The 57,105-nt window shown below is 70.2% G+C and carries 54 protein-coding genes (2 of these 54 running past the window's edge); 27 read left to right on the top strand and 27 right to left on the bottom strand.

From position 1 onward, the window contains the following. On the bottom strand, positions 1-300 hold the beginning of the coding sequence (locus KLK06_RS13835; protein ID WP_214635828.1) for an enoyl-CoA hydratase/isomerase family protein. Its footprint begins 453 nt before the window's first position; 300 of the gene's 753 nt are visible here — the first part of the coding sequence; the start codon lies at positions 298-300; its stop codon lies beyond the left edge, outside the window. A 94-nt stretch (positions 301-394) separates the two neighbouring features. Here KLK06_RS13835 and KLK06_RS13830 point away from each other — a divergent pair, with 94 nt between their 5' ends. Then, a complete protein-coding gene (locus tag KLK06_RS13830; RefSeq protein ID WP_308168229.1) occupies positions 395-964 on the top strand; it encodes a helix-turn-helix domain-containing protein in 570 nt (189 codons plus the stop codon). A 44-nt stretch (positions 965-1,008) separates the two neighbouring features. Here KLK06_RS13830 and KLK06_RS61420 read toward each other — a convergent pair whose 3' ends face one another. After that, positions 1,009-1,134 carry a hypothetical protein gene (locus tag KLK06_RS61420; RefSeq protein WP_284734980.1) on the bottom strand — a complete coding sequence of 42 codons (126 nt, stop codon included), beginning with the start codon at positions 1,132-1,134 and terminating at the stop codon, positions 1,009-1,011. Positions 1,135-1,255: 121 nt separating this feature from the next. On the opposite strand from KLK06_RS61420, the gene KLK06_RS13825 reads away from it, so the two are divergent. Next, entirely contained in the window at positions 1,256-3,367 is a 2,112-nt protein-coding gene (locus tag KLK06_RS13825) for an ATPase (RefSeq protein ID WP_214635826.1), read from the top strand. Here KLK06_RS13825 and KLK06_RS13820 read toward each other — a convergent pair. Further along, the gene (locus tag KLK06_RS13820; RefSeq protein WP_214635825.1) at positions 3,364-4,284 is read right to left on the bottom strand and encodes a hypothetical protein; all 921 of its coding nucleotides are present in this window, start codon (positions 4,282-4,284) and stop codon (positions 3,364-3,366) included. The genes KLK06_RS13825 and KLK06_RS13820 overlap by 4 nt on opposite strands. A 154-nt stretch (positions 4,285-4,438) precedes the next feature. Beyond that, positions 4,439-4,831 carry an ankyrin repeat domain-containing protein gene (locus KLK06_RS13815; RefSeq protein WP_214635824.1) on the bottom strand — a complete coding sequence of 131 codons (393 nt, stop codon included), beginning with the start codon at positions 4,829-4,831 and terminating at the stop codon, positions 4,439-4,441. Between the two features lie 93 nt (positions 4,832-4,924). Here KLK06_RS13815 and KLK06_RS13810 point away from each other — a divergent pair, with 93 nt between their 5' ends. Further along, the gene (locus KLK06_RS13810; protein ID WP_214635823.1) at positions 4,925-5,824 is read left to right on the top strand and encodes a proteasome assembly chaperone family protein; all 900 of its coding nucleotides are present in this window, start codon (positions 4,925-4,927) and stop codon (positions 5,822-5,824) included. Between the two features lie 21 nt (positions 5,825-5,845). Next, positions 5,846-6,895, top strand: a complete 1,050-nt coding sequence (locus KLK06_RS13805; protein ID WP_214635822.1) for a Gfo/Idh/MocA family oxidoreductase — start codon at positions 5,846-5,848, stop codon at positions 6,893-6,895. A 6-nt stretch (positions 6,896-6,901) separates the two neighbouring features. Here the strand turns inward: KLK06_RS13805 and KLK06_RS13800 are convergent, their stop codons facing one another. Continuing rightward, complete coding sequence (locus KLK06_RS13800; RefSeq protein ID WP_214635821.1) at positions 6,902-7,693, bottom strand: tyrosine-protein phosphatase; 792 nt, start codon at positions 7,691-7,693, stop codon at positions 6,902-6,904. A 65-nt stretch (positions 7,694-7,758) separates the two neighbouring features. Here KLK06_RS13800 and KLK06_RS13795 point away from each other — a divergent pair, with 65 nt between their 5' ends. After that, positions 7,759-8,631: a hypothetical protein gene (locus KLK06_RS13795; protein ID WP_214635820.1), complete on the top strand. Its 873-nt coding sequence runs from the start codon at positions 7,759-7,761 to the stop codon at positions 8,629-8,631. Here KLK06_RS13795 and KLK06_RS13790 read toward each other — a convergent pair. Both KLK06_RS13790 and KLK06_RS13785 read right to left on the bottom strand, forming a co-directional pair. After that, a complete protein-coding gene (locus tag KLK06_RS13790; protein ID WP_214635819.1) occupies positions 8,612-11,089 on the bottom strand; it encodes a tetratricopeptide repeat protein in 2,478 nt (825 codons plus the stop codon). The two genes, KLK06_RS13795 and KLK06_RS13790, sit on opposite strands and share 20 nt — an antisense overlap. A gap of 114 nt (positions 11,090-11,203) precedes the next feature. Beyond that, positions 11,204-13,312: a M6 family metalloprotease domain-containing protein gene (locus KLK06_RS13785; protein ID WP_308168228.1), complete on the bottom strand. Its 2,109-nt coding sequence runs from the start codon at positions 13,310-13,312 to the stop codon at positions 11,204-11,206. Between the two features lie 100 nt (positions 13,313-13,412). Between KLK06_RS13785 and KLK06_RS13780 the strand changes: the two genes are divergently transcribed. Together KLK06_RS13780 and KLK06_RS59810 are read left to right on the top strand one after the other, a co-directional pair. After that, a complete protein-coding gene (locus KLK06_RS13780; protein ID WP_214635818.1) occupies positions 13,413-14,570 on the top strand; it encodes a CdaR family transcriptional regulator in 1,158 nt (385 codons plus the stop codon). A gap of 63 nt (positions 14,571-14,633) precedes the next feature. Next, complete coding sequence (locus tag KLK06_RS59810) at positions 14,634-15,752, top strand: amidohydrolase family protein (protein WP_250905362.1); 1,119 nt, start codon at positions 14,634-14,636, stop codon at positions 15,750-15,752. Here KLK06_RS59810 and KLK06_RS13770 read toward each other — a convergent pair. Continuing rightward, complete coding sequence (locus tag KLK06_RS13770) at positions 15,740-16,159, bottom strand: MarR family winged helix-turn-helix transcriptional regulator (protein WP_214635817.1); 420 nt, start codon at positions 16,157-16,159, stop codon at positions 15,740-15,742. The two genes, KLK06_RS59810 and KLK06_RS13770, sit on opposite strands and share 13 nt — an antisense overlap. 69 nt (positions 16,160-16,228) lie before the next feature. On the opposite strand from KLK06_RS13770, the gene KLK06_RS13765 reads away from it, so the two are divergent. Both KLK06_RS13765 and KLK06_RS13760 read left to right on the top strand, forming a co-directional pair. Further along, entirely contained in the window at positions 16,229-17,962 is a 1,734-nt protein-coding gene (locus KLK06_RS13765) for an ABC transporter ATP-binding protein (RefSeq protein ID WP_284734979.1), read from the top strand. 43 nt (positions 17,963-18,005) lie between these two features. Further along, positions 18,006-18,329, top strand: a complete 324-nt coding sequence (locus KLK06_RS13760) for a DUF5709 domain-containing protein (RefSeq protein WP_214635816.1) — start codon at positions 18,006-18,008, stop codon at positions 18,327-18,329. Between the two features lie 19 nt (positions 18,330-18,348). Here the strand turns inward: KLK06_RS13760 and KLK06_RS13755 are convergent, their stop codons facing one another. Beyond that, positions 18,349-19,002, bottom strand: coding sequence for an HAD family hydrolase (locus KLK06_RS13755; RefSeq protein ID WP_214635815.1), 654 nt, complete (start codon positions 19,000-19,002; stop codon positions 18,349-18,351). Positions 19,003-19,135: 133 nt separating this feature from the next. On the opposite strand from KLK06_RS13755, the gene KLK06_RS13750 reads away from it, so the two are divergent. Both KLK06_RS13750 and KLK06_RS13745 read left to right on the top strand, forming a co-directional pair. After that, a complete protein-coding gene (locus KLK06_RS13750) occupies positions 19,136-19,747 on the top strand; it encodes a Uma2 family endonuclease (protein WP_250905361.1) in 612 nt (203 codons plus the stop codon). A gap of 26 nt (positions 19,748-19,773) precedes the next feature. Continuing rightward, on the top strand, positions 19,774-20,301 hold the full coding sequence (locus KLK06_RS13745) for a Uma2 family endonuclease (RefSeq protein ID WP_250905360.1): 528 nt from the start codon (positions 19,774-19,776) through the stop codon (positions 20,299-20,301). Here KLK06_RS13745 and hrpA read toward each other — a convergent pair. Continuing rightward, the gene (hrpA, locus tag KLK06_RS13740; protein ID WP_214635813.1) at positions 20,291-24,160 is read right to left on the bottom strand and encodes an ATP-dependent RNA helicase HrpA; all 3,870 of its coding nucleotides are present in this window, start codon (positions 24,158-24,160) and stop codon (positions 20,291-20,293) included. The genes KLK06_RS13745 and hrpA overlap by 11 nt on opposite strands. Positions 24,161-24,408: 248 nt before the next feature. Next, complete coding sequence (gene ppgK, locus KLK06_RS13735; protein ID WP_214635812.1) at positions 24,409-25,122, bottom strand: polyphosphate--glucose phosphotransferase; 714 nt, start codon at positions 25,120-25,122, stop codon at positions 24,409-24,411. Between ppgK and KLK06_RS13730 the strand changes: the two genes are divergently transcribed. Together KLK06_RS13730 and KLK06_RS13725 are read left to right on the top strand one after the other, a co-directional pair. Further along, the gene (locus KLK06_RS13730; RefSeq protein WP_308168227.1) at positions 25,028-26,374 is read left to right on the top strand and encodes a TIGR03118 family protein; all 1,347 of its coding nucleotides are present in this window, start codon (positions 25,028-25,030) and stop codon (positions 26,372-26,374) included. The two genes, ppgK and KLK06_RS13730, sit on opposite strands and share 95 nt — an antisense overlap. A gap of 153 nt (positions 26,375-26,527) precedes the next feature. After that, positions 26,528-26,704, top strand: coding sequence for a hypothetical protein (locus KLK06_RS13725; protein ID WP_214635810.1), 177 nt, complete (start codon positions 26,528-26,530; stop codon positions 26,702-26,704). On the opposite strand, the gene KLK06_RS13720 is transcribed toward KLK06_RS13725, so the two are convergent. The 3 genes from KLK06_RS13720 to KLK06_RS13710 are packed head-to-tail and all read right to left on the bottom strand — an operon-like array spanning position 26,701 to position 29,457. Further along, entirely contained in the window at positions 26,701-27,291 is a 591-nt protein-coding gene (locus KLK06_RS13720) for an HAD family hydrolase (protein WP_214635809.1), read from the bottom strand. The genes KLK06_RS13725 and KLK06_RS13720 overlap by 4 nt on opposite strands. After that, entirely contained in the window at positions 27,288-27,893 is a 606-nt protein-coding gene (locus KLK06_RS13715; protein WP_214635808.1) for a response regulator transcription factor, read from the bottom strand. The genes KLK06_RS13720 and KLK06_RS13715 overlap by 4 nt, the downstream gene beginning before the upstream one ends. A 40-nt stretch (positions 27,894-27,933) precedes the next feature. Next, positions 27,934-29,457 (bottom strand): carboxylesterase/lipase family protein, encoded by a 1,524-nt coding sequence (locus tag KLK06_RS13710; protein WP_214635807.1) that lies wholly within the window; start codon positions 29,455-29,457, stop codon positions 27,934-27,936. Between the two features lie 130 nt (positions 29,458-29,587). On the opposite strand from KLK06_RS13710, the gene KLK06_RS13705 reads away from it, so the two are divergent. After that, on the top strand, positions 29,588-30,406 hold the full coding sequence (locus KLK06_RS13705) for a DUF4253 domain-containing protein (RefSeq protein WP_214635806.1): 819 nt from the start codon (positions 29,588-29,590) through the stop codon (positions 30,404-30,406). A gap of 97 nt (positions 30,407-30,503) precedes the next feature. Here KLK06_RS13705 and KLK06_RS13700 read toward each other — a convergent pair whose 3' ends face one another. Both KLK06_RS13700 and KLK06_RS13695 read right to left on the bottom strand, forming a co-directional pair. After that, a complete protein-coding gene (locus tag KLK06_RS13700) occupies positions 30,504-31,373 on the bottom strand; it encodes an SAM-dependent methyltransferase (RefSeq protein WP_308168226.1) in 870 nt (289 codons plus the stop codon). Positions 31,374-31,510: 137 nt separating this feature from the next. Beyond that, positions 31,511-32,761 (bottom strand): helix-turn-helix transcriptional regulator, encoded by a 1,251-nt coding sequence (locus KLK06_RS13695; RefSeq protein ID WP_214635805.1) that lies wholly within the window; start codon positions 32,759-32,761, stop codon positions 31,511-31,513. A gap of 218 nt (positions 32,762-32,979) precedes the next feature. Between KLK06_RS13695 and KLK06_RS13690 the strand changes: the two genes are divergently transcribed. The 11 genes from KLK06_RS13690 to KLK06_RS13640 all read left to right on the top strand — a co-directional run bounded on the left by KLK06_RS13690 (position 32,980) and on the right by KLK06_RS13640 (position 43,760). Beyond that, the gene (locus KLK06_RS13690) at positions 32,980-33,756 is read left to right on the top strand and encodes a hypothetical protein (protein ID WP_214635804.1); all 777 of its coding nucleotides are present in this window, start codon (positions 32,980-32,982) and stop codon (positions 33,754-33,756) included. Beyond that, positions 33,753-35,345, top strand: a complete 1,593-nt coding sequence (locus KLK06_RS13685) for an MFS transporter (RefSeq protein WP_214635803.1) — start codon at positions 33,753-33,755, stop codon at positions 35,343-35,345. Before KLK06_RS13690 ends, KLK06_RS13685 begins: the two co-directional genes overlap by 4 nt. A gap of 11 nt (positions 35,346-35,356) precedes the next feature. Further along, complete coding sequence (locus tag KLK06_RS13680) at positions 35,357-35,668, top strand: hypothetical protein (RefSeq protein ID WP_214635802.1); 312 nt, start codon at positions 35,357-35,359, stop codon at positions 35,666-35,668. A gap of 51 nt (positions 35,669-35,719) precedes the next feature. Continuing rightward, positions 35,720-35,917, top strand: coding sequence for a hypothetical protein (locus KLK06_RS13675; RefSeq protein WP_214635801.1), 198 nt, complete (start codon positions 35,720-35,722; stop codon positions 35,915-35,917). Positions 35,918-36,015: 98 nt separating this feature from the next. Continuing rightward, entirely contained in the window at positions 36,016-36,312 is a 297-nt protein-coding gene (locus KLK06_RS13670; RefSeq protein ID WP_214635800.1) for a hypothetical protein, read from the top strand. Further along, the gene (locus KLK06_RS13665) at positions 36,312-37,040 is read left to right on the top strand and encodes a hypothetical protein (RefSeq protein WP_214635799.1); all 729 of its coding nucleotides are present in this window, start codon (positions 36,312-36,314) and stop codon (positions 37,038-37,040) included. The genes KLK06_RS13670 and KLK06_RS13665 overlap by 1 nt, the downstream gene beginning before the upstream one ends. Further along, positions 37,037-38,245, top strand: a complete 1,209-nt coding sequence (locus KLK06_RS13660; protein WP_214635798.1) for an NAD(P)/FAD-dependent oxidoreductase — start codon at positions 37,037-37,039, stop codon at positions 38,243-38,245. The genes KLK06_RS13665 and KLK06_RS13660 overlap by 4 nt, the downstream gene beginning before the upstream one ends. Beyond that, the gene (locus KLK06_RS13655; protein WP_214635797.1) at positions 38,238-39,047 is read left to right on the top strand and encodes an aspartate/glutamate racemase family protein; all 810 of its coding nucleotides are present in this window, start codon (positions 38,238-38,240) and stop codon (positions 39,045-39,047) included. Before KLK06_RS13660 ends, KLK06_RS13655 begins: the two co-directional genes overlap by 8 nt. 5 nt (positions 39,048-39,052) lie before the next feature. Then, positions 39,053-40,030, top strand: coding sequence for a porphobilinogen synthase (gene hemB, locus KLK06_RS13650; protein ID WP_214635796.1), 978 nt, complete (start codon positions 39,053-39,055; stop codon positions 40,028-40,030). A 60-nt stretch (positions 40,031-40,090) separates the two neighbouring features. Further along, a complete protein-coding gene (locus KLK06_RS13645) occupies positions 40,091-43,261 on the top strand; it encodes a hypothetical protein (RefSeq protein ID WP_214635795.1) in 3,171 nt (1,056 codons plus the stop codon). A 94-nt stretch (positions 43,262-43,355) separates the two neighbouring features. Then, positions 43,356-43,760 carry a hypothetical protein gene (locus tag KLK06_RS13640; RefSeq protein ID WP_214635794.1) on the top strand — a complete coding sequence of 135 codons (405 nt, stop codon included), beginning with the start codon at positions 43,356-43,358 and terminating at the stop codon, positions 43,758-43,760. A 60-nt stretch (positions 43,761-43,820) separates the two neighbouring features. Here KLK06_RS13640 and KLK06_RS13635 read toward each other — a convergent pair whose 3' ends face one another. After that, entirely contained in the window at positions 43,821-45,737 is a 1,917-nt protein-coding gene (locus KLK06_RS13635; RefSeq protein ID WP_214635793.1) for a Xaa-Pro dipeptidyl-peptidase, read from the bottom strand. Positions 45,738-46,129: 392 nt separating this feature from the next. On the opposite strand from KLK06_RS13635, the gene KLK06_RS13630 reads away from it, so the two are divergent. Further along, entirely contained in the window at positions 46,130-46,789 is a 660-nt protein-coding gene (locus KLK06_RS13630; RefSeq protein WP_214635792.1) for a FadR/GntR family transcriptional regulator, read from the top strand. Between the two features lie 20 nt (positions 46,790-46,809). On the opposite strand, the gene KLK06_RS13625 is transcribed toward KLK06_RS13630, so the two are convergent. The 10 genes from KLK06_RS13625 to KLK06_RS13580 form a co-directional block, all read right to left on the bottom strand. Beyond that, on the bottom strand, positions 46,810-48,141 hold the full coding sequence (locus tag KLK06_RS13625) for an NADH-quinone oxidoreductase subunit N (RefSeq protein WP_214635791.1): 1,332 nt from the start codon (positions 48,139-48,141) through the stop codon (positions 46,810-46,812). After that, complete coding sequence (locus tag KLK06_RS13620; RefSeq protein ID WP_308168225.1) at positions 48,138-49,586, bottom strand: NADH-quinone oxidoreductase subunit M; 1,449 nt, start codon at positions 49,584-49,586, stop codon at positions 48,138-48,140. Before KLK06_RS13620 ends, KLK06_RS13625 begins: the two co-directional genes overlap by 4 nt. Beyond that, positions 49,583-51,430: an NADH-quinone oxidoreductase subunit L gene (locus tag KLK06_RS13615; protein WP_214635790.1), complete on the bottom strand. Its 1,848-nt coding sequence runs from the start codon at positions 51,428-51,430 to the stop codon at positions 49,583-49,585. The genes KLK06_RS13620 and KLK06_RS13615 overlap by 4 nt, the downstream gene beginning before the upstream one ends. Next, positions 51,427-51,732, bottom strand: coding sequence for an NADH-quinone oxidoreductase subunit NuoK (nuoK, locus tag KLK06_RS13610; RefSeq protein WP_214635789.1), 306 nt, complete (start codon positions 51,730-51,732; stop codon positions 51,427-51,429). Before nuoK ends, KLK06_RS13615 begins: the two co-directional genes overlap by 4 nt. After that, a complete protein-coding gene (locus KLK06_RS13605; protein WP_214635788.1) occupies positions 51,729-52,226 on the bottom strand; it encodes an NADH-quinone oxidoreductase subunit J in 498 nt (165 codons plus the stop codon). Before KLK06_RS13605 ends, nuoK begins: the two co-directional genes overlap by 4 nt. Next, on the bottom strand, positions 52,223-53,131 hold the full coding sequence (locus KLK06_RS13600; protein WP_214635787.1) for a complex I subunit 1 family protein: 909 nt from the start codon (positions 53,129-53,131) through the stop codon (positions 52,223-52,225). The genes KLK06_RS13605 and KLK06_RS13600 overlap by 4 nt, the downstream gene beginning before the upstream one ends. Then, positions 53,121-54,260 carry a hypothetical protein gene (locus KLK06_RS13595; protein ID WP_214635786.1) on the bottom strand — a complete coding sequence of 380 codons (1,140 nt, stop codon included), beginning with the start codon at positions 54,258-54,260 and terminating at the stop codon, positions 53,121-53,123. Before KLK06_RS13595 ends, KLK06_RS13600 begins: the two co-directional genes overlap by 11 nt. Positions 54,261-54,271: 11 nt before the next feature. After that, positions 54,272-54,619 (bottom strand): NADH-quinone oxidoreductase subunit A, encoded by a 348-nt coding sequence (locus KLK06_RS13590; RefSeq protein WP_214635785.1) that lies wholly within the window; start codon positions 54,617-54,619, stop codon positions 54,272-54,274. Positions 54,620-54,848: 229 nt separating this feature from the next. Further along, complete coding sequence (locus KLK06_RS13585) at positions 54,849-55,487, bottom strand: class I SAM-dependent methyltransferase (RefSeq protein ID WP_214635784.1); 639 nt, start codon at positions 55,485-55,487, stop codon at positions 54,849-54,851. A 180-nt stretch (positions 55,488-55,667) separates the two neighbouring features. After that, positions 55,668-56,378, bottom strand: coding sequence for a TetR/AcrR family transcriptional regulator (locus KLK06_RS13580; protein ID WP_214635783.1), 711 nt, complete (start codon positions 56,376-56,378; stop codon positions 55,668-55,670). Positions 56,379-56,473: 95 nt separating this feature from the next. On the opposite strand from KLK06_RS13580, the gene KLK06_RS13575 reads away from it, so the two are divergent. Then, positions 56,474-57,105, top strand: the 5' portion of a protein-coding gene (locus KLK06_RS13575; protein ID WP_214635782.1) for an NAD(P)-dependent oxidoreductase. The gene runs 70 nt beyond the window's last position; 632 of the gene's 702 nt are visible here — the first part of the coding sequence; its start codon is at positions 56,474-56,476; its stop codon lies beyond the right edge, outside the window.

Here is a 57,105-nt window from a genome sequence, read left to right as displayed (position 1 = left end):
GCCGTCGTAGTAGGTCGCGTAGCGGGCTTCGGACGTCCATTCGCGGTATGGCCGCCGCTCGCGCAGTCCCGGCTCCAGCCCGGCCATCCAGGAGTCGCCGGTGCCGGTGATGATCAGCAGCTCGGTGTCCGGATCGTTCCCCACCTCCTGGAACGCCTGGCCCCACGCGTTGTGCAGGGCCAGTGACATGACGGCCGGGCCGCCGCCCGTGTGCATCCGTAGGAGGAGCACACCGTCTCGCCGCTCCATCACGAAGTGCTGACCGTACCTGCCCACGACCCCGCTGGACTGTCCCGGCATCTTCGACCTCCGCACGGGTAAACGGGGAATGTCCCCGGTTAACTTTGAGGTACGATACGGGGACAGTCCCCACTTTCGCAACAACAGGAGAGAAGTGACGCGACCGACCACCCGGCCGCTGCGGGCGGACGCGCTACGCAACTACGAGCGGCTCATCGCGGCGGCCAGGGCGGCCTTCACCGAGCTGGGAGCGGACGCGCCGCTCGACGACATCGCCCAGCGCGCCGGCGTCGGCAACGCGACGCTCTACCGGCACTTCCCGACCCGTCAAACGCTGCTCGAAGCGGTCTATCGCGACCACATCGCGGCGTTGTGCCACCTGGGAGAGGGGTTGCTGACCGCCCCGTCGCCGGGTGAGGGACTGGTGGAGTGGCTCAGGGCGGTCGTCGCCCAAGGGAGCACCGACCGCGGGGTGGCCGCGTCGCTCATGACGGCGATGGGAGTCACGGAGACCGATGTGTCGTGGTGCCGGAGCGCCGTGTTCGCCACGGCCACGGCGCTGCTGGAGCGGGCGCAGAGCGCCGGTGACATCCGGGCGGATGTGACCGTGCGGCAGTTGCTGAAGTTCGTGAACGCCATCGCTCTGGCCACCGAGGGCGAACCCGGGAAGTGCGAGCAGGCCGACCAGTTGCTCAGCCTGCTGCTCGACGGCCTCCGCGCCTAGAAGCGCCTAGAAGCGCCTAGAAGCGCCTAGAAGAGCGCGGACGATCAGCCCCAATGGGGTGGCTTGTCGTCCAAGTAGAAGGAGTCCGGGTCGGTGTCCTGGGAGTCGCGCCAGTCGCCCCAGCCGAGGTCCGTGTCGTCGCCCGTCTGCTCCGGGAGGAATTCACTCACGGCATACATGCTACCCAGAGGGACAAACCCATCCCCGGCCTACGCGGCGAACCCCGGACCGCCAAGAGCCGCGAGAGTACGATGCGAAGGCAGGTGTCGTCTATCCCCCGTGAGGTCGCCCATGGCCACCCCGACCGGCTGGCGGCGAGAAGGCAATCTGCCGTCGGAGCTGACCAGCTTCGTGGGTCGGACTCGCCTGCTCGCCAATCTCAAGCGACACCTCGCCGAGTCCCGGCTGGTGACGGTCACCGGCATCGGCGGTGTGGGCAAGTCCCGCACGGTGCTCCGGCTGGCGCACCAGATCCGCTCCCAGTACGAGGATGGCGTCTGGTTCGCCGACCTGGCCCGGCTGCAGGACGCGGGGATGGTCAAGCACACCATCGCGTCGGCGCTGGGCATCGCCGACCAGTCGTCGCGGACCGAGTCCGAGTCGCTGTCGGAGTGGGTCGGCGACCGCGACATGCTGCTCATCATCGACACCTGCGAGCATCTCGTGCAGGGCTGTGCCGAGCTGGTCGAGGAGCTGCTGGAGCGCGCGCCTAATCTGAAGGTGCTGGCCACCAGCCGCCAGTCGCTGCACCTGCCGTACGAGCACGTGATACCCGTCCCGCCGCTGCAGGTGCCGGGCGACGATCCGACCGAGAGCCTGTTCACCAACGAGTCCGTGCAGCTGTTCGGCCTGCGGGCCGGCGCGGTGATGCCCGACTTCGTGCTCGACGAGCAGAACATCGGCGCGGTGGCCGAGCTGTGCCGCCGGCTCGACGGCATTCCGCTGGCGATCGAGCTGGCCGCCGTACGCCTGCGGGCGCTGTCCGTCGACCAGATCCTCGGGTTGCTGACCGACCGGTTCAGCCTGCTCGCGGGCGCCAGCCGTACGGCGCTGCCGCGCCATCAGACCCTGCGCGCGGCGATCGGGTGGAGCCACGAGTTGTGCGAGCCGGCGGAGCGGCTGCTCTGGGCGCGGCTGTCGGTGTTCGCCGGCGACTTCGAGCTCGACGCGGCCAGGTTCGTCTGCTCCGACGAGCGGCTACGGTCCGAGGACATCACCGACCTGGTCACCGGGCTGGTGGAGAAGTCGATCCTGCTGATCAGGAGCAACCACGCCGGAGTCCGTTACAAGCTCATCGACACGCTGGCGGAGTACGGCGAGGAGTGGCTCGACAAACTCGGGCAGACCGAGCAGATGCGGCGCAAGCATCTGGAGTACTACCTGAGCCTGGCGCAGCGCAGCGAGGACGCCTGGTCGGGGCCGAGGCAGATCTACTGGTTCATCCGCATGCGCCAGGAGCACGACAACGTGCGGGTGGCGCTCGAACACGCGCTGCGCACGCCCGGCGAGTCCGTGCTGGCGCTGACCCTGCTGTCGTCGCTGTGGTTCATGTGGATCTGCTGCGGGTTCGTACGCGAAGGCCGGCTCTATCTGGAACGCGCCCTGCAGGCCAATCCGGGAGTGAGCAAGGAGCGGTGCAAGGCTCTCTGGGTTCTCTCCTATGTCCGCAGCGCCCAGGGCGACAGCGCCGGCGCCCTGGCGGCGGCCGAGCAGTGCAGCACCGAGGCGGTCAGGGTCGGCGACTCCAAGGCGGTCATCCTGGCCTCCAAGATGCAGGGGACGGCGGCCCTGCTGCAGGGCGACCTGCAGAAGGCCAGCGCGCTGCTGGGTGTGGCGATCGAGTTCAACACCGACAACAAGGAGCTCAACCCGGGCCTGCTGCCGGCCATCGTCGAGCTGTCGCTGGTGCTGTCGGCGCAAGGTGAGCTCTACGAGGCCGAGTCCCTGCTGCAGGACTGCCTGCAGGTGTGCAGGGAACGCGGCGAGCTGTGGCTGAGCTCCTACGCGCAGTGGGCGCTGTGCCTGCCCAGGCTGGCGACGGGCCGGGCCGCGGACGCGTTGCAGAGCGCGCGCGAGGGGCTGCGGATCAAGCGCCACTTCCACGACACGCTCGGCACGCTGCTGGTGCTGGAGACCACGGCCCGGATCTTCGCCGCCATGGATCAGGCGCCGCTCGCGGCGCGGCTGCTCGGCGCGCTCCACCAGAACTGGAAGACGGCCGGCCTGCCGATGCTCGGCGCGCCGTTCATGACCAGCGACCACGAGCAGTGCGTCAAGGAGTGCCAGAAGGCGATGGGCGAGGACGTCTACCGGGACGCCTTCAACGAGGGCACGCGGCTCGACCTCGATGAGGCGTCCGCGCTCGCGCTCGGCGAGCTGGACGCCCCAGGAGATCTCGGCTAGACGGCCTGCGGCCAGCGAGTGTCGGTCGGCCAGGCGTGAACGTATCGGGCGCTGCCGAGCGAGAACTCGATGTGCCCGCGCACCCAGTGTTCGAGGCCGCGCACGTAGTTACGCACCGGGAGCGAGGCCCAGTGGTCGAGCGCCGCGCGCCTGTCGAGGAAGGCCGCGATGGCGTCGTTGTGCATCTTCGCCACTTCTTGCAGCGCCTCTTGCAGCGTGAGCGTCTTGTGCGTGGCCAGCACCGTGACGAGGTTGTGCCGGGCCTTGTCGTTGCCGCGTTCCTTGGCGTACGAGAGCAGGTCGTTGTCCCAGCCGATGAGATCGCAGGCGAGGTCGGAGAGCACGCGCACGTCCGGATGATGCCATTCCTCCGCTTCCAGCCGGTAGCCGCCACCCACGTCGATGAGCGCGAGGCAGGTGTAGGTGGCCCCGGTGATGCGGCGCATGAGCACGTAGTCCTCGGGCGTGGGGATCAGGTCGACTTCGCGGTTGGCCGCCTCCCAGATCTGGGCGAAGAGATACTCCTTTACCGTGATGCGCCACCGGTCCACTTGTGCAGGCGTGGCGGTGTCCGAAATGCGGTGCAGCAACTCGCTCAGGGCGAGCCCGAAGGGATCGGTGGCATCGGCTTCCTTGCGGCCGTCGAGGATCTCAAGGAGCGGCGGAAGGGCGCGGGCCAGCGCGGAGGCCCGGTGTCCCATCAGCTCGCCCTCGCAGAACGCGTCGTCGAACGCGAAGAGCCAGTTGTACCAATCGTTGATCAGCCTGAGGCTGGCCCGCTGCACGGTGGGGTTGGTACGTGCGGCGAGCAGGCCGATCTTTGAGCGCCGGAAGTGCTCGATCGTGTCGGCTCCGGCGAGCATGTGCGAGGCGGCCAGCCATGCGTGGCTTTCCGAGTCGATCTCCGTGGCGTGCACGTTGATCTCGTTCGGGAACGGGCATGGCAATGGAGGGATGCAAAGCGGTCGCCTACTGAAGGAGTGCGCAGATGTAACCACACTTACAGCATGACGATGGACTGTTCGAAAGGCCACACTCGATAACTTCCCGGACATTTCGCCATATTTCGCACTATCGCCCTATTTGCCGGAACCATTCAAGGAACTGGTCGTTCGCGAACATTCGAGCCGTGTCCACCGCGGAAGGGTTTCCGGCGGCCGGATCCGCACCCGCGTCGAGCAACGCTCTGACCACGGCAGACTCCTTCTTGAACACGGCACCCGCCAGAGGTGTCTGGCCACGGTCGTTCGCTCTCCCAGGATCAGCACCCTGCTCCGCGAGCATCTGGACGGTGGCGGCGTGACCGTGATAAGCCGCAAGCATCAGCAAAGTGTCACCTTTGCTATTGGTGAGATTTGCCGGAACACCCGCGTCCACATAGGCGCGCAGCGTCTCCGTGTCGCCCGCCCTGGCCAGGTCGAACATCCTGGTGGCGAACTCCTCGAGCTCCGGGTCCCCGTCCATGCCCTCATTCTGCCTCGATAGGGTGCCCTGCACGGAATCGTTGCGGCTCATCGTAGGTTCTGGAGAGAGTACCTAGGGAAAGGCTGTCCAACCGTGTTCGACCCGACGGATCTCTACAAGCTCGCAGACGATGCGCCTGAGCTGGCCGATCCCGTGCTCTTGTACCACTTCGACGGCTTCGTCGACGCGGGTGGTGCCGGACGCCTCGCGCTGGGCCACCTGCTGGCGGAGCTGGAGCACCGGACAGTGGCGACGTTCGACGTGGATCGCCTCCTCGACTATCGCTCGCGGCGGCCCATCATGACCTTCGACACCGACCGATGGGTCGAGTGTGAGAGCCCTGAGCTGGCCGTGTACGCCGCGAAGGACGCCACCGGCACCCCGTTCCTGGTGATGAGCGGCCCCGAGCCGGACCGTGAGTGGGAGCTGTTCACCCGGGCGGTCGGCGCCCTCGCCGACCAGTTGAAGGTCAGCAAAATGGTCACGCTGCACGGCATCCCGATGGCGGTCCCGCACACCCGCCCGCTCGGCATCACCATGCACGCCAGCCGTCCCGAGCTCATCAATGCCCAGACCAGCTCGTTCGGCCGGGTCCAGGTGCCGGGGAGCATCGCCGCCCTGATCGAGTTCCGCCTGGGCGCCAAGGGGTACGACGCGCTGGGCTACGCGGTGCACGTGCCGCATTACCTGTCGCAGGCCGAATACCCGCACGCCGCGGTCACCGCCCTGGAGGCGGTCACGCGGGGCACCGGCCTGCTCTTCCCGTTGGACGCGCTGCGCGAGGCGGCCCAGCGCACCACGACCGAGATCGAGGAGCAGATCCAGGCGTCGAGCGAGCTGTCCACGGCCATCAGCGGCCTTGAGCAGCAGTACGACGCGTTCGCGGGCGGCGCCGACCGCGAGAACCTGATCGCCGAGACCACCGCGATGCCCACCGGCGACGAACTCGCCGCCCAGTTCGAACGCTTCCTGGCCGAACGCGACGACGACTAGCCCCCGCGTTACGCTGGGGCGATGAGCGAGATCGAGGTCGGCCTGGTCGGGTATGGCACAGCGGGCGCGTTCTTCCACGCGCCCCTGATCCACGCCACACCCGGCCTGCGGCTGTCCGCCGTCGTCACCGGCAACCCCGTGCGGGCCGACGAGGTGGCCACCCGCTACGGGGCGGTCGCCGTGCCCGTCCTGGACGAGCTGTGGGACCGCTGCGACCTCGTGGTCGTCGCCTCACCGAACAAGACCCACGTGACGGTGGCCACCGAAGCGCTCACCCGCGGCAAGCCGGTCGTGGTCGACAAGCCCCTGGCCCGTACGGCCAAGGAGGCCCGCCAGCTCGTACGGCTGGCCGCCGAGCGAAAACTGATGCTGACCGTGTTCCAGAACCGGCGCTGGGACGGCGACTTCCGCACCCTGACCCGGCTCACCGAGGAAGGCCGCCTCGGCGACGTGCTGCGCCTGGAGTCCCGGTTCGAGCGCTGGCGGCCGGTGCCCAAGGGCGGCTGGCGGGAGAGCGGTGGCGCCGAGGAGGTCGCCGGTCTGCTCTACGACCTGGGCAGCCACCTGGTCGACCAGGCGCTGCAGCTGCTCGGCCCGGTGCGTGACGTCTACGCGGAGAGCGACGTCCGGCGCGAGGGGGTGGCCGCCGACGACGACACATTCATCGCGCTGTCCCATGTCGGTGGCGCCCGGTCCCACCTGTGGGCCGGCGCGATGGCCGCGCAGCTCGGGCCGCGGTTCCGGGTGCTCGGCTCGCGGGCGGCGTACGTCAAGCACGGGATGGACGTGCAGGAGGAACGCCTGCGCGCCGGGATCTCACCCGACTCGCCGGGGTTCGGCGCGGAGAACGAGGAGATGTGGGGTCTTCTAGGGACGGAGGACGCCAAAGCCGCGGTCCCCACCGAGCACGGGGCATACCTCGACTTCTACCGCGGCGTCGAGTCCTGCCTGCGCGCGGGCACGCCGCCGCCGGTGAGCCCCGAAAGCGTGATCGACGCGCTGGCCGTCCTCGAGGCGGCCCGCCTGTCGGCGGCCGAGCGCGTCGTCGTCCAGCCACGCGAAGACACCTGACAGCGCCTATTCGCGCAGCCGGGCGCGCATGGCCTCCGTGTCCGCCGCCGTCCACCCATGCGACTCCAGCCAGGCGATCGGCCCGCCGAAGCGCTCCTCCAGCACCGACAGGAACTGCTCCATGTACCGCGCCCGGGGCATGTGGTCGTCGGCGGGCCGCGAGTCGAGGTCGTCGCGGTAGGTGGCGCTCCCCCGCAGCCGCCGCAGCACCCGCTCCAGCCGCTCCCCGGTGGCCTCGTAGTCGGCGATGATCGACTCCCGGGTGACCCCCGCCACCTCCAGAGCGAGCGCCGACAGAACCCCGGTGCGGTCCTTGCCGGCCGCGCAGTGCACCACGGCCGCGCCGTCGTTCAGCGCCATGGCCCGCAGCGCGGCCACCACCGCGTCGGGCCGGTCGCGCAGGTAACCGTAGTAGAACCCGGTCGTCCGCAGGTCATCGTCGAGTTGACGCTCCTGCCAGGGCAGCACCCGCTCGCCGTCGATGGTGTCGGCCTCGACGTCGGTGTGCCTGCCTCCCTCGGCGAACAGCGTCAAATGATGATGCCTCACCTCGGGCATCCGGGTCAGCGGCCCGGGGCCCTCCAGCGTGACCTCGGCGTTGGAGCGGAGGTCCACCACGTGCCGCAACTTGAGCTCGCCGACCAGCCGAGACACGTCTTTGTCGGTGAGCCCTTGAAGATTGTCGGCCCGAAAAATCCGTCCATAGCGGGTGACGCCGCCGTCATGGGTGGTGAGTCCACCCAGGTCACGTACGTTGACGGCGCCTTCCAGATCGATCCATCGCGTCATCTCGTTCATCGTTTAGACCCTATATGTCTCTCAAATATGAGCGGATTCGAGGTTCATAACGCAGCATGAACTGTATGGATCCGCGCGCCTTGCCCCCGCAGCTGGTGGTAGATCCATCCCTGCCTCCGGACATCTCCTTCCAGCTGCGAACCAGCCCGCATTTCCTCCGCATGGCCAGAGCCGGCCGCCTGATGGACCCCCCGTACAATCTCGCCCTCCTCCTGGTCCTTCCCGGCCTGCTGCTGATGATCTTGGCCCTCACCAATCAGGGCGTCGCGGTCGTGGCCGCGCTCGGGATGGGCATGATCGGGTTGATGCGGTGGATGGCGATAGAGCCGACGCGCCGGGCGACCAAACGACGGCTCCGGCTCGCCTACCAGTACGCCGCCCACTACGTCCTACCCGAAGACCTCGACTATCCCTGCCAGATGCTGCTGCGCCGCGCCCAGGACGCGGTGGACGCGATCCTGAACTCCCAGGTGAACAGGGCAGGGCTGATCGACACCATCGACAACCGGGTGACACTGCCGGAGGAGGTGTGGCAGATCGCCCAGCGGCTGGCCAAGCTGTCGTCCATGCACGCCGAGCACCGCCGGCTCATCCCCCGCGACCTGCCCTCCGGCATGGAGGACGCCTTCAAGCCGTACACCACCGCGCTCGACGCGGCCTGGACCTCGCTGTCGCGGCGGGTGCGGCACCTGGAGAAGTACGCCAAGCAGGTGGTCAAGGCCGACAAGGTCTTCCACGCCCACCATCGGCTGGAGGCGCTGGCCGCGCGGACGCCTGACTACCAGCGGCTCCTCGCCGAGACGGTCCATGACGACCTGGCCCGTACGCACATCAGGGAGCTGGCCGACCAGGCCGCGCACGTGCGCAAGCTGTTCGAGGAGAGCATCTACCAGGCCCGGCAGTCCGCCGGGGAGCTGCTCAGGACTCCACTTTCCTGAGCAGTTCCAGCGTCCTGCGCATGCCGGCCTCGTTGCCGAGGCTGCGGTAGATGTCCCTGGCCTGCTTCAGCGGCTCGACGGCCGCGTGCGGCCCGCCCGAGTCGAGGTGCGCCTCACCGAGGTAGCGCAGGCTGAGCGCCATCCACCACCGGTCGTCGAGCTCCTCGAACGCGTGTACGGCCCGGCGCAGCTCGTGCTCCGACTCCTCGATCCGGCCCAGCCTGGCCAGGGCCCGGCCGGCCGACAGCGCGGTGCGCGCCACGCCCCACGAGTCGCCCAGAGCCGTCAGGATCTCCTCCGCCCGCCGGACGAAGTCGAGCTCGCGCAGCCCGTTGGACGGGTCGCCGACCTCCCCGGCCGCGCGCAGGCAGCGGGCCTCCTCCCACAGCTCGCCGCGCTGCCGGAACATCTCGGCGGCCCGGTCGAGGCTGAAGCCCGCCTTGGTGAAGCCCTCGAGCGCGGCCCGGTGCTCGCCTTCGCGGCGCCTGCCGCGGGCCTGCGCGGCGAGCACCTCGCCGTAGGCACGCAGCGTCTGGGCCTCGGAGTAGCGGTTGCCCGCCTGCTTGAACACCTCCAGGGCGTCTTCGAGCAGATCCCTGGCCTCCTCGGGCCGCCGCTCGGCGAGCCGCATCTCGGCAAGGTTGCGCTGGGTGCGGGCCATCCACCAGAAGTCCTCTTCGCCCTTGAACGCGGTGATGGCGCCGATCAGGAAGTCCTGCGCGCGGTCGAGGTGGCCGTCGTTGAACAGCCCCATGCCGATCGTGCGCATCGCCCTGGCCGCCCACCACGACTCGCCGAGCTCGGTGAAGATCTCCAACGCCTGCTCGGCGCCCACCCGGCCCAGCTCGTGGCCGCCGAGACCGCCCTGCACGGCCGCCCGGTCGAGCAGCGCGATGGCCAGGGCGCGCCGGTCACCGGTGTGCCGGGCGGCCTCGCAGCCGGCCTCGGCCGCGGCGTGCCAGTCGGCCCAGTAGGCGCGCAGTGAGTGACAGAGCGAGCAGAACGCCCTGGCCAGCCCCGAGGTCAGCTCCCACAGCTCGAGCTGCCTGGCCAGGTTGATCATGGCGATCAGCGAGAGCCGCTCGGCGTTGAGCCAGTCGCCCGCGTGCATCTGCCCCTCGACGCCGGAGCTGCGCCCGCCGCGGCTCCAGTCCTGCGGCCAGCGGTCCTGGGCCGCCTCCTCGGCGCGGCGGCGGTAACCGGACAGCACCCGCTCGATGGCGGCCCTGCGCCGGTCCTGGTCGTCGCCCTCGGCCAGCTCGATGGCGAACAGCCGGACGAGGTCGTGCAGGCGGTAGCGCATGGCGCCGGTCGGGTCGACGCCCGAGCTCTCGGCGAGCTGCGCGTCGATCAGCGCCTCGAGCTGGTCGGCGCCGTCGAGCCCGGAGATGTCGAGCAGCTCACCCGCCACCCAGCCGGGCACGTCGGGCGAGGTGAGCGCGGACAGCAGGCGCAGCAGGCGGCGCTGCATGCCGGTGCAGTCGTCGTAGCTGAGCTGCACGGAGGCGCGCACGCTCTTGTCGACGGTCTGCGCGAGTTCGAGCTGGTCGAGGCGGCGGCGCTCGTCAGCCAGCCGGTCGGCCAGCTGCCGCAGCGTCCAGTGTTCGCGGGTGGCCAGCCGGCCGCCGCAGATGTTGATCGCCAGCGGCAGGTAGTCGCAGATCCGGACGATCTCCTTGGCGGCGTCGAGGTCGTCGACCACCCGGGCGCCACCGGCCAGCCTGGCCAGCAGCTCCACGCCGTGGGCCTCGCTGAACACGCCGAGCTGGGTGTCGTGGGTGCCGTTCAGGAACAGCGGCTGGCGTGAGGTGACCAGCACGGCGCAGCCCGGCTCGGCCGGGATCAGCGGCTTGACCTGGTCGGCGCCGTGCGCGTTGTCCAGCCCGATGAAGATCCTGCGGTCCTTGGTCCAGGTCAGCCAGAGCTTGCGCAGCTCGTCGAGGCCGCCGGGGTCGGTGGTCAGCCGGACGCCGAGCGCGCGCAGGAACCCGATCAGCACCTCCTCCGGGCGCACCGGGGCGTCGACGCCGCCCCGCAGGTCCGCATACAGGCGCCCGTCGGGGAACGCGCCGGCGATCTCCTGCCCGAACCTGGCCACCAGCGCCGACTTGCCGACGCCGCCCCGGCCGTACACGGAGACCACCAGCGGCGGCGAGACGCCGCCGGACTTGCGCCGCCCGCCGAAGACCGTCCGCAGCTCCGCGAGCGACTCGGAGCGCCCGGTGAAGTGCTCGGGGACGGGCGGCCACTGGTCGGGCGCACGCGAGGACGGCTCGGCCGCCGCCTCGCGTTTGGACCGCCCCTCGGTCGTGGCCCAGGTGGTCAGCCCGACGAGGAGCGCCGCCGCCATGGTCACGCTCACCTTGGCGACGGGCGGGATCTCCCAGTCGACGGAGGCGGCCAGGACGCTGGCCGCCGCGGCCGCGATGCCCGCCGAGACCGGTGCGGCCAGTGGCACCTTCCTACGCCGCTTAGGCGGCTTGTCTGGCAGCTGCCCTGTCAACGAACACCCCCTCCGGGGGTGATTCAAGCGGATGGGGTACGGCCGCGCCAGCCGTACCCCATCCTTCAGCTAAAGGCCGATCACCGGACAGGTGGCCGTCACCGTCTTGGTGGGGTCGCTCTCCGAGGTCGCGGTGAGCGTGACCTTGGCGTGCCGGTCACCGCCCGAGGCGCGCACGGCGTTGACCGCGACCACCTCCTGCTTGCCGAAGTCGACGGCGGCCAGGGCGTTGGGCAGCTGGGTGGTCCAGCCCTTGCCCTGCACCTCGGCCTTGAGCCGGTAGACGTCGGAGTTGAGGTAGGCGCTGACGTCCTCGGGGTGCGTCCCCTGCGCGGGGGCCGCCTTGCCGGTGTTGAACAGCGGGAACTTGCAGGTCGAGTAGCCCTTGCCGGTCGGGATCCCGGCGGCGGGGAGCACCTTGACGCCGCGCTTCTGCGGGCCCGCGCCGTCGAGCGAGCGGATCGCGACCGTGTACGACAGGGTGCCGTCGCGGCCGCGCTTCAGGTCGGTCACGTAGAAGTGCAGGCGGTTGGCCTGGTCAACGTACTCGTACTGGCTGCCGGAGCCGGTGCCCGCGTGGAAGAGGGCGTCGGCGAGCTGGCGGTAGTCGCCGATCGTGATCGGCACCTTGGTCCCGTCGGGCATGACGTAGTCGGTCATCCCGATGTCCTGCGGGTTGGCGTCGATCACCCACTCGAACGGCGCCCGGTCCTGGTTCTTGGTCTTGGCCACGAGCACGCCGGAGTCGGGGGTGAAGGAGTCGGTGCCGACCCGGTCGACGACCTCGACCGTGTAGTTCTCGTAGCCGCCGCCGTCACAGAGCGGGTTGGTCTGCGTGCTGCAGGCCGGGCTCTTGTCGCCGGTGTCGAAGGCGATGTTGACGCCCGACAGCTCGCTCTTGCCCGGCTGCGCCTCGCGGGCGATGACCCTGGCCTTCACCAGGCCCGACTCGTCGAGGGCCTCGCGCGACAGGCGCAGCACGTTCTGCTCGTCGACCATCTCCAGCTTGATCTTGTTGCGCAGCATGTGCTGGGCGCCCATGGACGCGCCGGAGGTCGGCGGGATCAGCCAGCGGGAGTGCGGGCCGCCGGGACCGTTGAAGCTGCCCCGGCTGAGCATCTCCCAGATGCCGGTGTAGGCGCGGCGGGCCGGGATGCTGTACGGGTTGTTGTAGTTGTCCAGTACGCCCAGGATGTGGCTGAACTCGTGGGCGTAGACGGCCATGCCGGAGCTCTCGGCCTGGACCGAGTCGACGCCGATGTTGGCGTTGGGCCAGAAGTTGGAGCCGGCCTGCCAGGAGGTCCAGTCGACGTAGCGGGTCTGGGCCCAGTTCGGCAGGTTGGGGTCGGGCGGACCCCATTCGTCCGTCACGTCCTCCTTGGTGGGGAACTTCATCATCCCGAACTCCTGCCAGGTGGACGACTCGTCCTGGCCGGCACTCACGTAGAAGATGAAGTCGAACTGCTTGGCGGCCTCCTCGCCGATCGCGCCGATGAACGCGGCGTTCCCGTCGGTGCGCAGGTTCCTGTCGCACCGGTCGCCCGCCGGGCAGGCGGTGCCGCCCTGGAACTCCATGGCGTACTCGTGGTCCTTGCCCGGCATCGTGTACGGGCCGAAGCCGGTCAGCTCGACTCCGTAGCGACCGCCGGAGTCCTCCATCCAGTACTCATGGATGGTGTGCCCCTTGTTGAGGGCGTTCGGGGTGTTGAGGAAGTCCTGGTAGAACTTGGCCACCTGGTCACGAGGGATGTCGTGGGCCTCGGCGCTCGGGTTGGCGTAGATCGTCGAGCCCTTGGGCTGGGTGACCACGAACGGCTGGTTCGGATAGTCCAGGAGCACCAACGCGCCCTTGAAGGTGCGCTTGGAGCCCTTGACCGCCGGGTCGTTCCAGTTGGTGCCCGGCACCTTCTTGTAGTCCGCCCACGTCATGTGGTCGGGGTTCTCCCAGTTCTGCGGGTCGATCGGCTCGATGCCGCCCGTCGGACGGCCGCGGAGTGCCTGGCCGTCGGTGGGTGCGTCCTGTTGCCAGGGCTGGGTCTGCGGCCAGTGGTTCTGCCGCCAGGGGTACTCGGGATCATCTGTGGGGGGTGCTGCGGAAGCCGGGGTCGCCACAAGGCTCATCGGAATCAGCACGAGGGCCGCCAGCAGACCTTTCAGCAGCTTCTTGGGGGCATTCACGGAAAGACGTTATAGACGAAGTTGACGGAGATCATCGATCAGTTGTAGGGAAGACGTGTAGGGGTCGTTCCGACAAATGATGAAATGTCCAGGTGACGTGGTGGCGGATCTCCAGCGGACCGTGGACGAGCTCGCGGCTCGCCTTGACAGACCGCTGTTGTTGGAGGACCGCGTGCAACGCGTCGTCGCTTACAGCGAGCAGTACGGCACGATGGACGACATCCGCCGCGACTCGATCCTGCGCCGGCACAGCACGCCCGAGGTACGCCAGTGGGTGCGTTCCGCCGGGATCCACGACGCGCCCGGCCCGTTACGCATCCCGGGCGCGCCGCACCTGAGCCTGCTCCCCCGGGTCTGCGTTCCGGTACGCCACGACGCCGGGCTGCTGGGCTTCCTCTGGTTCATCGACTCCGGGCCGGCCATGTCCGGTGAGCAGATCGCCGAGGCCGCCGCGGCGGCGCCCGCCCTGGCCCTGGCGCTCTTCCACGAGAGCCTGGCCACGGGGCTGGCCTCGCACCGGGAGCTGGAGGCGGTCACCGGCCTGCTGCTCGGCGAACCGGACTCGGCCAGGCAGCTCATCGAGGCAGGCGCCTTCCCGCAGGCCCAGCCGGTGACCGTACTGGTGGCCAGGCCGCTGTCGGACGAACCGGACGAGGCGCTCCGGCTCGCGCTGGAGCAGGGCCTGCTCACGCTGCGGCGGCGGCTGAGCGGGCACCACCCGCTGCACCTGGTCCGCTTCGACCACGCCGTGCTGCTCACTGCGGGCGGCCCGGTGGCGGCCGACGAGCTGCACGCGGCGATGTCGATCCCGGTGGTGGTCGGGATCGGGCGGGCCAGGCCCGCGCTGGCCGAGGCCGCCGGGTCGTACGCGGAGGCGCGGCACGCGGCCGAGGTGGCCGCCCGGGTGCCCGATCTCGGCCGGTCGGTGGAGTGGGCCCGGCTCGGCGTCTACCGGATGCTCACCCATCTCGCCCACCACGAGCTGCATCCGGGGCTGGCGGAGCTGCTCGCCGACGATCAGCACCTGCCACTGCTGGAGACGCTGGAGACGTACCTGGATCTGGCCGGCAGCGCGGTGGCCACGTCGCGGGCGCTGCGCCTGCACCGCACCTCCCTCTACTACCGGCTGCAGCGGCTGGAGGAGCTGGCCCGCACCGACCTGAAGGACGGCGGCGAGCGGCTGGCCCTGCATCTCAGCCTCAAGCTCGCCCGGCTTTCGGGTAGGTATCGGCCCAGGGACGCCCGGCCCGGCCCATGATTGCACGGCAGGCCGGGCTCACGTTTAATGCCGAGAGGGTGCTTTCCACAAGGGGAGTCCGATTTGCCGTCCGCGAAGCGTGCCGCAGCTGGCCGAAGGCCGAAGCTCGGCAGCCGCACGCCCGCGCCGATCGTCCTCCACTCGGCGCCGCTGGTGCTGCCGATCGACGCCGAGCCGCTGCGTGGCGCCGCGCTCGCCGTGCGGGGCGACCGGATCCTTCAGGTGGGGCTCCGGGATGAGCTGCTCGCCTACTTCCCCGTCACCCGGGAGCAACGCTGGCCGGGCATGATCGTGGCGGGGCTGGTGGACGCCTGCGCCCCGGCGGCTCCGCCGCCGCCCGGGGTGACCGCGCGGGCCGGGCTCGTCACCGACCCGGCCGAGTCGGCCCGGCTGCCCGGCGTCTCCTATGTCGAGGTGTCGTACGAGTCCGAGCAGGTCTGGGAGGAGACCGGGCGCGACGCGGTCATCACCGCGATCCGCGAGGTCGACCGGCCGCGTACGGTGGGCATCGCCGCGTACACGCCCGACCCGCAGGTGCTGGAGGACGTGGCGGTGCTGGCCAGGACGTTCGGCCTGCGGCTGCTGGCCGACCTGGACCGCCACTCGCCCGCGACGCTCGACGAGGCGGGCATCCTGGGGCCGCACTGCCACGTGGCCTGCGGCCGGCCGCTCGATCCCGGTGAGCGCAAGCTGCTGCGGCTGCGCGGGAGCGTGGCCGCCCTGTGCCCGTCGCCGCCTGACGACATGCTCACGCTCCTGGACGAGGGCAACCGCGTCGCCTTCGGCACCCGCGCCCCCGCCTCTTCCGGCCGGGTGGCCGATCTGCTCAGCCTGGCCAGATCCATCAGGCAGCAGACCAGGGGGCGCGGGCTGCGGCTCCGGGAGCTCGATCGCAGGCTGGTCGAGGCCGCCACACTGGGCGGGGCCCAGGCGCTCGGCATGGCGAGCAGGACGGGCCGGATCGGCTCGCTCGGGCCGGGCAGCCGGGCCGACTTCGCGGTGTTCGACGCCCGTGGCCGTTACCCGTACTCCGCCCTGCTCAGCGGGCCGCCCTGCCTCGCCACGGTGGTCGGCGGCACTGTGGTCGGCAGCACGGTGGTCGGCGATACGGCGGTCGGCGGTACGGCGGTCGGCGGTACGGTCATCGAGCACAGACCGCCTCGCGGCACTCAGCCGAACTGACCGTCGATCGCTCCGAGCAGGTCCTTGAGCTGGTCGCGCTGGTCCTCGGAGAGGACCGCGAACAGGTCCTGACCCGCCTGCCTGCGCGCCTCCCGCGACCGCTCGTGCATCTCGCGGCCCGCCTCCGTGAGCACCACCAGCGTGGAGCGCCGGTTGGCCGGATCGATCTCCCTGCGCACCAGGCCCGCCTGCTCCAGCGCGTCGATGACGGGCGTGACCGAGCGCGGCACGATCCGCAGCTCGTCGGCGAGCTGCACCATCCTGAGCGGCCGGTCGGCGTCGGCGAGCGCGCGCAGCGCCCGCGCCTGCCCCGGGTTGACGCCGAGGGGGACGAGCCGATGAACGTAGCCGTGCCGCAGACGGCGGCTGACCCGGTGCAAGAGCTCCGACAGCTCCACGTCCTGCATGCCGGACAGCTTACCGGAATAATTATGAGCTAACCTCTGTTTGAGGGAGCATCTGAAAAGGAGTCCTACTTGGCTGAGGAACCCCGCGCGCCGTTGCGGCGCATCATCAAACTCTTCCGCGCCTACCGAGCCCGGCTGGCCGTCGTCGGCGCACTCATCCTCCTGTCGTCGCTGGTCTCGCTGGCCTCGCCGTTCCTGCTGCGCGAGGTGCTGGACGTGGCGATCCCGTCCCGCGACGCCATGCTGCTGGCGCTCCTCGCCCTGGGCATGATCCTGGTCGCGGTGATCACCAGCGTGTTCGACGTCCTGCAGACGCTGGTCTCCACCACGGTCGGTCAGCGGGTCATGCACGACCTGCGTACCTCCGTCTACGGCCACCTGCAGCGCATGTCGCTGGCGTTCTTCACCCGCACCAAGACCGGCGAGGTCCAGTCGCGCATCGCCAACGACATCGGCGGCATGCAGTCGGTGGTCACCTCCACCGCCACCTCGCTCATCTCGAACCTGACCACCGTGATCGCCACCATCGTCGCCATGCTGGCGCTCGACTGGCGGCTGACCGTGATCTCGCTCCTGCTGCTGCCGGTGTTCGTGGGGATCAGCCGCAAGGTGGGCAGCGAACGCCGCCGCATCACCTCCGAGCGGCAGCGGAAACTGGCCGTGATCTCGTCGATGGTGCAGGAGTCGCTGTCGATCAGCGGCATCCTGCTCGGCCGGACGATGGGCCGCTCGCCCGAGCTGACCGAGCGCTTCGCCGACGCCTCCGACGAGCTGGCCGAACTGGGCGTGCAGTCCAGCATGGCGGGGCGCTGGCGGCAGTCGTCGATCCAGATCGTCATGGCCGCGATGCCCGCGCTGGTCTACTGGGCGGTCGGCTACACCGGCGTGATCTCCGTCGGCACGCTGGTGGCGTTCACGACGTTGCAGGTCAGCCTGTTCAGGCCGGCGGTGTCGCTGCTGCGGCTGGGCGTCGAGGTGCAGAGCTCGCTCGCGCTGTTCGGCCGCATCTTCGAGTACCTGGACCTGTCGGTCGACATCCACCCGGGCACCCGCACGCTGAGCGGCGTCCGCGGCGAGGTCCGTTACGAGCGGGTCGACTTCTCCTACGGCGAGGAGCCCACGCTCGCCGGCGTGGACATCACCGTGCCGCCGGGCACCAGCCTGGCCGTCGTCGGCGAGACCGGCTCGGGCAAGACGACGCTCAGCTACCTGCTGCCCCGGCTCTACGACGTGACCGGCGGCCGGGTGACGATCGACGGGGTGGACGTGCGCGACCTCACCTTCGAGACGCTGGCCGAGACGGTCGGCGTGGTCTCCCAGGAGACGTACCTGTTCCACGCCACGATCGCCAACAACCTGCGCTTCGCCCGGCCGTCGGCCACGGACGAGGAGCTGGAGGACGCCGCCAGGGCGGCCCGCATCCACGACCACATCGCCTCGCTGCCCGACGGCTACGACACGCTGGTGGGCGAGCGCGGCTACCGGTTCTCCGGGGGCGAGAAGCAGCGGCTGGCCATCGCCCGCACCCTGCTGCGCAACCCGCCGGTGCTCGTGCTCGACGAGGCGACCAGCGCCCTCGACACCCAGACCGAACGGGCCGTACAGGAGGCATTGGACACGCTGGCCGAGGGCCGCACCACGATCATGATCGCGCACCGCCTCTCCACGGTCCGCGACGCGGACCAGATCGTCGTCCTGGACCGCGGCCGGGTCGTCGAACGCGGCACACACGACACACTGATGTCACTGGAGGGCCACTACGCCGCCCTGGTAGACCGGGACCGCCCGCTCGAACCGGTTTGACCCCACAAGGATTCGGGACCTGGTGCGGGGTAAGAGAGCGCGTATGACCGAACAACCTCCGGATAGACACGGCTACAGCGACGAACAGGGCATCGAGGTCGAAGAGTGGACCGACGACCTCGGTATCACCCATGACATAGAAGAGGACGACCCCGCGCACGGGGACACGCTCGACGAGCGGCTGCGGCGCGAGGCGCCGGATCGGGAACGCACTCCACGCGAAGCGCACCGGCTCACCCAGCCCGACGAGGGGCTGGCGCCGGACACGGACAGCGAGGAGTGGGGCGAGGATTGGGGTGCGGACGGCGGCGATCTGTCCGCCGAGGAGCGCGCGGTCCGCATCGACCCCGACGACAAACTCAGGTGAGCCGCTCCCGGCGACAAGCTCAGGTGAGCCGCTCCAGCGCGGGCAGCAGGGCGGGCAGATCGTCGACGATCATGTCGGCGGCCCGTGCCTGCGGCCGCTCGGCGTGCAGGTATCCCCAGGGGCCCCGGCGCAGTAGCGCCGTGCGCATGCCCGCCCGCGCGGCGGGGAGCACGTCGTTGTCCAGCCGGTCGCCCACGTAGAGGATCTCGGCGGGCTCCCGCCCGGCGATGGCGGCCACCTTGGCGAAGAACTCGGGGGCGGGCTTGGACACGCCCCAGCCCTCCGACGTGTGCACCGAGTCGACGGGCAGGTCCATGGCGACCAGCGCGTCGAAGGCCCTGGCCGGCTGGTTGCCCGCGACGATCACCTGGTACCCGGCCTCTCGCAGGGCCTTGAGGCTCTCGCGGACGTCGGGGTAGAGGTCGTCGGCGTCGAAGTGGTTGCGCAGGCTGCGGGGTTCGTCCCGTTCCCAGGCCGCGATCTCGGCCCGTACGTCGATGCCGGGCCGTACGAGCTGGAACGCCTCGCTGTGGGAGCGGTCGAGCGCGGCCATCCCGCCGAGCGCACCCATCAGCACGAAGCTGCTCACACCGAGCCGGTCGGCCCAGCGGGACCAGATGCGGGTCTCGTCGATGAGCGTCTCGCCCACGTCGAACACCACTGCCTTGATCATCAAACCTCCTGGATAGTCCCCCCAACTGTACGGATCCCTCATCGACCTTCGATGAGGGGCCGTTCGGGGTGCGTTCTGCCGCGCCGGATGGAATACTTAGCGTGCCCGTTCGAATACGAAGGGACAGATTTCAATGGTCGCCATGGCAATTCGGGACGACGAAGACACCGAGCTGGAGCAGACCAGCGACAGCCGGATGCCGTCTACCGCCCGAGAGTTGTTCGATGCCCTCCCCCCTCTGCCCGGCCTCCGGGCAGAAGTCATCGAAGGGAACTTGATCGTGAGCCCAATGGGCACCCCCGAGCACGGTTGGATCGCCTCCGACCTGAGTGAGGCCCTTCTGCCGCTCAGGAAGGAACGCGGCTGGCGCGCTGCCGTGGGCACCGTGAGCATCTGCATCGAGGGCTCGCGTGAGTCACTCGCACCGGACTACCTGCTGTCGCCGCCCAACTGCCGTCGCTGGGGCGAATACGAACTGCTGTCCTCTCATGTCCTGCTGGTGGCCGAGGTGGTCTCACCGAGCAGCGTCCATCGCGATCACCACGAGAAGCGGGAGGTCTACGCACAAGGCGGAGTGCCGATCTACCTGTTGATCGATCCGATCGCCGACCAACCGGCGGCCACCGTGTTCAGCGAGATCAAAAACGGCGCCTACCAGCAGACGACCAGAGTGGTCATGGGCACACCGCTGTACCTACCCAAGCCGATCGACTTCGAGCTCGACACCTCCATCTTCAAGGCCTGAGCCGGATGCCGCGTACCGCTCGAGAGTTGTTCGATGCCCTCCCCGAACTCCCCGGTTTCCGGGCGGAAGTGATCAACGGAAACCTCATCGTGAGCCCAGTCGGCACCCTTGAGCAAGCTGACTGCGCGATGGGGCTGTTCCGTGCGCTCATACCCGTCCTGGAAGGACATAGCTGGGAAGGGTGGACCGGCAATGTCGGTGTGTGCGTCGAGGGTTCACACGAGCCCGTCCAGCCCGACTTCGTCCTGTCTTCGGCCGATTGCCCCCACTGGGACAACCGCGAGCTGTTGTCCTCAGGGCTGATCATGGTCGCCGAGGTCGTCTCAGCCGGAAGCACCCTCAGAGACCGCGTAGAGAAGCCTCCCCTCTACGCGGCCGGCGGCGTGCCGATCTACCTGCTGATCGACACAGTCGCCGAGCCGCCGTCCATCACCGTCTACAGCGACATCAGAGACGGTGCCTATCGGACGACGGCCACCGTGGAGGTCGGGACCCCGCTCCGGCTGCCGGCCCCGATCGACTTCGAGCTCGACACCTCCATCTTCAAGGCGTGAGCCGCTCCATCGCCTTCGTGATGCGCTTCTCCGACACCGGGGTCGGTGTGCCCAACGTCTGGGCGAAGAAGCTGACCCGGAGCTCCTCGATCATCCATCGGATCTCCACCACGTCCGGGTCCGAGCGTCGCGCTGGGTGCAGCCGGGTCAGCAGGTCCTCGTACGAGTCCTCCATCTTGTGCACCCGGCCCATCCACTCCTCGTCCCGCCACGGCTCCTCGGGCAGCTTGGTCAGGCGGCGTTCGATGGCTCGCATGTATCGCAGCACATCAGGCAGGCGCCGATGGCCCGTCGCGGTGACGAAGCCCGCGTAGACGAGCTTGGCGAGCTGGTCGCGGACGTCCGAGGTGGAGTCGCTCTGGCGGAGGGCGTCGAGGCGGGTGCCGACCGCGTGCCACACGGTGAGGATCTGTTCCGTCCGGGCCAGGACGTCGGCCGACGTCTCGTGCAGGTGGGCTCGTACGTGCTGGTAGAGGCGGTCGAACGAGACCGGGTCCCAGGCGGGGCCGCCCACGTCGAGCATGAGCTTGTCGATCGCCGCGTTCACCACGTCGTCGAACAGCGCCACGGCGCCCCCGTGCGGGCTGCGGGACAGGGCCAGCTTGGCCTGGTTGGACAGGCCGCCCAGCAGTGACTTGGCCGGGTTGGTGACGTTGAGCAGCAGCAGGCGGCGGGTGCCGGGCCAGTGGGAGCGGCGCTGCTCGGCCTCCGTCTCGAAGATCTTGATCGACACGGAGTCGCCGTCGTCCACCAGCGCCGGGTAGCCCTTCATGCGGCCCTGCTCGAAGACCTTGGGCAGGGTGCCGAAGCTCCAGGTGTGCAGGCCCGACTGCTCCAGGTCGTCGGCGGCGGCCGAGAGCGTCTTGCGCAGGCGCGGCGCCAGGCGCCGCTTGAGCGCGTCGAGGTCCTTGTCCTCGGCGATCGTACGCTTGCGTTCGTCGATCACCCGGTAGGTGATGCGCAGGTGGTCGGGGACCTGGTCGAGCTGCCAGGCGTCGTGCGGCACGCGGATCCCGGTCAGCCGGAGCAGCTCCCGCTCCACGGCCTCCAGCAGGGGTTCGCCGCCCTGTTGTACGCCTTCGAGCACCTGCTTGGCGTAGTTGGGGGCGGGCACGAAGTTGCGGCGCAGGTGCTTGGGCAGCGACCTGATCAGGGCGGTGATCAGTTCGTCGCGCAGGCCGGGGATCTGCCAGTCGAACCCGTCGGAGCTGACCTGGTTGAGCACCGCCAGCGGCACGTGCACCGTGACGCCGTCGGCGTCGGCCCCGGGCTCGAACTGGTAGGTCAGCTTCATCCGCTGGCCGAGCTGCCGCCAGGCGTCGGGGTAGTCGTTGGTGCTGACGTCGGCACCCTCGTTGACCAGCATCTCGGGCGAGTACGTCAGCAGGTCGGGCTCGGTGGTCCTGACCTTCTTCCACCAGGAGTCGAAGTGGCGCGCGGAGACGACGTCGGCGGGGACGCGCTGGTCGTAGAAGTCGAACAGGGCCTCGTCGTCGACCATGATGTCGCGGCGGCGGGCCCGGTTCTCGAGCTCCTCGACCTCTTCGAGCAGCCTCCTGTTGTCCTGGAGGAAGCGGTGGTGGCTGTCCCAGTCGCCTTCGACGAGGGCGTGCCTGATGAACAGCTCGCGTGACAGGTCGGGGTCGATGCGGCCGTAGTTGACCTTTCGCCCGGTCACCAGGGGCACGCCGTAGAGGGTGACCTTCTCCAGCGCGATCACCGCGCCCTGGTTCTTCTCCCAGTGCGGCTCGGAGTAGGTGCGTTTGACCAGGTGCTGGGCGAGCGGCTCGACCCAGTCGGGCTCGATCTTTGCGTTGACCCTGGCCCACAGCCGGGAGGTCTCGACCAGCTCGGCCGACATCACCCACTGCGGCTGCTTCCTGGCCAGCGCGGAGCCGGGGAAGATGGCGAAGCGGGCGTTGCGGGCGCCGATGTACTCCTGGATCGGGCGGCGCCCGTCGGGGGTCCGCTTCTCCATGACGTCCTTGACGCCGATGTGCGACAGCAGGCCGACGAGCAGCGAGGCGTGCACCTGCTGCGGATCGGCCTGCGTGCTGTTGGGCTGGGCGCCGAGCGAGTGGCGGATCTGGCTGTAGATGTCCTGCCATTCGCGTACGCGCAGGTAGTTGAGGAACTCCGACTTGCACAGGCGGCGGAAGGCGCTGGAGGACAGCTCCTGCTGTTTCTCCCGCAGGTGGTTCCACAGGTTGAGGTAGGACAGGAAGTCGGACTCGGGGTCGGCGAAGCGGCGATGCTTCTCGTCGGCCGCCTGCTGCTTGTCGACGGGGCGCTCGCGCGGATCCTGGATCGACAGCGCGGCGGCGATCACCATGACCTCGCGCAGGCAGCCGTTCTTCTCCGCCTCCAGGACCATCCGGCCCAGGCGCGGGTCGACCGGCAGCCCGGCCAGCTTGCGGCCGACGCCGGTGATGCCGCCCTGGCCGTCGAACGCGCCCAGCTCGTGCAGCAGGCTCACGCCGTCGCGTACCTGGCGGCGGTCGGGCGGCTCGACGAACGGGAACGCCTCGATGTCGCCCAGCCCGATCGAGGTCATCTGGAGGATGACCGAGGCGAGGTTCGTGCGCAGGATCTCCGGGTCGGTGAACTCCGGCCGGTTGAGGAAGTCCTCCTCCTCGTAGAGCCGGATGCAGACGCCGTCGGACGTCCGGCCCGAGCGGCCCTTGCGCTGGTTGGCGCTCGCCTGCGAGATGGCCTCGATCGGCAGGCGCTGCACCTTGGTGCGGTGGCTGTAGCGGGAGATGCGGGCGAACCCCGGGTCGACCACGTATTTGATGCCCGGAACGGTCAGCGACGTCTCGGCCACGTTGGTGGCCAGCACGATGCGCCGGCCCGTGTGGCGCTGGAACACGCGGTGCTGCTCGGCGGCGCTGAGCCGGGCGTACAGCGGCAGCACCTCGGTGTTGCGGAAGTCGGCCTTGTCGAGCGCGTCGGCGGCGTCGCGGATCTCCCGCTCCCCCGACAGGAACACCAGGATGTCGCCGGGCCCCTCGGAGACCAGCTCGCGGCAGGCGTCGACGATGCCCTGCGTCTGGTCGTCATCCTCGTCGAGCGGCCGGTAGCGCACCTCGACCGGGTAGGTGCGGCCGGAGACCTCGACGATCGGGGCGTCGTCGAAGTGGCGGGAGAACCGCTCCGGGTCGATCGTGGCACTGGTGATGATCAGCTTGAGGTCGGGGCGCTTGGGCAGGAGCTGCTTCAGGTAGCCGAGGATGAAGTCGATGTTGAGGCTGCGCTCGTGCGCCTCGTCGATGATCAGCGTGTCGTACTGCTCCAGCAGCCGGTCGTTCTGCAGCTCGGCCAGCAGGATGCCGTCGGTCATCAGCTTGACCAGGGTGCGGTCGCTCGCCTGGTCGGTGAAGCGTACTTTGTAGCCGACCGTCTGGCCCAACTCGGTGCCCAGCTCTTCGGCGATGCGCTCGGCCACCGTGCGGGCGGCGATGCGGCGCGGCTGGGTGTGGCCGACCAGGCCCCTGACGCCGCGCCCCAGCTCCAGGCAGATCTTCGGGATCTGAGTGGTCTTGCCGGATCCGGTCTCCCCGGCGATGATCACGACCTGGTTGTCGCGAATGGCCGCGAGGATGTCGTCCTTGCGCTGGGATACGGGCAGGTTTTCCGGATATCTCACTTCTGGTACGGCTTCGCGGCGCCGGGCGAGGCGTCGCTCAGCACGTTCCACGTCGGCGACGATCTCCGCGGTGATCTTTTCCCGGGCCTCGCGGGAGCGCACCCGGCGTACGCCGTCGAGCCTGCGCCGAAGTCGCCGCTGGTCTCGCGGCATCAGGTCGGGCAGGCGTGACTGGAGCTCGGTGAGTGGAGAGGACAACGCAGAGGTTCCCATACTGCTATCAGGATATTTGAGCCCCGCGTCGCCGGAGCCAACCGCCCCATGCTGCCCGACGGCGGCGGTTGTCCGCATCTCAATATCCAGCGCTCATCGTCGACCGTGATCGCCCAAGACGGGCCCACTCTCCCCAGAGTTGTCGTCGTGGACGACCACGGTCACTAATGAGACTCCTGAGGAGCCCATCAGGTTGCGCTCCGACCCCATCTTTCTTGATCACCCAGGTCGGAGCGTCACAAAGATGATCATTTGACGGCGAGAGCGGCGCCGACGATCCCCGCTTCGTTGCGGAGGCGAGCCGGGACGATCGCGGTGTCCACGTGCACGTGCGGCAGGAACTTGTCCGCCTTCTTGCTCACGCCCCCGCCGATGACGAACAGCGACGGCCAGAACAGCATCTCCACGTGCCGCAGATACTCCTCCACCCGGCCGGCCCACTTGTCCCACGCCAGGTCGTGCTCCTCGCGGGCGCGGTCGGAGGCGCGGAGCTCGGCGTCCTTGCCGTGGATCTGCAGGTGCCCCAGTTCGGTGTTCGGCACCAGGACGCCGTCGACGAAGACCGCGCTGCCGATGCCCGTCCCGAACGTCAGCATGATCACGGTCCCCTCACGGCCGTGACCCTCGCCGAACCTCATCTCCGCGATGCCGGCCGCGTCGGCGTCGTTGAGGACGGTCGCGCCGTCGAAGAGCTTCGTCGCGTCGACGCCGATCCAGGAGTGGTGAACGTTCGCGGCCGTCATGATCACGCCGTTCAGCACCACGCCCGGGAACGTGACGCCGACCGGGCCCGTCCAGCCGAAGTGCTTGACGATCTCCACCACGACCTCGGCCACGCCCTGCGGCTTGGCCGGCTGCGGCGTGGGGATGCGCAGGCGCTCCTGCGTCAACTGCCCCGATGCGGTGTCCACAGGGGCGCCCTTGATCCCGGATCCACCGATGTCAATGCCCAAAACTTCCATGTCTCTCCACTCCCCCAGAAACGGCCCGATTGACGTTCTGCGGCAATATTTCTGGCCGTTACTGAACCGCACTTGCGTCTCCCGCGTATCTCCGGCCACAAGCGCTAACAAGGAGGCACGGATGCGGTTCCGCATCATCACACTCTGCGCTGGTGCGGTCGTCTTGAGCACGACCCTCACCGCCCCCGCACAGGCAGCGACGAATACCAAGTTTGACGTCGTGAATCTCGTTTCCGACATCAAGGGGAAGGCAGCGGTCACTGATCCTAAACTGGTCAACCCTTGGGGGTTGGCCATGGGCAAGACCCTGTGGGTCTCCAACACCGGCACCGGCTCGGCCACCGTCTACTCGGGAGCGGGCCAGAAGGAAGCGACCGAGGTGGCCATCCCCGGTGGCGCTCCGACGGGCCAGGTGTTCAACAGTTCAGGCGAGGGCTTCACCGTCAAGGGCAAGCCCGCCTCGTTCATCTTCGCCAGCCCGAGTGGCGCGATCAGCGGCTGGAACGCCGAGGTGGACCCGAAGAACGCGATCATCGCGGCCTTCACCCGGGGTGCCGACTACAAGGGCCTCGCGATGGTGAACACCGATGACGGCGACTTCCTGCTGGCCGCCGACTTCGCCAACGGGCGCCTCGCCGCGTGGAACTCAGAGTTCGAGAAGATCAACCTGTCCCACCGGGCGTTCAGGGACCCGTCGGTACCCTCCACGTACAAGCCGTACAACGTGACGTTCAGTGGTGGCAGCGTCTGGGTCGCCTATGCCCTGCGCGACTCTGAGACCGGAAAGTCCATCCCGGGCGCCGGCAAGGGCTTCGTCAGCCGCTACAGCGTGAGCGGACGCCTGCTCGGCCGCATCGCACGCACCGGGCTCAACGCCCCGTGGGCCATCGTCGCCGCACCGAAGCAGTTCGGCGTGTACTCCGGATCGGTGCTGGTCGGCAACTTCGGCGACGGGACGATCCACGCTTACCGCGGCAACCGCCACCTGGGCGCGCTGCGCGACGGCAACGGCAAGACGATCTGGCTGCCGGGTCTGTGGGACCTCGAGCAGGGCACCGCGACCACCGGCGGCGAGAACGCCCTGTGGTTCTCGGCGGGCATCGAGAAGACCCAGCACGGCCTGGTGGGCCTGATCCGGCCCGCGGGCACGGGATCGCAGGTGAGCACGCCGTCGGCAAGCCCCACGCCGACGAGCCATTCGTCGCACACGCCGACGAAGACGTCCAGCCAGTCTCCCTACGGGAGTTACTGACAGGACCCGCTGAACGTTTCCGGCACGGCAGGCGCGAGCCGTGCCGGAAACAAGCAGTTGTTTTTTATCTGAATTCTGTACGGTTTTTATGCGGCTCGACCGGGATAACACTCATCCTGTGCGAGCCCATATGCATTTGTGCGGAATAATGCTGTGCTCCGAAACATTGCCGGCACCTTCGAGGCGCGCGTGTCATTCCGGCGCTTTCCCGGTAGGCCGCCGGTCGAGTGGTGCCGGCCCATCCCCGCCGAGCAGGCGGGAGAGATCGGCCGCCGGTTCCCCGACCTTCAGGTGCGGGCCGATCCCGCGCATCAGGTGGGACCCTTCTAACCGAAGGCCGGGGTGAGGACGGCGGTCAGGTCGGCGATGCCGCGGTAGTGCACGCCGGTCATCCCCAGGGCCGTGGCGCCCGCCACGTTCTCCGGCCGGTCGTCGACGAACAGGCAGCGCTCGGGCGCGACGCCCGCCAGCTCGGCCGCCAGCTCGTAGATCCGCCGGTCGGGCTTGGCCAACCCCACCCGGGCGCTGCTGACCACCGCGTCGGCGAAGTACGCGAGCCCGAGCCCCTCCAGGTGCTCCTCCAGCGTGTCCATGGCGTTGGTGACCAGCAGCACCGGCACCCGCTCCTGAGCGCGCGCCAGCAGCGCCCGGACCTCCTCGTCCACCCAGAACGGCACCGCGGCGAACTCGGTGACGGCCTGGCGGGCGCGCTCGTCGCCGCCCAGCGCGACGGCGATCGACTCGAGCCACTCGGCCTCGGTGATGTGGCCGAGCGTGGCGGGGCCGATCAGGTCGGGGTCGAAGGCGGTCTTCCTCATGGGCAGGCCGTAACGGGCCTCGATGTCGGCCTGGGCCGCGTGGTCGAAATGGCGGAGCACTCCATCTAGATCACAGAGGACCGCGTCAAAGGGGATCACAACCACCCATTGTGCCGCGCCAACTGGGCGGCCTCGATCCTGTTCCGGGTGTGCGTCTTGCCGATGGCGGACGACAGGTGGTTGCGTACCGTGCTCTCGGAAAGGTGCAGCCGCGCCGCCACGTCCGCGATCGTGGAGCCGTCGAGCGCGGCGGCCAGCACGTCCCGCTCGCGGTCCGTGAGCGGGCTGGGCCCGGCGTTCAGCGCGGCGGCGGCCAGGGCGGGATCGATGATCCGCTCCCCCGCCACCGCCCGGCGGATCGCCACGGCCAGCTCCTCCACCGGCCCGTCCTTGACCAGGAACCCCGCCGCTCCCGCCTCCATCGCCCGCCTGAGGTAGCCCGGCCTGGCGAACGTGGTCACGACCAGCACCGCGCACTCCGGCAGCGAGGCACGCAGCACGGGCAGCACGTCGAGACCGCTGCGGCCGGGCAGCTCGATGTCCAGCAGCGCCACGTCGGGCCGGTGCTCCGTGGCCGCCGGTACGATCTCGTGGCCCGAGGACACCTGGGCGACGATCTCCAGGTCGTCCTCCAGCCCGAGCAGCAGCGCCAGGGCGTCGCGCATCATCCCCTGGTCTTCGGCGATCATGACCCTGATCACGGCGCCTCCCCTCGCGCTGCGTCCGCTTCCGGCGGGCCGGCTACTTCCAGAAGGCCAGCTTGTGCTCGGCAGCGTAGTCGACCGGCCGGATGGCCCCCGGGGCCAGGGACAGGGTGCCGGAGGAGACACGCGGCCAGGCGGGCAGCCCGCGGCCGTTCGGGTCGCCGGTGCGGGCGAAGTTCGTCCAGTAGCTCATCATCTGCCCGGACAGCCGCTCCTGGGCGGGCGACAGCTCGGCCTTGGTCTCCGGGAAGATGTACGGCAGGTCGCTCGCGTGGTAGGCGCCCCAGTCGAAGTCCGCCTCCAGCGGCAGGAACATCGGCGCCTTCCGGTCGGCGAACTCGTAGCCATAGACCGGTGCCCTCTTGGCCAGCAGCGCGTTCTGCTCATGGGTGGACCGGGCCCACATACGATCGGTCAACACGGTAGCCCAAGCGATACTCGGCGACTTATAGCGACTTACCGGATATTTCCGGGCAATTTGCTCAGCGTTCGCTCCGAACGCATCTTTTAGCAATTGCCGGTAAACCGGAGAGGTGCCCTGGACGTCGTAATTCATTCCGACAAAGATCCGGTGTTCGTCCCTCGTCGTGCCCGCCAGCACCGGCATCGGGCTGGCGTGCCCCTTCCGCATCGCGTCGGCCGGCGATTCGGGCAGGACGTCGTTCCCGTACGCGTACGGTTGGAAGACGTTCATGATCTGCGGAACCTCAAGGATCTTCTTGACCGGCAGCGCGCGCAGGCAGGCCAGGTCCGAGCAGCCGAGCTGCTTGGCGTACACCTCCCCTATGGCGTTCACCTGGGCGGCGGGCCGCCACGCGAACGACGGCAGGGCGGGCACGCCCGGCACCACGCTGTTGGCGGGCATGTCCATCAGAGTCTCGCCGCTCTGCATGATCGCCCGCTGGAACAGACCCTTGGCGCCCGGCGAGGAGAGCTGGCCGCCGATCGACAGCGCGCCGTAGGAGATGCCGAAGGCGGTCACGTTGCCCGGGTCGCCGCCGAACGCCGCCGCGTTGCGCCTGACCCAGCGCAGCGCCTCCTGCTGGTCCTGCAGGCCGAACGTGCCCGAGTTACGCAGCCCCGGGTAGCCGAACCCGCTGAACACGCCGAGCCGGTAGTTGATCGTCACGACCACCACGCCCTTGGCGGCCAGCTTCCGGGCGTCGGAGAAGTGGCCCGCGCCGACCGCGCCGTCACCGTGGATCCACACCATGACCGGCCGTCCGCCGCCGGGAACGGCGGGCGTGGTGACGTTCAGGAACAGGCAGTCCTCGTTGTCGCTGCTGGTCGGCGCGTACGGAGTGCCGACCTGCGGGCACAGGGCGCCGGGCTTGGTGGCCTCCCGCACCCCCTGCCACGCGGGCACGGGCTTCGGCGAGTCCCAGCGCGCCGCCGTGGCGTATCTGATGCCCTGGAAGAGACGGTTCGCCGAGGTCACCGTGCCGCGCACGGCCCCCGAAGCGGTCTCGACGACCGCCGGATCCGCGACGGTCCCGGGCTCGCTGATGGCCGGCTCGGCACACCCGGTGAGGAGTACGGCCAGCGCTAGCAGAATCTTCATGCCTCCACCGTCTCGAAAGCGGGCGGCCGGCAGAAGATTCGCCTGTACGGGATCGCCCAGGACAAAAGTCCTGGAGCAACGGTCGGCACTACCATCTCCGAGACAGGATTCGGTAGCGAAACGGTAGGGCATGAACGATCATCAGCTGCCCCGTGAGGTGTGCCAGCTGTTCGCCGACGGCGGCAGAGGGCGGCTCCTGCCGGTCAGCCTGCCCGAGGGCGACGTCGTCTGGCCCGATCCCGGCTACACGCACCAGGGCGAGGCGGCCAGACCGGCGTTCTGGATGAGCGACGAAGCCGTGGCGGGCACTGACTGGGCGCGGTTCCGGACCGCCCACGCGCGTAGCGGCCTGTGGCCCGTCCTGCTGGACGAGTCCACGCAGCCCTGGTCGATCGGCCAGGTCGTGCCGGACGAGGTGCTGATGATCGAGCACTTCACGGCCGAGGGGTTCATGGCCGAGGTGTGGCAGGAGTGGGTCGGCAAGATGCCGCCGGACGCCCTGGAGGAGCTGGAGCCGTTCGGCGCGCTCTGTCCGGGCCCGGCGCCGCCGGGGGTGCTGAGGGCCGACCCGGGCGCCGTCGCCGACTGGTACGCCGGTGAGCTGTCGGCCAAGGGCCTGCCGCTCGGCCTGGTCGCCGCGCACCGGGGTGCCGACGCGCTGGCCGTGATGGGCTGGCAGGGGGCGCTGCACCACAACGAGTGGATGGTGCCGCTGGCGGCGGTGGTGCGCAGTTGGGAGGACCGGTTCGGGGTCCGCGTGGTGGGCGTCGGCTTCAACACGCTGGAGCTGAGCGTCGCCGCGCCGCCGGTCGAGCCCGAGCACGCGCTGCACGTGGCGGCCGAGCACTGGACCTTCTGCCCGGACAACGTCGTCCAGGGGCCGGGCGATCTGCACAGTTACGCCGAGCAGATCATCGGCCGGCATTACTGGTCGTTCTGGTGGGACTAGCGCTGGACGGGACAGCACAGCGCCCCTGAGGGTCCGGCTGGGGCATCAGGCCGGACCCTCGGTCGCGGGCATCCGCGAAGGCGCCGTGGCAGGCGTATCAGGGAAGGCAGGCCACGGCGCCGTAATTGCCCGACGAGCTCGGCTGGTCCGCACATGGGGAGTCCAAGCCGTCGGGCCGCCAGAGCGGAACCCACACCAGTCCCGGTTCCAGCAGTTCGAGCCCGTCCAACAAGGCCGCCACCTCGGCACGCGTACGGATCACGTGTCCCGGCAGCGTCATCGCCAGCAGGTCGTTGATGGCGGGCAGCAGTTCGGCGGGGATCCCGTCGAAGGTGGTCTGTAGGAGCGCCAGGTAGCTGCCGTCCACGACGGCGTGGCGCAGGCGCTTGATCACGAAGGACGCCAGCTCGTCGTCGCTGAGGCTGTGAGTGGAGAGGAGCAACACCCCGACAGGCCGTTCCCAGTCGATGAACCGGGCCACCACCTCGTCGGCGAGCATCTCGTCGATCTGTCGTATGTCACCTTCCACGACCCGTACCAGGTCGTGGACGCGCTCGATGGTGACGTGGGCACTGGCCAGAACCATGGGGTCGTTCTCGACATAGACCACGCGAACGTCAGAAGCCACCGAAGCGTCGCGGGCGATGTCATGTAACTGATGTCCGGGCGGGAGCGCGCTGGGCACGCCACTGCCGATGATCAGGAACTGGTCGATGCCGGAGCCGGCCAGATGGCTCACCACCCGTGCCAGGTAGCGCAGGACGGCTCGTGCGGCGAAACCGGTAACCGGAACCGCCTCGTCGTAACGGCGCACCGCATCACTGTCAACCTCGAAATGGTTCTTTCCCCCCGCGGCGGCGTCGAGTATTCGGGTGACACTCGCGCGGGTGGTGTCAAGGTTGGTCAGATTTCGGATGGCACGCTGACGCATTGAGTGTTGCCCCTTTCCCCTCGCCAGGAACTTCACGGGAAAGTCGGTCCCACTGACCCCACTCATTTGGTCCAACAATACCAATGATCCATCAACGCCCGGATCTGACAATAGAAAGAGCAATATTTGTTGGGAAATATCCATTTCCCGTTGTGGCGCGGGGAAGTGTCAGATCATCTATGGGTCAGACGGTCACGGTGCGCATACAGCAACTCGTGAGTCTCGTCGCCCATGGTGGTGGTGACCGACAGCTTGGTGAAGGCCTGGTGGTAGGCCTCGACCGCGGCCGCATCGGTGATCACTTCATCGGAGTCGATGGCGTGGGCGCAGGCCACATCGGGCTCGAAGGCCTCCGGGAAGCGCCACATGGTGAACGATCCGCTACGGGGCAGGTAGATCGGATCGTCGATCGGCACGATGTGCAGCGAGATGTTGGGCCGCTTCGCGTACTCGATCAGCCGGTCGAGCTGAGCCGCCTGCGTCGCGAGGTCGGCGATCGAGCGCAGCAGGACGCTCTCGTCGATCACCGCCCACAGCACGGGGCCGTCGCCGTGGTTCAGCAGCGCCTGGCGGGAGCGGATCAGGCCCACGGCCGCGTCGGCCGACGTCTGGCCGAGCCCGGCGTTGCCCGCCACCTCGATGGCGGCCCGCGCGTACGCCTCGGTCTGCAGCAGCGGCGGGACGACCTGGGTCTGGTAGGTGCGGATCAGTGAGGCCCGCTGCTCCAGCGCGTACGTCGCGGCCATCCAGACGGGCACGGAGCCGGCGTCGTACCAGGAGGGCGGGCGTTCGCCGCGAGCAAGCGACAGGACGTACTCGCGGGTGGGCGGGGCGGTCACGCCGTAGAGGGTGAGCAGGCGCTCGACCGTGACGGGCGCGGGCGCGACGCGGCCCTCCTCGATCGCGCCGATGGCGGCGGCCCCCCGGCCCAGGGAGGTCTCGACCTCCTCCGGCGACATGCGGGCGATCAGCCGGAGGTTGCGCAGGCGGTCGCCGAGCGCCTCGCGTTGCGGCTCGGTCAGCGGGGCCGCGGCCTCGGGGATCTCGGGGGCGGCGGCCTCTGGCTGTTCGGGCAGCCCCTCGGCCGCGCGGGCGAGCCCTATCACGCCGCGCAGGACGGTCAGCGACCCGTCGGAGAGCCCGGAGGCGGACGCGCCGATCGCGGCGGCCCGCAACTGGAGCTCCTCGACCGCGCCGGAGTCCAAGGTGTCCTCGCCCAGCAGCCAGCCCACGCTCACCTGGAGGCAGGCGGCGAGGGCGCGGAGCACCTGGAGGGTCGGGTTGGTCTGCTTGCCCGTGCGCAACTGGCTGACGTAGGCGCGCGTGATCGGGATGCCGGCCTCGGTGAGGGCCGCGGCGAGCTGAGCCCCCGAAAAGCCGCGCTTGCTCAGAGCGAGATCGAGTCGCTCGGCGAAGTTAGCCACTCGTACCTCCCAGCCGCCACAAGCCTCCAGCGTAAAGGAAGCCTGGCTCGCCGTCCCCTGCCCCGCGGGAAGCGAAACTCCGCAGCGGGAGGTCAATGTATACGAAAACTGTCAGTTGACACAACGCGTGGCAGACGCCCACTATCGTAGTGATCGTGGTAACTGAGACTTGACAGCCGGAGGGTTCTGGAGAGTCTCCGGCGAGGAGGTGGCCGGACGTGACCGTCGATTCCGTCGATTCCAAGGTCCGTTCCTGGTTCTCGAAGAATCCGGCCCCGCCCGCGCAGGCGAACGTGATCAGACGCGTCTGCGCTCGGGCGGCCCCAGAAAGGAATGTGATCCATATAGCCGAGCTGCCACTTGGCGGCGTACAGGTCTGGGTGGACGACACCCCCGACCGGTGGAGTGTGCAACACCGGATGGCCCGCGAGCTGCGGCTCGCCGGGTGGCACACGGAGGCGGGCGCCGATCGCCTGCTGGTGCTCGGTTGGAGCGCCGACTGCCTGCACCACCGCGCCCGCATGCTGGCCGCGGCGCTGAGGGGCCGGCTGGCCGACTTCGACCAGACCGCGGTCATGGCCGTCATGATCGCCAACCCGCTGAGGGACCGGGACCTGTCCATCGACGAGATCGCCCTCGAGGTGGAGACGCAGCTCAGCCGGTCGCTGCGCTGGCCCGACAGACTCGCCGATCTCGACGGACTCGAACGCACCGCGACCGTGGAGCCGCTGCGGCTCAGGCTGGCGCAGATCGCCGGTCTGGAGGCCAAGGTGGCCCGCCGCTGTGCCGAGCACCTGGCCCTGGCCGCGCAGGTCGCTCTGACGCTGGCCGGCGGCGACGTGCCGTCCAGGGTCCGCGAGAACAGCCGCGACATCGGCCTGTCCGAGCGGGTCGTCGCCGCGAGCGTGCCGAACAACAGCCCGGTGCCGGTTCCCGCCGAACCTGCCCCGGCCCCGGTCGAGCCCGAACTCAGCTACGCGGAGTCGGCCCGATGACCTTGACGCCCATCCGCGAGGGCGTCACCGGTCCCATGGTGGTGCCCGCGATGCCGTCGGCTCGCCGGATCCGGGGGCGGTTCGCCGTACTGCGGCTGGTCGCCTCCGGGGTGGTGGTCGCGATCATGGCGGACAGCACCGCGACGACGTTGGCGATCCCCGTGCTCAGCCGAGACCCGCTGGCGGCGGCCCTGCCGCTGGCCGAGGTCACCTGGGTGAGCACGGTCAACTTCGCCGCGGTCGCCGCGCTGCTCGCCACCGCCGGGCGCTTCGCCGACCTGCTGGGCAGGCGCAGCGTGCTCGCGCTGGGACTGGCCCTGTACGGGCTGGGCGCGACGACGGTCATCGCCGCCCCGTCCTGGACCCTGCTCCTCGCCGGGCGGGTGGCCCAGGGGGTGGGGGCGGCGCTGATGTTCCCCGCCTCGCTGGCGCTGCTGCTCGGCGAGCTGCCCGCCAACCGCCGCGCCGGAGCCATCGCGCTGTGGAGCGCGTCGTCCGGCATCGGGGCCCTGGCCCTGCAAGGGGGCGGGGGCTGGCTGCTGACCGAGTACGGCTGGCGCGGCCTGTTCCTGCCCGGCGCGGGACTCGCGGCGGCGCTGCTGATGCTCACCCCGGCGCTGCCCCGCAACCGCGGCACCAGACGCGGGGTACCCGATCTGCTGGGCGCGGCCCTGCTGATCGGCGCCATCGCGGCGGCGGTGCTGGCCATCTCGCAGGGCAGCCTCTGGGGCTGGACCTCGGCACGCACACTGGCCTGCGCGGGAGCCGCCGGGCTGCTGTTCGGAGGCGCGATCGCGACTTCGTGGCGGCATCCCCTGGGCGCGATCGACATGAACCTGTGGCGGCGTCCCGGCTTCCTGTGGGCCGGCGGCGCGTCCTGCCTGTACGGCGCCGCCTCCTTCGTGGTGCTCGCCATGGGACCGCTCTACCTGCGGGCCAGCAGCTTCGACACCGCCACCATCGGACTGTGGCTCACCCCGATCTCGATCGCGATGATCGTGTCGTCGCCGCTGGCCACCCCCGTCGGGCGCCGCATCGGGCTCAACGGAGTCGTCTACAGCGGAGCCCTCATGCTCGGCACCGGCTGCGCGCTCATGCTGGCCCAGCCGCACCCCAACGCCTGGTGCCTGCTCGGCGCCGTGCTGCTGGGGACCGGGTTCGGCTTCCTGTCCACCGGTACGTTCACGGTCGGCTCGATGGCCGCCGACCCGAGCCAGTACGCCTCGGCGGTCGGCGCCATCAACACGGCCCGGATGCTCGGCGGGGCGATCGGCGTGGCCGGCGCCTCGGTGCTGATCGACCACCCCGTGCTGGCCGGTCCGATGCCGGGCTTCTCCACGGTGATGGTGGCCTGCCTGGCCGTGGCGGTCCTGCTCGGTGTCTCGGCACTGGGCCGCGTCGCCTCGGCGTCCGGCAACCGGCCACGCCGTCCCTCCCTGCGAGAGGCGGAAGCGGAGCTGGTGCTGCTGCGCGGCCTGCTCGCCGAGCTCCGCGACAGCTTCGTCCAGGTCCGCAGTGAGGCCGAACATGAGCTGGCCCGCTTCGGTGTCCGCGACCCGGCCGCATTCCGGGCCCTTGACCAGCGCTGACAGGAGTGATCATGCTCGCAAACGAGACCCGCAGGCCGTACCCGCACCCCTACGAAGTGCGTTCGCCCAGCGTCCGGCACGTGCTGCCGCCGAGTGCCGGGCCCGATACCGACGACACACAGACCGCGAGCATTCCGCGCCAGACGATCCCCCTTCAGAACCCCCTTCAGAGCATCCCCACCCAGGCGGCCGCCGACGGCGGCGCGCCGCCGCAGACCCCGCCCGAGCTGACGGCGCGCACCGTCCACCGGCTCCGCCACATCCGGCAGGTGTCGGACCAGGCGATCAGCGTGATCGACCAGGCGCTCCACCACGTTCCCTGACTCCCTCAGGCCGTTCCTTGAACCCCCCAGGCTCCCTCGCAGGAGGAACTCATGCTCACCATCCAGGTCGAATCCCCGGCGGGACTGGCAGTAGATAGACAACGGGAGTTCGCCGATACCGTGATCGGGGCAGCGGTGGATCTCCTAGGAGTGGAGCGCGGCGAGATCCGGCTCGTCCTCACTGACTGGGACGAGGCGCGGGCGCGTCGGGAGGCGGCGTTCTGGGCCGCGGCTTGGTCGGGTTGCTGATGCCCGCCACCCTCGCCCGCCGGGCGACCGCCAGCGAAGGCGGGAACGCTTTGGGGGCTTCGTACCGCTGCCCCAATGGCTCCAGAAGGGTCCCAACGGTGCCGGTGCCGCATGCCGTCCCCGTCGTACAAGCACTGAAACGGAAGGCGGCCGCCGTCGCGGACGCCGAGCTCGGACGGCTTGCCTCCCGCGCGCCCGGCCTGGACGCCGCGGCCCGCGCCGAGGTCAAGGACGCCGTCCAGCGGGTGGTCGACGCCTTCCTGCGCGAGCCGATCACCCGGGTGACCAGCCACGCCGACTCGCCTCTGGGAGAGAGCTACGCGGACGCCTTATGCGAGCTGTTCTCCCTCGAACTGCCCACCTTCTCCCTCGACCGTCCAGCCAGGAGCGCCTGATGAGCCGTGGCCGGGTCGGCGTGCTGGTACCGCCGGCGAACCCATCGGTGGAGCCCGAACTGGCGCGGCTGTTCGGGTCCCGGGCCGACATGTACGTGAGCCGCTTCCCGGTACGGCCCGGCCTGACACTGGCCGAGCGGCTGGAGAGCTACAACGAGGTCCTGCCCGCGATGATCTGCTCGTTCGGCGACCTGCCGCTCGACGCACTGGTCATGGCGTGCAGCGGCTCGCGATATCTGTTCGCACCCGAGGAAGATCGTGAGAGGTGCGACAAGCTGAGCGGTGAGGCGGGCATTCCCTTCGCCTCGGCGACACTGGCGACGCGGGAGGCGCTGGAGCACATCGGGGCGCAGGAGTTCGTGCTCGTCTCGCCGTATCAGCCCTGGCTGACCGAACTCGCCGAACGGTTCTGGGCGGCGGCGGGCCTGCGCGTCACCCGCGTGATCCCGGTACGGGCACAGGGCGGCTTCTCTCCGTACACCGTCGCGCCGAACGAGCTGGTCGAGCAGGTGGAACAGGCCGGCCTGCCGACCGACGCGGTGGTGCTGTTCAGCGGCACCGGGATGTCCACCCTGCCCGCGCTGGGGCCCCTGGGCGCCGGCAACGACCGGATCCTGCTCACCTCGAACCTGTGCAGCGCCTGGTGGGCGCTGGCGCACGCGACCGGTCAGCCGGTCACGCTCAGCCGGGTGCCGCACCGCCCGGTCGCGCAGGGGCGGCCGTCATGAACGGCGTCACCGTGGTCGGCGCGGGCCCGGTCGGGCTGACCGCGGCGCTCACGCTGGCGCGCGCCGGCGTGCCGGTGACGGTACTGGAACGCGAGCCGGGCCTCGGCCGGCAATCGCGGGCCTCGACCTTCCACCCGGCCACGCTCGACCTGCTGGAGGAGCTCGGGATCGCCACTCCGCTGATCGCCCGTGGCCGGGTGGTGGAGCGGGTGCAGTGGCGTGACCGGGCGGGCCGGGTGCTGGCCGAGATGCTGATGGGCAGCCTCGACGGCCTGACCGAGCACCCGTTCCGGGTGCACGCCGAGCAGTCCACGCTCACCGCGCTGCTGCTGGAGGCGCTGTCGGCCTACCCGGAGGCGGAGGTGCGCTTCGGCACCCCGGTCGACGGGGTGGCCGAGGGCGGCACGGGCGTCCGGCTGCGCATCGGCCGCACGTGGGCGCGCGCCCGCTACGTGGTCGCGGCGGACGGCGCGCACAGCACCGTACGCAGCTCGCTCGGCCTGCCGTTCCCGCGCTCGGAGTATCCGACACAGGCGCTGCGGGTCTTCACCGACTCACCCCTCGACGCGCTGCTGCCCGGCCTGGCGCCGTTGACGTACATCCGCGACTCCCGCCAGTCGTGCAGCCTGCTGGCGCTGCCCGATCACTGGCGGATCATCATCAGGATCCCGCACGACGCCCGCGACCCGCTCAATCCCCAGAACATCGCCAAGCTGGTGCACCGTGCCCTGCCCACCGAGCAGGCGCCGATCCGGGTGATCGGGGCCGACCGCTACAGCCTGGCCCGCGGTGTGCTGGGCGACTACCGGTGCGGGCGGGTGCTGTTCGTCGGCGACGCCGCGCACCTGACCTCCACGGCCGGCGGCCTGAACATGAACGCCGGCATCCACGACGCCGTCGAGATCGGCCAGGTGCTGGCGGCCGTGCTCGGCGGATTCACCGCACCCGCCGCGCTGGATGCGTGGGCGTGGCGGCGGCGCACCGTACTGCTCCACCGGGTGATCCCGCGCAGCGAAGCGCGGGTGGCCGGCGTGCAGGACCGAGACACCACGAAGCTGGCGGCGGCCATGGCGGGGCTGCGCGCCATCGCCGGCGATCCGGAGTCCACCCGCGCCTACCTGGCGCAAGCCTCGATGCTCGACACGATGCCCCATCAATCAGGCCCCCAACCCGTCACGTCCACCCATCACGTGAGGCATGGCTGACATGCGCATCTGGTTCCAGAAACACACGGTCGAGGGTCGGTCCGCGCTGCTGGACAAACTGTACGCCGAGCACTTATCCAAGATCACCGAACCCGGCACCGAGGTGGAGATCCACACGTTGCCGGCCGACACATACGGCACCGATCTGCCCGAGCACCTGGTCGGCTACGGGCAACTGGGACTGCTGTTCGGCAACTACTTCGCGCAGACGGCCGTGGCGGCCGAACGCGACGGGTGCGCCGCCTGGATCAGCGGCGCGGGGCAGGACCCCGGGCTGGCCGCCGCCCGCTCACGCGTGTCGATCCCCGTGATCGGCTACGGCGACGCGGTCTGGCAGGCGGCGCGCATGGAGCGCCACCGGCTCGGCGTGCTGGGCTTCATCCCGTACCTGGCCGAACCGATCACCGAGAACATCCGGGCGGCGGGCGCCGACCTGGCCTCATATCAGGTGGTGGAGAACGGCACCGCCCTCGTGCAGCGAGCCCTGGCCCAGGACTTCGGCCCGCTGCTCGAGGCGTACACCAGTGCCGCGAAACGGGCGGCGGACGCGGGCGCGCAGTGGCTGGTGCCCGCCGAAGGCATCCCGAACGAGATCCTCGTCCACCTCGGGGTGCATGAGCTGCACGGCCTGCCGGTGATCGACCCGGACGGGCTGGCGGTCAAGACGGCCGAACACCTGTGCCACCTGCGTCGGCTCAACATCACCGCGCGCAGCACCACCGGCTACTGGTATCGGCTCCCGCCCGCGGATGCTGTCAGGCACGCGGAACGTGTTTTCCTCGGCAAGGTAATCGGAGGCTAGGACCCATGAGCTTCCCCGCAGACCGTCCCCGCCGCCTGCGGCGCACATCCGCCCTGCGCGGCCTGGTCGCCGAAACGCGGCTGCACCCGGCCGACCTGGTGCAGCCCTTGTTCGTGCGCGAAGGACTCGACGAACCCCGTGACATCCCCAGCATGCCCGGCCAGGTCCAGCACACCCGTGACAGCCTGCGCAAGGCGGCCTCGGCCGCGGCCACCGCGGGCGTCGGCGGCCTGCTGATCTTCGGCATCCCGGCCGAGAAGGACCCCGAGGGCTACGGCGCCTGGGACCCGTGCGGCATCGCGCAGCTGGCCATCGCCGACGTCGCCAAGGAAGTGGGCGACGCCACCGTGGTGATCAGCGACATCAACCTGGACGAGTACACCGAGCACGGCCAGGTCGGCATCCTCGACGCGACCGGCGACGTCGACAACGACGCCACCCTGCGTGCCTACGCCGAGGTCGCGGTGGCCCAGGCCACCGCGGGCGCGCACGTGGTGGCGCCGAGCGGCATGATGGACGGCCAGGTCGCCGCCGTCAGGCAGGCGCTCGATCGGGCCGGCCACGATCGGGTGGCGATCCTGGCCTACGCCGCCAAGTACGACTCCGCCTTCTACGGCCCGTTCCGCGACGCCGTCGAATCGCGGCTGACCGGCACCCGCTCGACCGCCCAGCAGGACCCCGCCAACAGCCGCGAGGCGCTGCGCGAGGTACTCCTGGACATCGAGGAGGGGGCCGACATGGTGATGGTCAAACCGGCGGGTCTCTATCTGGACGTCGTACGCATGGTGGCCGACACGGTCCACGTGCCGGTCTCCGCCTACCAGACGTCCGGCGAGTACGCCGCGATCGAGGCCGCCGCCGCCCAGGGGTGGCTCAACCGCGACCGCGCCATCCGGGAGAGCCTGACGGCGATCCGGCGGGCGGGCGCCGGGAGCGTGATCACCTACTGGGCGACGGAGATCGCGGAGCAGTTACCCGGCTGAGGCTTCTCCGGTGGCTTTTTCGGTGACTCTTCGGTGGCTTTTCGGTAGCGCTGGAAGGAGGTGGCACAGGTGATGTGGCGGACGCTGACAGAGGACGTACGCGAAGAGATCCGCGACCTGTGCGACGAGTACGGGTCCCACCTCTACGACTATTGCCGGACGGAGCTCGCCCAGAGCGAGGCCGAACTGGCGGTCGCCGGGGCGCTGCTGTCAGCGCACGGCCACACGCACCGGGTCGTCGACTCCTCCCTGGTGCGGCCGTGGCTCTACGGGCTGGCCCGGGCGCATCGCGCGGCCGTGGCCAGCCCGGCGAGCACCGGCTCGTGGTCGCGTTCCGGCCGGATGCCGGACCTGCTGCCCGAGGCCCTGCGCGCGCTGGACGCCCTGCAGCGGGAGCTGCTCGACCTGTCCGTACGGCACGGGCTCACGCATCAGGAGATCGCGGTGATCTTCGATGTGACGCCCCCGGACGTGACGTCCATCGTGAGCGAGGCGGCCCGCGGGGTCGAGCGGTGGTTCTCCGCCGTCATCGCCGCCCGGGCCGCCAACGGCTGCGGCCAGCTCGCCATCAAGGTATCGGCCTGGGCAGCGACGCCCACGCGGCGCAACCGGGCCCGCATCAGCCGCCACATCCCCACCTGCCCCACGTGCCGGGCGGCGCCCCGGGCCGTGGTGGCGGCCACATTACTGCGCGAGCTGCCCATCGCCACCGCTCCACCCACGCTGCGCGACCGCCTGACGTGGGCACAGCCGCTGCCGGACGCGGGCGAGCTGTGGCGCGTGGACGGGTTCCCCGTGCAGGTTCGGGGGCTGGTCGAGGCCGCTCCGATGCTGATCTCCCCGATCGCCGACCCCACGGCGGCGACCAGGGGAAGCGCCTGGCCGGCGGCGGGCGCGGCTGCCGCCGGCCAGGAGCGCAAACCCCACAGGAGCCATCGCGCCCCCACCACCGCCCCACCCCGCCCCAACCCACCAACCACCACCCCGCCCCGACCCGACGGGCCGCCTCGTCACGACGCACCGACCGCCATCCCGCTCCAGCGGTCCGACCCGGATGCGGGTCCGGCGCCTCGCGATCACGAGACCACCATTCCGCTCGCCCGGAAGCCCGCTGCCGGCGTCCTCCCGCGGAGCGCCGCGGCTACCGGCCCGTCCGCTCCCCGCATCCTGGCCGCCCCTACGCACGAGGCTCCGACCGCTCCCCCGCAAGACGCCCCCACCCGCCGCCCGCAGAGCCTGGCGGCGGGCCCAGATAGCCCGCCACTCCCTGAGGCGGCCTCGGCTCCGTCCGGGCCGGTGTCGCGGCTGCCCCAGGTGGCCTCGCCGCCACCCAAGCCAGCGTCGCGGCTGCCCGAAGCGACATCGCCGCCACCTCAGCCAGCGTTGCGGCTCCCCGAAGCGACGTCGCCGCCACCCCGGCCGGTCTTGCGGCTGCCTGGGCTGGTCATCGGCGGGCCTCCGGTGCCTGAGGTGCCCGTACAAAGCCGCCACGAGCTGGGCACGCCACCGGCCAACCCGCACGCGGCGACCGCGCCCACCCGCAACCGGCAACCTCTGGCCGCCCCCGTCGGGGAGCCATCCGCACGGCGATCCCCCACCGCTGAGCCGCCACCTCTGTCCGCCCCGATCGGCAACCGATCACCTCTGAGCGCCCCCATCGCGGAGCCGCCCACGCTGGCCGCCCCGATCGGCAACCGGCCGCCTCTAGGCGCCCCCATCGCGGAGCCGCCCACGCTGATCGACGACGACCCGCCCGCGCGGGATACGTCCACCGGCCAGGCGGATGCGTCCGATCGTGGCCCGGCAGCCGGTGCGGGACCGCGTGGCCGGCATCCCTTCGGCGATCGTCACCGGGACGTCCTGGTGGCCACCGCCCGCGACAGGCAGGGCGTCTTCGTAGCGGCCAGCGGCACCCGCCGGGACACCCCGGCCACCAGGAGCCGCCCAGCCCCCTCGGCCCCGAGCAGCCGCCGGGACGCCACGACCACGAGCCCGCACAGGGACGCGACCACCCCGGCCAACCGCCGGGACACCCCCACCCCAGACACCCACCGAGACGCCGCGACCACCGCCCCCAGCACCCGCCGCGACGCCACTACCGCTACCCCCGGCACCCGCCGAGACGGACCGTTCGCCACGACCGGCACCCGTCCGGACACTCTGATCGCGACCACAGGCACCCACCAGGACGCCCTGACCTCTACCCCGGCCACCCGCCGAAACGGACCGACGGCGGGCACTCACCCGGACGCCCTCCTCACCACCCATCGAAACACACCATTCACCACAAACCGCCCGGACGCCCTGTTCACCACCGACGGCACCCACCGCGACGCCCTGATCATCGCCGGCGGCGAGCACCGAGACCTCCTGGTCGCGACCCCCAGCACCGACATCGGCCCAGGAGGCGCCGAGCCGGACGCGGGCATCTGGCACAACGGCCCGGACGACCCGGACTCGGAGTTCTGGCGCGACCGCCCCGACGACTTCGGGCCCGACGGCCGGTTCACCATCCGGTCTGTGGCCACGGTGGGGCTGCTCGTCGGTGCCGGGATGCTGGTGGCGAGCCTGGCCTGGTCCGGCATCCAGAGCCGCCAGCGCCCCGCCATGTCCGAGACGCACACCACCCGGCTCTCGAACACCGGCACCATCCCGGCCGCACCACCGGCGAACGGCCCCAACGTCACGCTCAACCCCACGGTGGTCCCGCCACCGGCCGGCATGACGACGACCGGCCCCGCGCCCACCCCGTCCGCCAAGGCGAGCGCCACGGCAGCGCCGTCCAAGCCGGAATCCAAGATGAGCGACACCCCCACCGGCGAGGTCCGGCCGCAGAAGGTAGCCCTGCCCGGCCCCAAGCCCCCGGTCGCGAGCCTGTCGCCGTCGTCGATCAACCTGGGCACCCGCCGTACCGGATCATTCAGGTTGGTTTGTCCGGGTGACTGTAAGATCACCGCGGTGTCCGGATCGAAGGGGATCGCGGTCTCCGCGCACGCGTTCCGCGTGCGCGTGCCCGCCTCGCGGCCCGGCTGTCCGGGGCCGCCCGCCACCGAGTTCGGGCGGATCACCGTACGGTGGACCGGTACGTCCAACGGCGACGGCGCGAACACCACGGGCGTCGCCCGCGGCAGCGGATCCCTCAACCTGCGCCTGTCCTGGACCGTGGCCAACGCCAAGGGAGCGTTCGTGGCCGACGGAAAGGGCAGCGGCTACTGGACGAACTGCGGCTAAGGGTTCCGCCGACGACCACCTCGTGAGACGTGCTGTCAGCCCGGTCAGGTTCCGTCGAAGCCGTCGGGTGTGCGGCTGTGGGAGGCGGAACTCGTTGCTCATCCTGCTCGGCTGGGCGCCGATCGCGCTGATCGGGGTGTCCCAGACGGCCGTGCTGGCGATCGCCTTCCTGTTCGGCATCGGCAGCCAGTTTGCGGGCGAACCCCTGTACAAGGTGTGGTCCCAGGAACTCGTCCCCACCCTGCTGCGCAGCACCAGCCAAGGTCTCACCATGGCCGTCGCCCGGGTCGTGGCCGCCCTGCTCGCGATCATCGCGCCCACGCTGCTGCTGACCCACCCACGCCCGCTGTTCGTGGCCGTCTTCGTGCTGGCCGCGGTCGCTGTGGCGATCGGGCAGTTCTGGGTGCCGCGACTGCCGAGGGCCCGCGATCTCGAGGCGCCGCCACTCGTCGTCACGGACGCACCCGCCGAGCCGATGCCGGACGCCCAGCGCTCGTAAGCGTTCGTAGCCGAGACGCCCAGCCGGTGGCGGACAGGTCCGCCACCGGCTGACCGGTTTTTAGAAGAAGGTGTTCTCCGGCTCCGGCAGGTCGATCCGCGCCGGTCCGCGGAACTGGCCCGTGTCCTTCGGCACGTCCACCATCGGCGCCCCCTGCGTGAACGGCACGATCACGCTGCTCCTGGCCAGGTCGAGCGTGACGTTCGCCCCCGTACCCGCCTCAGAGGTGTACGTCGTGTCGGTGCCCGCGACGATCAGGGCGATCCGGTGCCCCTTCCTGAAGGTGTAGTCGTGCGGCAGCGTCTGCCACTTGACCTTGCCCCACGTCCCGACGGGCAGGGGCGACGCCGTGCTCAGCGAGTCGCGGTTCCGCACGTCGATCCAGCCGCGGGCGACGATCTCGGCGGGCCGCGTCACCGTGTTCGTGGCCACCTTGCGGTAGCAAGCGTCGTCGGCGGCCGTGCTGTCGCCGTGGCAGTCCTCTTCGGTGAGCGTGGTGATGCCCTGGCCGCGCCGCCAGTCGACGCGGGTGGCGTCGCCGAAGTCGACGAGCAGGGCGGTCAGGTTGGCGTCCGGTTTGTCGAGCTTGACCCGCAGGTCGGCCGTGGGCGCACCGGACAGGCGCAGGTCGAGCGGGAGCGCGCCGCTGGTGAACGCCACCCGGCCCGGCTTGGCCGTACCGACGTCGGCGATCATCTCCTCCTCCTCGAGCGCCACGTCGGTGAAGGAGGCACTGGCATCGCGCCTGGCCGGGACGAGGCCGAGCGAGCCGTCGGCGGCCGGCCGCAGCGCGACGTTCGCCGCCAGCGGCGCCGGCCAGTCGCGCTGGGTGATCCACTGCGTCGGGCCGGTCTGCACGTCGGCGCGCGGGGCGTTCATGACCTCGTTGCGTACGCCCTGCAGCCAGTGGTCGAACCAGCCGTGCAGCGTGTCCACCCACACGTCCCTGCGGCCCTCGAAGTCGAACGGGTCCACGTGCTGGTACTGGCCCACCCAGATCTTGCGCGGTACGTTCCGCTTGGCCAGGGCCTGCCACCAGGTGGAGAAGTTGTCCGGCTTGACGTTCAGGTCGTTGGCGGTGTGCACCACGAAGACGCTGGCCCTGACCTTGGAGACGTCGCCGAGCAGGCCGTTGATGTAGTCGCGCTCGGCCCAGAACGCGTTGTAGTCGCCCGTGTCGTCGCCGTCCTCGGCGTCCATGCGATCCCGTACGGCCTGGCACTTGGCCTCGGGGTCGGTGTCGACGTAGTTGGCCAGCCAGGAGGCGTAGTCGTAGTTGTAGACCACTCCGTTCGAGCGCTGGTACTTGTACCAGGAGCTGATCGCCGAGATCGGCACGATCGTCTCGAGGCCGCGCACGCCGGTGGCGGCCACGGCGTTGGCCAGCGTGCCGTCATAGGACTTGCCGATCATCCCGGCCTTGCCGGTGGTCCAGTCGGCCACGGCCTGGGTGCCGTCCGCGCGGTAGGCCTTGGCCCGGCCGTTCAGCCAGTCCACGACGGCCTTGCCGCCCAGGACGTCCGCCTTGCCACCGATGTCGGGGCAGCCGTCGGACCTGGTGGTGCCGAGCATGTCGACGTTCAGGACGGCGTAGCCGCGCGGCACGAAGTAGTTGTCATAGAAGAGCGGAAATTTCGTGACATTCCCGGCGGCGTCGTAGACCTTCCGCTCGGCCTCGTTGCCGCGTCCAGAATTGTCGTAGTACGGGCTCTCGTCGATGATCACCGGCACCTTGAGCCCCGGGCCGGACTCCTTGGGCCTGATGATGTCAACGCGTACCCGGTCCAACCGGCCATCGGAGTCGCTGTCGACGCTCGACTCGACGTACACGTATTCGCGGACGGCGTCCGCGTAGGAGAAGACCGGCTGCGTGCGGCCGTTCTCAACGGTGATCCTGGGGCCGGCGGCCGCTTGCGCGGGACTCGCGATCGCCAGGGTGAGGGCGACGGCGACGAGGGCCGGGCGTAATTGTGACACGCGTGTCCTCCGAGACGGGTGGGCGCCAAAGTACCCGCAATCTCTCACCCGGCAGGGGGCCTGACAAGATCCGGTGCGTTTACTTGCGGGGGCGTGTTGGACCGATATAGACGGCCTTGTCAGCGAACGCTACCCGCCGATGATCGTACGGAAGGTCACGGACACTCGCCGCCCCCGTGGGACCCGGCCCGCCGCACCCGGGTCGCTCTTACGGGCGGCGATGCCGTGACGCCACGCGTGCGAAGAGCGAGCGCGACGTGAGCGAGAGAAGCCTCGAGTCGGTTGCGGCGTCAGCGGAGGCCGGGCTCTGGATGCCGAGCATGGCGGTGAGCGAGCCGCCGCTTGCGATACGGTGCCCTACTAAGCAACCACTGAGAATCGGCGAACGGCTCATGCGAAACGTGGCGCGGACCTCCCTTGTGGATGCCGCGATCGAGGAGCTCCGCAGGGAGATCACCAGCGGCGCCTGGCCGGTGGGGACGAAGATCCCGTCTGAGCTGCGGCTCGCGGAGAGCCTTGGCATGAGCCGGCTCTCGGTCCGTGAGGCCGTACGCGTGCTCGCCCACTCCGGGCTCCTGACCACCCGCCAGGGGGACGGCACCTACGTCACCGCGATCGACGAGTCGCAGGTCGCGCTGGGCAGGCGGATCGCCAAGGCGGCCGCGATGGACATCATCGACGTGCGGCGCGGCCTCGATCTGGTGGCCGCCCGGCTGGCCGCCGGGAAGCGGACCGAAGAGGACCTCACCGGCATGCGCGAGGCGCTGGTACGGCGGGACGCGGCCGGGCGGGCGGGGGACGTGGACGCGTTCGCCGACGCGGATGTCGATTTCCACCTCCGGGTGGCCGACGCGGCGCACAACCCGCTGCTCAGCGACCTCTACCGGAGCATGAGCGACGCGCTGCGCGACAGCGTCCGCCACATGGAGCAGGCGGCGCTGGTGCTCGACGGCTCGCACGAGGAGTTGCTGCGGGCGATCGAGGACCGCGCTCCCGGCGCCGCCGTGGCGATCTCGGTCGCTATCCTCGACCAGCAGGAACGCGAGCTCTGACGGCTGGATCACGCGCCCCGCTACCGCAACACCAGCAGGACGATCCCGCCCGCCAGCCCGAACACCACCGACGCCACGGCGATGACCGGCGCGAGCCACCCCCGAGCCGACCCCCCGTCGCCCTCCCCGGCGAAGACCGGCCGGATCCAGCGCAGGTAGTAGAAGACGCTGGCCACCGTGTTCACCGCCACCACCACGGCCAGCCAGGCATAACCGCCGTCCCAAGCCGCCGCGAAGACGAGCAGCTTCCCCACGAACACCCCGGTCGGCGGCGTGCCGATCAGCCCCAGCAGGCACACCACCAGCGCGAACGCCGCCCACGGCGACCGCCTGGCCAGCCCCGCGTAGTCCCCGAGCCGGTCGGAGCCCAAGGACACGACCACGGCGAACGCGCCCAGGTTGGTGATCGCGTACGCGGCCACGTAGTACAGCAGCGCCGTCGAGGCGAGGCCGGTACGGCCCGCCATGGCGACCGGCACCAGCAGGTACCCGGCCTGGCTGATCGTGGAGTAGGCGAGCAGGCGGCGCACGTTGTCCTGGTGGAAGGCGGCCAGGTTGCCCAGCGTCATCGTGGCCACGGCGAGTACCGCGATCAGCGCGGGCTCGTCGAACACCGCGCCGGACAGCCGGAACAGCGCCACGAGCGCGCCGATCTTCGGCACCGTGGTGACGAACGCGGCCACCGGCCGGGAGGCGCCCTCGGTGACGTCGGGCACCCAGAAGTGCGCGGGCACGCCCCCGGCCTTGAACAGCAGCCCGGCCAGCAGCAGGATCACCCCCACGACCGGCGCGTGGAGGCCGGGGTAGGCCGTGGCGCCCGCCGTGCCGTACACGAGCGTGACGCCCGCCAGCATGAGCACGCCGAGGAACGCGCCCATCAGGTAGTACTTCAGCGCCGCCTCGGTGCCGGGCGCGTCCTTGCCGAAGCCCGCCAGGGCGTACGCGGGAATGCTGGCGAGCAGGTACGCGGCGACGAGCACGAGCAGGTCGTCGGCGCCCGCCATCAGGACGGTGCCGAGCGCGGCCAGCAGGAGCAGCGTGTAGACCTCGGTCTCGCGGCGGTGCCCACGGGCCCAGCCGGTGGTCAGGATGATCACGAGCAGGGTGGCGACCGCGACCGTGGCCCTGGTGACGTTCGTGAGGGAGTCCACGGCGTAGGCAGCGAACGCCATCATGTCCGGATTTTTCATGACAAGGGCGGTGGTCACCGTGGCGCCGGTCAGGGCCAGGCCGCAGATCCAGGCGGCGATCCACTGCCGGTGCCTCGGCAGGAACAGGCCGGTGAGCAGGCCCGCCACCGCGCCCAGCAGGATCAGCAGCTCGGGGAGCAGGTCGAGCGGGTTCTCGGTCACCGGCTGACCAGGTTCACGATGGCGGCGGAGGCGGGTTCGATCAGGTCGAGGAGCCAGCGGGGGGCGATGCCGATGATCAGCGACAGGATCAGCAGCGGGGCGATGGCGGCCAGTTCGCGCGGGCGTACGTCGGTGACCAGGACGGTGAGCTCACCGGGACGGCCCAGGAAGGCGCGGTGCAGGACGCGCAGGAACAGCGCGGCCGTGATCAGGATGCCCACGATGCCCAGCGCACCGGAGATCACGGCACCCGAACCGATAACGCCAGTGAAGATCTGAAATTCCGCGACAAATCCGGAAAGGCCGGGAATGCCGAGCGAGCCGAACGCGGCCACCGCCATCAGCCCGGTCAGCACCGGCGGCATACCGCCAAATTTGCTGATCTCGTAGCTCTGGGCCCGGTCCCACAGGATGCCGATGATCAGGAACAGCGCCCCGGTGAGCAGGCCATGGCTGACCATCTGGGTGACCGCGCCGCTGACCGCCAGCTCCCTGGCCTGCGTCGGAGCGCTCAGCCCGGCCGCGCCCAGCGCCAGGACGATGTAACCCATGTGGTTGACGGAGGTGTAGGCGATCAGCCGCTTCAGGTTCTCCTGGGCCAGGGCGACCAGCGCGCCATACAGGACTCCGGTGACGCCGATCACGATGATCACCCAGGCGTACTCGCGCCACACCTGCGGCAGCATCGGCATCGCGATGCGGGCGAAGCCGTACGTGCCCATCTTGAGCAGCACCCCGGCGAGGATGGCCGAGCCGGTGGCGGGCGCGTCGGTGTGGGCGGGCGGCAGCCAGGTGTGCACGGGGACGGTCGGCGTCTTGATCGCCAGGCCCACACCGATCGCGAGCAGGACCAGGGCTCCGGCCTTGGGAGGGTTCGTGGTGAGGTCGACCATGTCGAACGTGTGCGGCTCGGCGCCGAGGTACAGGCCGATGAAGCCGAGCAGCAGGGCCAGGGAGTCGAGGAAGGTGTACAGGAAGAACTTGAGCGCCGATCGGGTCCTGTCGCCGTGCCCCCAACCGACGATCACGAAGTACATGCCGACGATCGACAGGTCGAAGAAGACGAAGAACAGCAGCAGGTCGAGCGCCGCGAACAGGCCGATGGAGACCGTCTGCAGGAACAGGAACAACGCCGCGTACGCCCTCGTGGTCTCCCCGAGCGAGTAGACCGCGCAGACCAGGAACAGCAGCGCGGTCATCGCGATCAACGGCAGCGACAGCCCATCGACGCCGACGTGATAGCCCGCGCCCACGGACGGCATCCAGCGCAGCCTGGTCTCGTAGCCGATGCCGCCCTCGTAGCCCGCCCACATGGCGACGACCAGGGCCAGGTCCAGCGCGGCGACGCCGACCCACACCCATCCGGCGGCCTTCCCTCGCGGGATCACCGGCAGCAGCGCCGCCGCCACCAGGGGAAGGAAGATCACGATATCGAGCACGCTCACCTCGCCAGCACGAACACGACGGCCAGCACGATCAGCGCGACGGCGGCCTGGGCGAAATACAGGTGTACCTGGCCGGTCTGCGGACGCCGGGCCAGCGTGCCGAGCCGTCCGGCCGCGCCCGCCACCGCCCGTACGGCACCGTCGATTCCCGACTCGAACGGCCTGCGCGCCAGGCGCGCGGCGGCCATCCCCAGCCGGGGTACGGCGTTGACGGCGCCGTCGACGACCCGATCGTCGAACCACGCGGCCCCGCCGGCCACGGCCGTCAACGGCCGCCACACCAGAGCGACGGCGGCCTTCTCCAACCACAACCAACCGGCCAGCAACCCTCGCGGGCCCGGCATCGCGACCGCCCGACGTACAGCCTCGCCCGGCACAGCGTCCCACCGATTCCGTGTCGCGAAGGCGACGGCGAGCACCACGGCCGCCGCCAGCGTCCCCGAGAGGGCCAGCTCACCGGCGGTCAGGTGCCATCCATCGCCCGCCAGGACGGGCAGCCCCAGCACGACCGCACCCAGCGCGAGCACCGGCAGCGGCAGCCGTTCCAGCACCCCCACCCGCCGGGTGCCCGGCTGCTCGGTGTCGTCACGGGTGCCCGCGTCGACGGGCCGCCAGACGGCCACCAGCGCCTTGGCGGCGTAGGCGGCACCCAGGAGCGCACCCGCGAACGCCACCCCGTACAGCACCGGCTCACGCACCGCCCCGAGCACCGCGTCCTTCGTCAGCCACAACGACAGCGGCGGCACCCCGGCCAGAGCCAGCGCCCCGATCCCGAACGTGACGCCGACCAGCGGATATCGCCGCGCGGCCCCGTGCAGCCCGGTCAGGTCCTTGGTACCGAGCGCCGCCAGCCACGCCCCGGCCCCGAGGAACAGCAGGCTCTTGACCGCCGCGTGCGCCACCAGCTGCGCCGCACCACCCGGCACCGCCCCCACACCCGCGCCCAGCACCATGAACCCGATCTGGGTACAGGTGGAGGCGGCGAGCAACTGCTTGAGGTCCCGCTGCGCGACGGCGACGGCCCCGAGCAGCAGCGCGGTCACCGCCCCGGCCCACGCCACCACCGCCGCCGCCCACCCGGTCGCGGCCAGCAGCGGCTGGACACGCAGCAGCAGGTACGCCCCGGCGGCCACCATCGTCGCCGAGTGCAGCAGCGCGGACACCGGACTGGGCCCGGCCATCGCCCGCGACAGCCAGAACGAGAACGGCACCTGCGCCGACTTGCCCAGCGCCGCCACCACGATCCCGGCCGCGATCAGATCCCGCCACGGGGCCGGATCACCGGACAGTACGGCCAGCGCGAACGCCCCGTTCCCGTTGCCGGTGGCGGCCAGCGCGCCCGCGAAGGCGGCACCGGCGGCGAAGTACAGGCCGAGGTCGCCCGCCCGGGTGGTGACGAACGCGATCGTCGCCGAGCGCACCCGCTCACCGTCGTGCCACCAGTAGCCGATGAGCGCGTACGACATCGCGCCCATGACCTCCCACCCCATGAGCAGCAGCACCAGGTCGGTGGCGGTCACGGTCAGCAGCATGGCGCCGACGAAGATCAGCATGAGCCCGAAGAACCGCGCCTCGCGCAGCTCCCCGGCGGCGAAGACCAGCACGGCCAGCGCCACCCCGGCCACGGTCACCACCATCGCCGCCGACAGCCCGTCCACGGCCAGCCCGGAGTCGAACAGCAGCCGCGCGCCGGCCCGGGGCCGCGCCACCGCCGCGTAGACGGCCAGCCCCAGCGTCGCGACGGCCGTGGTGACGGCCGCCGACCTGGCGGCCCGCCGTACCAGAAGGAGGACGGCACCCATCGTGATGGGGAGGGCGGGCAGCAGCCAGAGGAGGGCGTTCATTCCTTGAGATCTCCGGCGTCGTCCGTCGTGTCCACATCGCGCGCCCGGAATATCGCGGTCACCACGGCGAACCCCACCGCCATCTCCAGCGCCATCACGGTCACGGCGACGAGCACCAGCACCTGCCCGTCGGCGTTCTGGGGGGCGAGGTAGTACCAGAAGGCGCCGCCGGCCACGATCAGGCCGTTGATCATGAGTTCGAGGCCCATCATGAGCATGACGATCGACTGCTGGGACAGCGCGCCGTACAGGCCGACCGCGAAGAGCGCGGCGGCGAGCAGCAGGAAGCCCTGGAGAGTCATCGGTCGTAGCGCCCCTTGTGCGTGGCGAGCACCACAGTGGAGATCATCGTGGCCAGGATCGCGACGCCGATGACCATCATCACGAGCATCTTCGGCCCCATGATCGACAGGCCGAGCGCGTGGGTGGGGTCGCCGCCCGGACGTTCTTTCGCGGCCGGCCAGGGGGTGAACAGCGTCCCCGCCGCCAGCAGCACGAACACGGTCCCGGCGATGATCGCGGCGACCCGGTTGTTGTGCACCATCTTCATCGGCATCAGCCCCGCCGGGTTCATCATGTACATGATCATGAAGACAGCCATGATCATCATCTCCATGACCATCATCAGCACGATCAGCACGCCGAGGTAGCGCAGGTCGATCAGCAGGAACGTACCGCCGACGGCCAGCAGCGAGGCCAGCAGCGCGAAGGTCGCCCGCGCCATCGAGTCCACCACGAACACCGTGACCCCGGCCGCCACCGCCAGCACGGCGAGAGCCCAGAAGGCGACGCTCATGGCAGCACCACGATCCCGACCACGAGCAACTGCGCCAGCGTGAGCGGGATCAGCACCAGCCAGGAGAAGCCCATGAACCGATCCATCCGTACGGCCGGCAGCCGGTGCCTGGCCACGACCAGCAGGACCAGCACGGCGACGGTCTTGACCAGCGTCCACGCCCAGGCGGGCAGCAACGGCCCCGCGCCGCCCCCGAGGAACAGGGGCACGGCCGCGGCGGCGACCACCACGAGCACCGCGTACCGTCCGGCCAGGAACAGCAGCCGATCGGCACCGGACAGCTCCGCGGGCACTCCCCCGGCGAGGTCACGGCCGAGCGGCTGCCCCATCGGCCCCCAGAACGCCATGGCCAGCGCCGAGACCAGGTAGACGAGGAAGGCGACGGGCATCCGGACGGCGTACCAGAGGCCGTGCTGCGCCTGGACGATGTCGGTCATCCGCAGCGACCCCGCGCCCACGGCGACGGTGATCAGAGCGAACATGTGCGGCAGCTCGTAGGCCAGCCCCTGCGCGACGTACCGGTAGGCGCCGATCAGCGGGTACACGGAGTTGGCGCCCCAGCCGATCAGCCAGAGGGCCGCCCAGACGCACACCTCCATGGCGTTGAACCACACGACCCCAACGTCCAGGTCCGCCACCGGCGCCCCGCCGAGGGGCAGCACGGTGGCAGCCAGAACGGGGGCCAGGAGCAGCGTCAGGACGCCGATGCGGGTGAGCAGGACGTCGGGCAGCAGCGTGCGGCGCCGCTGCTGCACCAGCAGCCGAGCCGCCTCCCGCCACGGCCGAGCCACACCCCCGCCCACCAGCCGCGACTGCGGGGATGCGCCCAGGCGGGCGTCGAGTGCCGCCGCGCCCCATACGAGCGCCGCCAGCGCGGCGGCCAGCCCGAGGACCTCAGACGGCATGGAGCGGCTCCTGGGCGAGCTGGTCGAGGTCGGGGTCGAGCCCGGCCACGATCAGGCGGGCGGCGGCCAGCTCGGCTCCGTCCAGCAACCGGGGAAGCACGGCCAGCGCCGCCGCCGACGGCCGCTCCCCCACGGGGCCTCTCGGCCCGTCGTCCCCTACGAGCGGCGTCGTGTCGTCCAGCGCGCTCATGGCGTCTCCGGTACGGTCCAGCCACCGACGCAGCCGACTCAGCACGTCTTCCTCCGGCGAGGCGCCGGGTCCCGCGCTGGTTCCCACGCCACGCAGCATCCAGGCGAGGATCTTCGACCGCCGCACCCGCCGCGCGAACCGGGCGTGGTCACGGCTCAGGTCGGCTCGGGACTCCCCCGCCAACGTGCGGTCCCGCAGCCATCTGGCCTCCATGGCCGCCGAGGGCCACCCGGCCACCGCCAGCAGCCGCCCAATGCTGTCGAGGTGTGACGCGGCCCTGCGCCGCTCCGCCTCCCCACGCGTCACCGGCCGCCCCTCCAACGCGGCCACCCAGGGCTCATCCCAGAAACTCACCCCACCCGCGACACCACCCACGACATGGACGGTCGCCTGCTGGATCACGTCACCCTGAAGCACCGTCTCCACGACCAGCCCGCTGGGCCAGTCCGCGAGCACCGGCCCCAGCGGAACGTGGAGCCGATCGAGCTTGAGCCCGTCCCGATCCGGCCCCCGATCGGCCATCGCCACCCCACCGGGACTCCCCATGTGATGCTCATGCCCACCGTGACCCATCCCACCGTGGTCCATGCCGTGGTCCATCGGCCAGGAAGGCGGCTCTCGTTCCGCCGCCGCACGACGTTGTCCGGGCTCATCGGCCAGCGCCACCACAGCCCCGTCCAGCGCCGCCACGACCACGTCGGGCGTGGCATCGGACAGCAGCTCCACGAGCGCCCGGGGACCCGCGACCTCCTCCCAGACGACCCGTATCGCCTGCGCCAGCCCTTCCCCCGGCACACCGCACACCACGACCAGGTTCGCCTCCCCCGGCGACAGGGCGACGGCCCACCCCCGGCGCGCCATCTCGGCCTCGACCAACAGCCGCGTACGCGTCCCGTACACCCCGGTGACGACCAGCGGCCGCACGGACGCCCACCGCATCAGCCACCCGCTCAAACCCACCGGAACGCCCCCTCCCGCCACGCGTAGACGACCCCGACCATCAGCAACCCGAGGAACGCGAACATCTCCACCAGCGCCACGCCCCCCACCTCGGCCACCACCAGCGCCCACGGGTACATGAAGATCATTTCCATGTCGAAGGCGAGGAAGACGAGCGTCACCGCGTACCAGCGGACGTGGAACCGGGACAGCGCGTGCTCCCGAGGCCGCCCGCCCGACAGGTACGGCCCCACCCGCAACGTCCCCCGGGGCGCCACGACCAGCGAAACGGCGTACACCCCGGCCGCACCCACGACGACAAGGGCCACCAGACCGAGCACCGCCAAGAACGCCTGCATCGATCACACCCCAGCTGCCTACTAAGTGCGATAGTGAGCCAACCTCCACCGTATCAACCTTCACACGGCTCACTCCAGAGCAACACCCAGCCATCGAAAAACTACCGTAAATAGTAGTTAGCCCCACAGCGCACAGCAGCCAAGCCGACGGCACACAATGGGAGACAACGGCGAGGAGCGAGGAGGCTCTTCGCCGCATCACCCCGCGCCTGCCGGGCGGCGACCGCTCCTAGGGTCTGCGGGCGAGCCCCAGAATATGGGCCATGGCCGGCGACCCCGGGGTCGCTTTGTGGACGAACCGGTCGATGTCCTCGATCACGAACCCCGCGTCCCGGATGGCCGCCGCGGTGTCCCGGTTGGGGCGGCAGTCTCCGGCCATCAGCCGCCACAGCGGGGTGATGAGGTCCTGCAGCACGCCGCGGACCGGGTTCGCCGAACGTACGTGCTCGAAGAAGCGCAGCTCACCACCCGGCTTGAGCACCCTGCCTACCTCGGCCAGCACCACGGCCTGGTCGGGGACGGAGCACAGCACCAGCGACACCACGGCCGCGTCGAACGACCCGGCGTCGTACGGCAACGCGCCGGCATGCCCCCGGACCACCGTGATGGGCACCGGCGCCGGGGCCGCGGCCCGTTCGCCGAGCGCACGCAGGTGGTCCTCGGGCTCGACGGCGACGACCTCGCGCACCTGCGGAGGATAGTGCGGGAAGTTCATCCCGTTGCCGGCGCCCACCTCCACCACCCGGCCGGTCAACCCGGACAGCAGCCGGCGGCGCAGCCCGGCCATGCCGTTCCGCTCGGCCTCGGCGCTGAGCCGCTCGTACAAGCGGGCGAAGCGCGGATGCTGGAACCCCGAAAGATCCTGCATGCCCCCAGGCTAGGTCGCGCCGCGTCCCACCGCGCGTCCCAAAGCACCTCATTAGCCACAAGACGGGCGGTGCTCCTGACCCAGTTCACGCTCATCGCCGGCACCGATCCGGCTCTCGACCGCGAGGCCATGACCTGGGTGGTGGATCGCCGTCCGGCGGTTTCTCGGTGCCGAGGGCCGTCACCCCTCGGACGTGATGCCCAGCGACCGGACGAGCTGGGCCAGTTCTTCTTGGAAGAGCTTTTCGGGGCTGATCGTCTGGGTGCGCAGGTGCCCGTAGATCTCCAGTGACACCAGGCCGTGCAGGTGGCCCCAGATGCGCAGTGCGAGTGCCACGCCGGCCGGCGGCAGGTCGGGGAATGCCGGGCGGACCTTGCTGAGCAGCCCGCCGTCGAAGTCGGGCCACTGGAAGTCGCTGCCCGCGTAGAGGTGCTCGGCGTGCGGCCAGGCGGCGTCCGCGAGGGCGGCGATGCCTGTGCAGACCCGGTACGCGGCGTCCGGGGCGGCGCCCCCCTCGGGGGCTTGGTAGCCGGGCACGGGGTCGCCATAGATGAGGCGAAATCCCTGGGGGTTGGCCAGGGCCCAGCCCCGGAAGGCCCGCGCCCACGTCTGAATCCGATGGGCGGGATCCGCGGCAGGGGCACTGGCCCATGCGGTGTCCACCGCGTTGGCCAGCGCTGTGTACACCTCGTTGATCAGCGTGGTGACCAGGTCGTCGCGGGTGGCGAAGTAGCCGTAGATGGCATTGGCGGTCATGCCCATCTCGCGGGCGATGGCCCGCAGCGTTATCGCGTCGGGTCCGTCCGAGGCCATCAGCTTGAGCGCGACCTGCTTGATCTCCGCTGTCGTCTCGACCCGCAGCCGTTCGCGGCGTCCTCCCGTGCTTCCCACAGCCGACACTCTACAGCGTCACTGGACTGTGTCGCGTATTTAAACTTCACGGCGTATAGTTTCTGCGCGCCACACAAATTCGAACAAGGAGCCCCATGCACATCGGAATCATCGGTGCCACCGGCGGCATCGGCAGCCGAGTCGTCACCGAAGCCCTCCACCGGGGGCATCACGTCACAGCGCTCACCCGTGACGCCGGCCGGATCAGCGAAGAGCGAGAGAACGTGGTCTGGAAGAGCGTCGACGTCCTCGACGCCGAAAGCATCGCCGCGATCTTGCCCGGACTGGACGTACTGATCAGCGGATACCAGCCCGGCAACGCCGCCGACGACTTCGCCGACACCGTGTCGCGTTCGATCGCTGATCCCACGGTCTACGCCGCCGCCGCCCGAGCGCTGGTCAAGGCGCTGGAGAGCCACCTCCGGACGCGGCTGATCGTGATCGGTGGCGCCGGCAGCCTGGAGATCGAGCCTGGCCTCGTACGAGCCGACTCCGACGAACTCCTGCACAAGAGCCTCGACCAGCTGGGGCTGCCGAGGGAGTACGCCGCCGCCGTACGCGGGCATCGGGACGCCCTGAACGTCCTGCGCACGTCCAACCGACTCTGGACCTACTTCAGCCCGGCCGAGGACATCGCCCCCGGCCTGCGCACCGGCCGGTTCCGGCTGGGCGGCGACCAGGCGGTCCTCGACGCCGACGGACGCAGCCGCATCTCCTCGGAGGACGC

It is taken from the genome of Nonomuraea sp. NEAU-A123 (assembly GCF_018603905.1).
Classification (GTDB): Bacteria; Actinomycetota; Actinomycetes; order Streptosporangiales; family Streptosporangiaceae; genus Nonomuraea.
Note: the sequence above shows the minus strand (reverse complement) of the source record. Positions and strands in the feature narration are given on the sequence as shown.

Bases quoted from the DNA above. Each gene is read 5' to 3' on its own strand.
- KLK06_RS13615 (WP_214635790.1), bottom strand. From the start codon at position 51,430: ATGAACGCCCTCCTCTGGCTGCTGCCCGCCCTCCCCATCACGATGGGT.
- hemB (WP_214635796.1), top strand. From the start codon at position 39,053: ATGAGCTTCCCCGCAGACCGTCCCCGCCGCCTGCGGCGCACATCCGCC.
- KLK06_RS13825 (WP_214635826.1), top strand. From the start codon at position 1,256: ATGGCCACCCCGACCGGCTGGCGGCGAGAAGGCAATCTGCCGTCGGAG.
- KLK06_RS13660 (WP_214635798.1), top strand. From the start codon at position 37,037: ATGAACGGCGTCACCGTGGTCGGCGCGGGCCCGGTCGGGCTGACCGCG.
- KLK06_RS13605 (WP_214635788.1), bottom strand. From the start codon at position 52,226: ATGAGCGTCGCCTTCTGGGCTCTCGCCGTGCTGGCGGTGGCGGCCGGG.
- KLK06_RS13595 (WP_214635786.1), bottom strand. From the start codon at position 54,260: ATGCGGTGGGCGTCCGTGCGGCCGCTGGTCGTCACCGGGGTGTACGGG.
- KLK06_RS13755 (WP_214635815.1), bottom strand. From the start codon at position 19,002: ATGATCAAGGCAGTGGTGTTCGACGTGGGCGAGACGCTCATCGACGAG.
- KLK06_RS13805 (WP_214635822.1), top strand. From the start codon at position 5,846: ATGAGCGAGATCGAGGTCGGCCTGGTCGGGTATGGCACAGCGGGCGCG.
- KLK06_RS13730 (WP_308168227.1), top strand. From the start codon at position 25,028: ATGCGCAGGCGCTCCTGCGTCAACTGCCCCGATGCGGTGTCCACAGGG.
- KLK06_RS13795 (WP_214635820.1), top strand. From the start codon at position 7,759: ATGGATCCGCGCGCCTTGCCCCCGCAGCTGGTGGTAGATCCATCCCTG.
- KLK06_RS13685 (WP_214635803.1), top strand. From the start codon at position 33,753: ATGACCTTGACGCCCATCCGCGAGGGCGTCACCGGTCCCATGGTGGTG.
- hrpA (WP_214635813.1), bottom strand. From the start codon at position 24,160: ATGGGAACCTCTGCGTTGTCCTCTCCACTCACCGAGCTCCAGTCACGC.
- KLK06_RS13600 (WP_214635787.1), bottom strand. From the start codon at position 53,131: ATGCCGTCTGAGGTCCTCGGGCTGGCCGCCGCGCTGGCGGCGCTCGTA.
- KLK06_RS13655 (WP_214635797.1), top strand. From the start codon at position 38,238: ATGGCTGACATGCGCATCTGGTTCCAGAAACACACGGTCGAGGGTCGG.
- KLK06_RS13590 (WP_214635785.1), bottom strand. From the start codon at position 54,619: ATGCAGGCGTTCTTGGCGGTGCTCGGTCTGGTGGCCCTTGTCGTCGTG.
- KLK06_RS13800 (WP_214635821.1), bottom strand. From the start codon at position 7,693: ATGAACGAGATGACGCGATGGATCGATCTGGAAGGCGCCGTCAACGTA.
- KLK06_RS13770 (WP_214635817.1), bottom strand. From the start codon at position 16,159: ATGCAGGACGTGGAGCTGTCGGAGCTCTTGCACCGGGTCAGCCGCCGT.
- KLK06_RS13705 (WP_214635806.1), top strand. From the start codon at position 29,588: ATGAACGATCATCAGCTGCCCCGTGAGGTGTGCCAGCTGTTCGCCGAC.
- KLK06_RS13710 (WP_214635807.1), bottom strand. From the start codon at position 29,457: ATGAAGATTCTGCTAGCGCTGGCCGTACTCCTCACCGGGTGTGCCGAG.
- KLK06_RS13585 (WP_214635784.1), bottom strand. From the start codon at position 55,487: ATGCAGGATCTTTCGGGGTTCCAGCATCCGCGCTTCGCCCGCTTGTAC.
- ppgK (WP_214635812.1), bottom strand. From the start codon at position 25,122: ATGGAAGTTTTGGGCATTGACATCGGTGGATCCGGGATCAAGGGCGCC.
- KLK06_RS13680 (WP_214635802.1), top strand. From the start codon at position 35,357: ATGCTCGCAAACGAGACCCGCAGGCCGTACCCGCACCCCTACGAAGTG.
- nuoK (WP_214635789.1), bottom strand. From the start codon at position 51,732: ATGACTCTCCAGGGCTTCCTGCTGCTCGCCGCCGCGCTCTTCGCGGTC.
- KLK06_RS13675 (WP_214635801.1), top strand. From the start codon at position 35,720: ATGCTCACCATCCAGGTCGAATCCCCGGCGGGACTGGCAGTAGATAGA.
- KLK06_RS13630 (WP_214635792.1), top strand. From the start codon at position 46,130: ATGCGAAACGTGGCGCGGACCTCCCTTGTGGATGCCGCGATCGAGGAG.
- KLK06_RS13750 (WP_250905361.1), top strand. From the start codon at position 19,136: ATGGTCGCCATGGCAATTCGGGACGACGAAGACACCGAGCTGGAGCAG.
- KLK06_RS13815 (WP_214635824.1), bottom strand. From the start codon at position 4,831: ATGGACGGGGACCCGGAGCTCGAGGAGTTCGCCACCAGGATGTTCGAC.
- KLK06_RS13760 (WP_214635816.1), top strand. From the start codon at position 18,006: ATGACCGAACAACCTCCGGATAGACACGGCTACAGCGACGAACAGGGC.
- KLK06_RS13665 (WP_214635799.1), top strand. From the start codon at position 36,312: ATGAGCCGTGGCCGGGTCGGCGTGCTGGTACCGCCGGCGAACCCATCG.